Genomic DNA, 56687 nt, shown 5'->3' with positions numbered 1-56687 from the left:
AGCGATCAGCCTTGGCCTGCCCCTGTTCATCATCACCATGGCCACACAAAACAGCCCCGGCATCGCTGTGTTGCGCGGCGAAGGTTACCCGCCCAAGCCCGGATTGATGCTCACAGGTGTTGGCGTCGCCAGCGTCATAACCGCCCCGTTTGGTGCACTCCAAACCTGCATCGCGGCGATCACTGCAGCGCTTTGTGCGGGCCAGGACTCGCACCCTGACAAGAGCCTGCGCTACTGGTCAGCGATCATGGCGGCGCTGTTTTACTGCGCTTTCGGCCTGTTCGCGGGCGTTATCCTCGCCCTTGCTCAAGCCGCTCCGGCCCAAACCATGGAGGTTCTCGCTGGCATCGCCCTGCTCGGTGTCTTCGCCAACTCCACCGCCATAGCCCTCTCCGAAGCCAGCAGCCGTGAAGCCGCAGCGATCACCTTTCTACTTACAGCGTCCGGCGTCAGCATCCTTGGCCTTAGCGGCGCTGTTTGGGGGCTTTTGCTCGGCGGTTTGGTGCTGCTGATTGCGCGCAAAACGGCATAAAGTGCATTCGCAAAACACCCGTGTTATAAGCCCCCGACACAACAGGAGTCATCCGATGAAAACGCTCGCGATCCTTGCAGCATCAGCCAGCCTCAGCGCCAGCGCAGCAATGGCCGATTTTTCAATGTCGTTCTCCGGTTGGGGCAATATCCCGTCTTGCACCAACGGCAGCCCGAACACCGTCGGCAACCCTGCTTTCACGCTCAACGATGTGCCCCCTGGCACAACCCAGATCGAGTTCCGCCTGAAAGACCTTGACGTGCCAAACTACAATCACGGCGGCGGCAAAATGAAACTGCAAGTCAACGGCTCAGTCAAAATTCCGGCGGGCTCGTTCAAATACAAAAGCCCATGCCCACCGTCCGGCCGCCACACCTACGAGTGGACAGCCACCGCGATGAAAGGCGGCAAGGCGCTCGCAAAAGCCAGCGCCCGTAAACAGTATCCTTAGGCATTTCGGAGCAGCCCTTTGGCCGTCATATCCTATTTGCTCGCAGGCGTGTTGCTCGCTTTGTCCGCCCTACACTTGCTCTGGGGCTTGCGCATTTGGTGGCCAATTGCCGACGAATTCAAGCTCGCACGCGCAACGGCAGGCTTCAAAGGTATTGCAACAATGGCACCGCCGGCGGCCTGTTACGTCGTCGCTCTACTGCTTGCAATCGTGGCGCTCATAGCGCTCGAGCTTGGCGGCCTCGGCCTGTTTAACCGTTCTGCTCTCACCGCCCTCGTCGGAGCAGGTGCAACCTTGGTGTTTCTCGGCCGGGGCTTGTTCGCTTACACACCAACATGGGCGCGTCTCACACCGGAAGAGCCGTTTCGCAGTCTGGACAGACGCTATTTCTCGCCGCTTTGTCTGATAATCGGTGTCGGCCTCTTGGTCCTTCTCGTCACCCACCGAGCGCTGCATTAAGTTAATTCACCTTAACTCTTGCTGCAAAACTGTCAGCACGCATTATGCACTGCCATATGCACTGCGGTATGCACGCAAGTCACAGGCTCTCTGGCACCTGCGCACCACCGTTAACCTAACCGCACGGGCCGTTAACCCTCTCTGACAATCAGCTCGCTTCCAAGCGACACCCGTTCCGCTATCCATCGCAGATGGTCGCGCCGGAAAGCAATGCAGCCTTCGGTTCCATAGCCCGCCCGCCGCCACTGATGCAGAAAGATGGCCGAGCCTTTTCCAGCCCTCGCGTCAGGCCAGTTCCAGTCTGTAATCAGCACAATGTCATAGAGAGGATCAGCACGCCTAAGCTGTTCACAACTAAAGGAATATGGCGCTTGAACGTGGTGGTTGTAGTCCGGTTGCCCGCTCGCATCCGACCACAAGTCGCGCGGGCCAATCGGCACAGCCCAAGGTTGCGGCGGGGTCACACGATCAGGCCGGTAATACATCCCGACAATGCGGTGCTTACCAACAGGCGTCGCTCCGTCACCCTCGCGCTTGTCGGCCTTAATGCCGCCTTTGCCAATGCTACAGGGGAACAAACGCCCCGCAAAACGTAGGCCGAGCTTTGTCAAAACAAGGGTCTCGGGCGTCACAGCATATGCCCTGATTTCGCAGCCTTTACAGCAAGATACTTGGTGTTATGCGCATTCTCGCCAACCACCAGAGGCACCCGCTCAACAACCTTAACACCCGTGCGCTCCATCATATCGATCTTCGCCGGATTGTTGGTTAACAGCCGCACCGAAGAGAACCCGAGGCTCTTCATTATGGCGCTGCCAATGGTGAAATCGCGCTCGTCGTCTTCAAAGCCAAGCCTGTGGTTGGCCTCAACCGTGTCAAACCCTTGGTCTTGCAGGCTATACGCACGCATTTTGTTCGCAAGGCCAATGCCGCGGCCTTCCTGGTTCAAATAGAGCAGAATGCCGCTGCCTTCAGCCCCCATTTGGGCCAGCGCCGCGCGCAACTGCGGGCCACAGTCACACTTGAGCGACCCCATCAGATCTCCCGTAAAACAAGCCGAATGCAGCCTTGTGAGCACTGGTTTGCTACGATCAGGACGGCCGATCTCAATGACGTAATGCTCGTCACTGCCGTCATCTGGCCGAAACACATGCAGCCGCGTGTTTTCCGCAGCTTCTATCGGCACGCGCCCTTGCACGACCTCATTCAACTGCGTCTGCGCCTCAAGCGCATTGGCAACACCCTCGGCGTTCAGCACGGTTAATTGCTCGCGCTCTGCCAGTGCCTTGGCATCGTTAACCTTCGTTACCAAAACCGCCGGAAGGAGCCTCGCGCTCTTGGTTAACCAAATCGCAAGCCTGTGAAGTGTAGCTTCTCCCTGACGCAAACTATCCAAAGGCCCCTTCATCGGCGCAGACAGATCATCCTTCGGATCAGCAACCGCGCGAACCCACGCCAAACTCGCCTCTTTGGGCAGGGTGATTCTTGCCAAGTCACCGTCATATGCCCGCGCTTTTAACGTTTCGGCACGCCTTGCAGTTATCGCCAATACTGTCTCGCCAGCCGCCCGCAGCCCCGCAAACCGCGTTTCATCCGCGGTTTCAGCAGGCAAAATCAGCGCGTCACCTGCTCTTGCACGCAAGCAAACAGGCACACCAATGCGCAGATCAGCTCGCGCACGAGCTAGGAGTTCGTTTATATCGGGTGCAAACGTCATGGCATATCTCTAGGCCAAGTGTTTCAGAATTGAAACAATAAGGCGCACAGAAACACGACCGCGTGAGAGCTTTGCAGCATTTCTTGTCCTCGCTCGCCTTGTGCCTAGCTTGATGACAAGACAGATACAAAGGAGACCAACATGGCTCAACTTAGAAAGCTCTTGCTCGTCGATGATGACGACGATCTGCGCGAAGCCCTTAGCGAACAGCTGGTGATGACAGAAGACTTTGATGTCTTTGAAGCCGCAAACGGGGCTGACGCGATGGTTAAAACCAAGGAGGCCATCTATGATTTGATCATACTTGATGTCGGCCTTCCTGACACCGACGGCCGCGAACTTTGCCGCCTGATGCGCAAGCAAGGGGTCAAGTCTCCGGTGCTGATGCTCACAGGTCACGACAGCGATGCCGACACTATCTTGGGCCTTGATGCAGGCGCCAACGACTATGTCACCAAGCCGTTCAAGTTTCCTGTGCTTCTGGCCCGTATCCGCGCCCAGCTGCGCCAGCATGAACAAAGCGAAGACGCTGTTTTTACCCTCGGGCCATATACCTTCAAACCGGCGATGAAGATGCTGATCACCGAAGACGACAAGAAAGTCAGGTTGACCGAAAAAGAGACCAACATTCTCAAGTATCTTTACCGCTCTTCCGAGGGGGTCGTGCCGCGTGATATCTTGTTGCACGAGGTCTGGGGTTACAACGCCGGCGTCACCACGCACACGCTTGAAACCCACATCTACCGCCTCCGCCAAAAGATCGAGCCCGACCCCTCAAATGCACGGCTTTTGGTAACAGAATCAGGCGGTTACCGCTTGGTTTCCTAACAAAGTTTACCTCCCTGTTGGCCAGATGGTCAATCACTGGCCGAGCACGTTGCTCGGCCTTTTTTGCTTTTCTTTCAAGTCGGTTGACACAGGCAGACCCCAGGTGTTCGACTACCCTATGACCAACCCTTTTGAACGCCCGATCGCCGAGCTGAACCTGGCTCAAGGCCTCACACTGGAGAACGACTGGTTCGCGCTGAAACAGCTTGATCAGTCCACATGGGCCATCGGCGAGCCTGCCTACCATCAGATGAATTGGTCCTATCTGCTTGTGAGCAACGACGAAGCCCTGCTCTTTGATACAGGCTCGGGCTACCGCCCAATCGCGCCCCTGGTCCGGCATCTCACAGATGCGCACATCTCTGCCTTTCCGTCGCATATGCACCACGATCACCTCGGCAACATCTCATCCTTCGAGCGTATCATCGTTGCCGATCTACCCATCTTGCGAGGCATTGCGAAAGGCAATCAAATCACTGTTCCCGACGACATGTTTCTCGGTGCATCCGAAGGCCAAACCGCGCCCGGCTTTTCTGTTAGTCACTGGGCCAGCCTCGCGCAATCGCTGACTCTCGGGGAGCGCAGCCTGCATATCCTTCACACGCCGGGCCACTCGCCCGACTCTGTCTCGATATGGGAGCCCGCGAATGCCACGCTGTTCGCCGCCGACTTCATCTACCGTGGTGAGCTTTACGCGCAAACGCCCTACGCTTCGCTGCCCGACTATCTCGCCACGACAAAACACCTGCTTGAGATTTTGCCAAAGAACCTGCGCATCGTTTGTGCCCACGGCCAAACCGAAGCCGGAACCGACGACATGCCCGAACTTGCCTACAGTGACCTGACAGATTTGCACGTCACGCTTGAGCGCCTCTTGACCGAAGCACCACACACCGGCGAAACGCGTGTCAACGACCATATGCTGTTAATGCACTCAAGTGAAAGTTTCTCCGCATAGGCCAAAGCGCACATTCGCTCTTGAAGGCCGCCACCTCAAAGGGGCATGATCAAACCTCACTTTAGGAGCGCATCATGTCATTTACTCTCGCCACTTGGAACATCAACTCCGTGCGCTTGCGCGAACCGATCGTGCTTAAACTTCTTGAGGAACAAGCGCCCGATGTACTGTGTCTGCAAGAGTGCAAAAGCCCGGTTGAGCTGATCCCGCTGGAGGGCTTCAAGGCGCTTGGCTATCATCACATAGTTGCGCGTGGCCAGAAGGGCTATAACGGCGTCGCGATCCTCTCCAAGATCCCGATGGTTGAAGCAGGTGCCGAAGATTTCGCAAGCCTCGGCCATGCCCGCCATATCGCAGGAAAGCTTGAGAACGGCGTGACAGTTCATAACTTCTACGTCCCTGCTGGCGGCGACAAACCCGACCGCGAGATCAACGAGAAGTTCGGTCAAAAGCTCGACTATCTCACCGAGATGCGTGACCACTTTCATGCCAACAAACCCGAGAAGGCTATCCTCGTTGGCGACCTCAACATCGCCCCGCGTGAAGACGATGTCTGGGACCACAAGAAGCTGCTCAAGATCGTCAGCCACACGCCTGTTGAGGTTGAGCACCTCGCCCAGACACAAGACGCCGGAGCATGGGTTGATGTCACACGCCAGGACATCCCTGAAGGCAAGCTCTACAGCTGGTGGTCCTACCGCGCCAAAGACTGGAGTGCAGCCGACAAAGGCCGCCGCCTTGATCACCTCTGGGCCACACCCGACATCTCAAACGCCGGTCACTCATCCCGCGTCGTCCGCGACGCCCGCGGCTGGGAAAAACCCTCTGATCATGCTCCGGTTTTTGCCACGTTTGACCTAAGCTAGCCCTTGCAACGCGCCGCTTGATACCTCATCTAACTGGCAACACCTAACTTGAAGGACACCACCATGATGGACCTGAACCTGAGCCAGCCTGCTGATACAGCAGCGAACCTGATCATCGACGTGACCGAAGAAAACTTTATGCAAGAAGTGATCGACGGCTCGCAAGAAGTGCCCGTGATCGTTGACTTTTGGGCAACATGGTGCGGCCCTTGCAAGCAACTTATCCCGATGCTTGAAGCGGCGGTTACCAAGCTGAACGGCGCGGTGAAACTGGCAAAAATCGACGTTGATAAAGAGCAACGCCTCGCGCAAATGCTCGCCCAGCAAGGCCTGCCTATTCAATCGGTTCCGACAGTTGTTGGCTTCTTCCAAGGCAAGCCTGTCGATATGTTTCAAGGTGCTGTGCCCGCATCCGAGCTTGATGCCTTCCTCAACAAGATGATCGAGGCCGCAGGTGGCGACACATCTGGTGGTCTCGCCGGCGCGCTTGAAGCGGCTGAGGAAATGTTGACCGAAGGCAACCCCGAAGACGCCGCACAGATTTTCGCTGCGGTCATCGAGGAAGACCCGGTTAGCGCCGCTGCCTATGGTGGCTTGATCCGTGCGCATCTGGCACAAGACGATACCGAGCAAGCCGAGGCGGTGCTCAACGGCGCGCCGGCCGAGATCAGCGCAGCGCCCGAGCTTGAAGCCGCGCGCGCCCAGCTTGAGCTTGCCAAACAGGCCGCCGATGCTGGCCCCGTTGCCGAGTTGAAAGCCGCAGTTGAGGCAAACCCCGACGACCACCAGGCGCGCTACGACTACGCCAATGCCCTGCAAGCGGCGGGCCAGGTTGAGGAAGCCGTAACCGAGTTGCTCGAACTCTTCCGCCGTGACCGCGAGTGGAACGACAACGCGGCAAGGCTTCAGCTGTTCACCATCTTTGACGCCTTGCCCCCGCAAGACCCGATTGCGCTCAATGGCCGTCGAAAGCTCGGCTCGATGATCTTGATCTAAAGCAGCGCTCAAGGCTAAGCTAAACACATGCAAACGCCCCTGACCCTGCCCGAGGTGATCCCAATCTTCCCGCTTCCGGGCGCGCTGTTGCTGCCGCGTTCCAACATGCCTTTGCACATCTTCGAGCCGCGCTACCTTGCAATGCTGGATGATGTCCTCAAAACCCCTGACCGCTTGATCGCGATGATCCAACCGCTCAGCATCCCCGGCCGCGAGGAAGAAATGTTGAGCACAATCGGCTGCGCAGGCCGCATCACCCAGTTCACCGAAACAGATGATGGCCGCTACATGGTCACCCTCACAGGCGTATCACGTTACCGCATTTTGGAAGAGATCGAAGGCTTCACCCCCTACCGCCGTGCGCGGGTAGACTGGGACGGGTTCGAACAGGACACCGGCCCCGTCGAGCACGACCCAGCCTTTGACCGCGCAAAGTTTCTTGAGCTATTGGGCCGCTATCTGTCGTCGCAAAGCCTCAACACTGATTGGGACACACTGAAAGAAGCCGAGGATGAGTTGCTCATTAACTCGCTCTCGATGCTGCTTGAGTTCGCGCCCGAAGATAAGCAAGCCCTGCTCGAAGCACCCTCCTTGTCGACACGCCGTGAAACACTTATCACATTGATCGAGTTCGCCTTGCACGGCGGCAATGACGAGGACCTCATCCAATGACAGATGCACCCGCACAACCGTTTGACCGCCGCATGCTTGAGGCTCTCGTGTGCCCCGTGTCCCAAGGCCGGCTTGAGTATGACGCCGAGGCGCAAGAGCTGATCAGCGCTTCCGAGTTCCTCGCCTATCCGATCCGCGATGGCATCCCGGTGATGCTGTTCAGCGAAGCCCGCAAGATCGAAGATTAACTCATTACAAAAGCAAAAGGCCGGCCATGTTACTGGCCGGCCTTTGTGGTTTTAGCGCATAAGCCTTAGCTTACAAAGTGGCCCTCATCGTCGACATGCGGCAAATCGGAGTCCATGATTATGCCTGCATCAGGGTTGTTGAATATATCCATATCCAACTTGCCTTCGCCCTTGGCCACGATCGACGAAACAACCGCATCGCCCGTCACGTTCACGGCTGTCCGGCACATGTCCATCAGGCGATCAACACCCAAGAGCATGCCAACGGCTTCAACCGGAAGGCCAACTTGCGTGAGAACCATGGTCAGCATAACCATGCCAACACCCGGCACACCGGCGGTGCCGATTGAAGCCAGAACCGCCATCAGAATAACCGTTAGGTAGCCCCCAACACCAAGCTCAACACCGTAGACGTTGGCGATAAACACGGTCGCCACACCCTGCATGATCGCGGTGCCGTCCATGTTGATCGTCGCGCCGAACGGCACTGTGAAAGAACCAACAGAAGGATGCACACCAACACGGTTTGTCACCGCACTCAGCGTTGCCGGGATCGTCGCGTTCGAGCTTGCTGTCGAAAAAGCAAACGTCTGTGCAGGGCGAATCTTGCGCAGGAACGTCATCGGGCTGAGGCCACTGAACAGCTTCAGCAGCAACATCAGCGTCACAAAACAGTGGAACGCCAGCGAGCCAAGCAATGCAATGACATAGCCGATCAGCGGCATGAACATCGCCGGGCCGTTTTCAGCAAAGGTTTTCGCGATCAGGAAGAACACACCATAAGGCGCAAATGACATGACGATCTTCACCATGTTCATCATCAAGTCGTTCATCTTCATTGCAAAGTCTTGCAGGCCTTTGCCCTCTTTGCCCATCATCAGCATCGAAATGCCGACAAGCACAGCGAAGAAAATGATCGGCAACATAGAGCCGTTCGCCATCGCCTGAATTGGGTTGGTTGGAACAATGTTGATCAACACATCCGCCAGCGAAGGTGCATCCTTGGCCGTCACTTCCTTGACCGCAACAGAACCTTGCTCAAAGCCGGCACCAATGTTGAGAACCGAAGCGATGATGATCGCAGTTGCAATCGCGATCGCTGTTGTCAGCAGGTAAAAGAACACCGACTTGCCGCCGACACGGCCCAGCACGCGAATGTCGCCAATGCCCAGAACACCGCAGATCAGCGAGAAGGTCACCAGCGGAACAACCAGCATCTTGAGCGCCGAAACGAACATTTTCCCGAACGTATGGAACACGCCGTAAACCATAAAATCCGAGAACCCGCTAACGCCAGGTTGAACCATTCCGTTCACGCCGTAAGTCAAATTTATCGCCAGCCCAACAACAAGCCCTGCGAGCATCGCATAGACGATCTTTGTTGTGAGAGTAGCTGAGTGCCACCAAGTCATAATATCCCTCCACTTTTTTATACACGCATCTGGCCTACCTGTGCCAGATTGTCACATGCTACGCCTACGTAGGAAAACCACCAAGCATGTTTTTATGGAGTTAGGATTTCATCAAATCAGGCAGTTCGCCCGACAGCCCTGCCGCCTCGCGCACAAAACTGCGTTTCACAGCGGGCAGTGCGTTGATCACGCCCATGCCAATGTCACGTCCGAGGCGCAGCAGCGGGTTGTCGTTTGAGAACAGCTTGTTTGACAGGTCAGTCGCCGCCGCCAGCGTCGCGGTATCAAAGCGCCGCCATTCTTGAAAGCGCTGTAAAACCAGCAGGCTGGCAAAGTCTTCGCCAATCATTCCGGCGTGTGCAATCACATGCGCCAACGCAGCAACATCACGCAGACCGGCGTTCAGGCCCTGCCCTGCAATCGGATGCATCCCATGCGCAGCGTCACCAACAAGGGCCACGCGCTCAGCAACAAAATGGTTGGCAATGGTCAGTTTGAGTGGGTAGGAAAAGCGTTTGCCATCAAGGCTGATCTTACCGAGAAAGTCGCCAAACCTTGGCCGCAAAACTTGCAGATAATCTTCGTCGGACAGTGCATTGATCTCGGCAGCTATACCGGTTTTCTCTGACCATACGATCGACACGCGATTGTCGGGCAATGGCAAAATAGCCAGCGGCCCGTTCGGCATGAAAAACTGATGTGCAATGCCGTCATGCGGTAACTCATGCTTAAGCGCACAAACCAGCGCCGTCTGGCCATAGTCCCAGCCCGTGCGCTTGATGCCAGCTCTCTCGGCCGTGCCCGAAGCACGTCCATCAGCTCCAACAATCAGTCGCGTGCTCAGAACCTTGCCAGAAGCTAAAGTCAGCCAAGCGCCTTGCTCGGTCACATCCTGCTCAACAACTTCATCGTGCAGCATCTCGACAAGCTCCTGCGCCGCAACCGCCTCAAGCAAGGCCCGCCGCAAGTAACGGTCTTCAAGCATATAGCCCATCGGGCCTTCCTCAAGCTCGCCCCGCTCAAAGTGCAGCGACAAGGGCGAAGGCCCCTCGCCTGCGCGCCCGTCACTGGCCTTGATTTCCTGCATCGCTTCGGCGTGTCCCGCGACTTGCTCCCAGATACCAAGCCGCGCCAGAAGCCTCTTGGAGGCCAGTGCCAAAGCATATGAACGCCCGTCAAACGCAGCGTTCTTGCGCAGGGTCTCGGGCTGGGCATCAATGATGCAAACTTGATGCCCCTGAGCCGCAAGAGCCAAGGCTAGCGCAGGGCCATTTAACCCACCGCCGACGATCACAATATCACTGTCGTATTTCATACCCTGCAATATGCCTGTCGCTGCGGGATTGTCCATGCTGCACTCTGTCGCTACGGTCACACCAACACGCGCGAAGGAGCAAGGCAAATGCAAGACTGGCTGACAATGAGCATGGGTGATCTCGGCCGCGGAATTGCCGCCGGAGAGATTGATCCTGTTGAGCTAACGCAAACCTACCTCACCGCCATCAAAGCCCATCCGATGCAGAGCCGCATCTATGCTCGCCTCACTGAAGAACGCGCCCTGACCGAAGCGCAAGCCGCTTCTGATCGTGCGAAAGCTGGCTTGCGACGCGGTCTGCTTGACGGTGTGCCGATCAGCTGGAAAGACTTGTTTGATACAGCAGGCACAACCACCGAAGCAGGCACAGCCCTGCTCAAAGGCCGCGTGCCAACCACTGACGCCCTCGTGCTCCAAAATGCCACTCAAGCGGGCCTTGTCTGCCTCGGCAAAACCCACATGAGCGAGCTGGCTTTTTCCGGACTCGGCCTTAACCCCGTCACCGAAACTTCGCCCTGTGTGAATGACCACGAGGCTGTTTCCGGCGGCTCGTCCTCGGGTGCAGCAACCTCGGTTGCATTCAACCTCGCGCCTTGCGGCATTGGCTCTGACACAGGCGGTTCTGTTCGCATCCCCTCGGCCTGGAACGATCTTGTCGGCCTCAAAACAACTTCCGAGCGCCTGCCTCTCAATGGTGTTGTGCCGCTTTGTGCAAAGTTCGACACCATCGGCCCGCTCTGTCGCACCGTCGAAGATGCCGCGCTGATGCTCGCCGCACTAGAGGGCCGCGACCCGATCGACCTCGCTGATGCCTCCCTCAAAAATCGCCGCTTTGCAATTCTTGATACCCTCGCCTTTGACGACATCCGCGATGCGCCCCGTGACGCTTTTCAAAGTGCTGTTGGGCGCCTCTCGGCGGCAGGTGCAAGTATCGAACACATCGAAGCGCCAGAAGTTGTCGACGCCATGAGCAAAACCGCTGTGCTATTCACCTCCGAAGCCTACGGCACATGGAAAGACACGATCGAAGCCGCACCGGAAAAAATGTTTGGCGAAATTCTTGCCCGCTTCCGTGCGGGTGCCGAGTTTGCTGCACCCGACTATGTTGCCGCTTGGCACGCTCTTGATACCGCGCGCGCAACATGGGCTGCCCGTGTTGCCCGATATGATGCCGTCTTGGTGCCCACCTCCCCGATCATGCCACCAAATATCGAGCGTCTCCTGTCAGATCATGACTATTACGTCACTGAAAACCTGCTCGCATTGCGCAACACCCGCATTGGAAACGTGCTTGGCTTGTCGACGATAACTCTACCAACAGGCGTTCCGAGCTGTGGTATCTCCTTCATGGGCGCGCCGTTTGCAGAGGAAAAGCTGCTGCGCATCGCCGCCGCCGCTGAAACGGCGCTCTCTTAACATTGGCCGAAATGCCACAAACTGTCTGAATTCACGTAGTTTTTCTGGACGCGCCGCCGCACCTTGAGTAATTTGAATTCAAACAGGGCGTTAATGACCCTGAACTTGAGGCAGTATTACTATGTTTCCCGAGCGGTTTTCGAACCTTCCGGCCTATGCGTTCCCGCGTTTGCGCGCCCTGTTGGATCATCATCCAGCTGGCGGTGAGCCCGTGCATATGACCATCGGTGAGCCAAAACATCCCTTTCCTGCTTGGGTTAAAGACGAACTCGCCGCCAATATCGACGGGTTCAACAACTATCCGCGCAACGACGGTAGTGAAGCTTTGCTTACCGCGATCTCGGGTTGGATCGAGCGCCGGTTTTCCGTCAAAACCGATGCTGCCAGCCAGATCCTCTCACTCAATGGCACTCGTGAAGGGCTTTACAATGCTTGTATGGCGCTGGTTCCCGAAAAGAAGTTCGGTGACACGCCAAACATCCTGATGCCCAACCCGTTCTATCAGGTGTACGCTGTCGGCGCGGCGTCTATCGGGGCGAACCCCGTGTTCGTGCCAGCCACTCGCAGCACCGGATATCTGCCTGATTTTGCAGGCCTGCCAACCGACATCCTCAAAAAAACCGCCGCAGTGTTCATTTGTTCGCCGTCAAACCCGCAAGGCGCTGTTGCTTCTCGCGAGTATCTACGCGACCTCATCAACCTGGGTGAAGTGTTCGACTTTCAGATTTTCTCTGATGAATGCTATTCAGAAATCTACCGCGACACGCCGCCGCCCAGCGCGTTGGAAGTCGCCGCCGAAATGAACGCTCACCCCGAGCGCGTGGTGATCTTTCACTCGCTCTCAAAGCGCTCAAACCTCCCCGGCCTGCGTTCCGGCTTTGCTGCGGGTGGGCCAAAAAGCCTCGCGCGGCTCCTGCAATTGCGTAACTTCGCTGGCGCGCCGTTACCGACACCCCTACAGGCGGTCGCCGCACGCGCGTGGAGCGATGAAGAGCATGTGATCGAAAACCGCCGTCTCTACCAAGAAAAGTTTGCCGTTGCCGACAAAGTCTTGGCAGACTTCGAAGGCTACCAAGGCCCTGAGGCTGGGTTTTTCTTGTGGCTTCCTGTTGAAGATGGCGAAGAAGCAGCGCTCAAGCTCTGGACAGAAACAGGCGTTCGGGTGCTCCCCGGCGCTTATCTGAGCCGCGACGTGAACGGGAACAACCCCGGTAAATCATACATCCGGGTCGCACTAGTGGCCCCAAAACAAGACGTGCAGCAAGGCTTGGAAAAGCTCAAAAACTGCATCCAAAACTAAGGACGAGGTAAACATGGCATATCAGGCACGTGGACGTGATCCGCTTCTTGACAGCAACATGGCGCAGGCCATCGAAAAACGCGGCAAAGAGCTGATCGGCATTGCTTTGCTGGTAGTGGCCGCCGCCGCCGCCGCGATGATCGCCTCCTATACCCCGTCTGATCCTTCTTGGCTTTCAGCAACCGATGCGCCAGTGCAAAACTGGCTCGGCGGCTTTGGCGCTTCAATTGCCGCACCGCTGTTTATGATCGTCGGTTGGGGCAGCTGGGGCATCGCTATCGCCCTCGCCGCTTGGGGCGTCCGCTTCGCACTACACCGTGGCGAAGAACGCGCCGTTGGCCGCCTGATCTTCGCGCCCATCTGGATCGCTTTGCTAGCGATCTACGCCGCAACCCTCGTGCCAAGCGAAAGCTGGACACACAGCTTTGGCCTCGGTGGTTTGTTTGGCGACACAGTGCTCGGAAGCCTCCTCAGCCTCCTGCCTGTCAGCGCAACCTTTGGCCTCAAAGTTATCTCCTTGCTTCTCGGCGTAGCAATGTTGACGCTCGGCGCCTTCGTTCTCGGCTTCACAAGAGTTGAGCTGCGTTACCTCGCCCGCTTCCTGATGATCGGCACAATCATGGCTTACGCAGCTTTGATGACACTGCTTGGTCGCACCGCAACCGGCGCAGTTTCTGCCGCTGGAGCCATGCAAGAGCGCAACCGCGCGCGCCGCGAACAACGCGCTATCGAACGCGCCGAAGCCGCCGATTGGGCTGCTTTGCAAGATGTGCAAGTGCTTGAAAACACACCCCAAGCCGAGCCATCTCTTCACAACGAGCCGCCCATGACAGCGCCCGCTCCAGAAGTTGACGCCAAGCCTGGCCTAATGGCCCGCATGCCCGGCCTTATCCGCCGCTCAGAGCCCGAGCTGACAGAAATGCCGGAGCCCGAACTGGTAGAGGCCGAGCCGCATTTTGACACCTATACCGCCGAGCATGGCCCAGCTGATGACCGCATCAAGGCCAAAATCGCTGATGTCATCAAATCGCGCGAAGTTCCTGATCCCGACGTAATTGCCAAGTCGGTCACGCCTCTCACAATGGGCCGCGGCCGTGGGCCCGACCCCTTGGTTCTCAACGCCATGCCAACATCCGAACTTCCGCCAGAGCCTCCGCTCACTGGCGCACATATGGCGCAGCCTATGGCTGAAGTTGTCGAAGCACCTATGGCATTTGCGCAGGATGATGATGAGCTGATAGAGGAGCCGCTCTACCAAGAAGCCGCACAGCCGACGCCTCAAGCAGCTCCACAGCCAGTCCCACAGCCAGCTCCACAACCAATGGCAATTCCGGTTCCCGAGCACAAAAAGGTTGTTCAACACACGCCCAAAAAGCCAGCACCGGTTTCAACCCGTGCCAAGGCCGAGGCGCAGCCAAAATTCAAGTTTGAAGACAACCGCCCTGCCTACGAACTGCCGCCACTCAACTTGCTCGCCGATCCTGTTTCGATCAAGCGCCACCAGCTGTCTGATGAAGCGCTGGAAGAGAACGCCCGCATGCTTGAAGTCGTGCTTGATGACTACGGCGTCAAAGGCGAGATCGTTTCTGTCCGCCCCGGCCCCGTTGTGACTATGTATGAACTTGAGCCTGCTCCGGGCCTCAAGGCGTCGCGAGTTATTGGCCTGTCTGACGACATCGCCCGCTCGATGTCAGCGCTTTCGGCCCGTGTCAGCACGGTTCCCGGCCGCTCGGTTATCGGTATCGAACTGCCCAACGACAACCGCGAGATGGTTAACTTCCGCGAGATCCTTTCTGGCCGCGACTTTGGCGATGGCACGCACAAACTCCCGCTTGTTCTCGGCAAGGACATTGGCGGCGACCCGGTTGTTGCCAACCTCGCCAAAATGCCTCACCTGCTCATCGCGGGGACAACCGGCTCTGGTAAATCAGTCGCGATCAACACCATGATCCTGTCGCTGCTTTACAAGCTTTCACCTGAAGAGTGCCGGATGATCATGATTGACCCGAAGATGCTCGAACTCTCGGTTTATGACGGCATTCCGCATCTGCTCTCCCCTGTTGTAACCGACCCCAAGAAGGCCGTTGTTGCCCTCAAATGGACAGTCGGCGAAATGGAAGAGCGCTACCGCAAGATGTCAAAAATGGGCGTGCGCAACATCGACGGCTACAACAGCCGCGTCGCTGATGCGCTTGCCAAAGGCGAGACATTCTCGCGCACCGTCCAGACAGGGTTTGACGACGACACTGGCGAACCCGTGTTTGAGACAGAAGAGATCATCCCCGAGAAAATGCCCTACATCGTCGTTATCGTCGATGAGATGGCCGACTTGATGATGGTCGCTGGTAAAGAGATCGAAGCCTGCATCCAGCGCCTCGCTCAGATGGCCCGTGCTTCAGGTATTCACATCATCATGGCAACACAACGCCCCTCTGTTGACGTGATCACCGGCACGATCAAAGCCAACTTCCCGACACGTATCTCGTTTCAGGTTACGTCGAAAATCGACAGCCGCACTATCCTTGGTGAGATGGGCGCCGAACAACTCCTCGGCATGGGCGACATGCTCTACATGGCTGGCGGCGCGAAGATAACCCGTTGCCACGGCCCGTTTGTCGCTGATGAGGAAGTTGAAGAAATCGTCAACCATCTCAAAGCCTACGGCCCGCCTGAGTATGTCTCAGGTGTTGTGCAAGGCCCGCCCGACGACAACGCCGGCAACATCGACGCCGTGCTTGGGCTTGGTGGCAACACCGACGGCGAGGACGCGCAATACGACGAGGCAGTCGCCATCGTGATCAAAGATCGCAAATGCTCAACCTCCTACATCCAACGCAAGCTTTCGATCGGCTATAACAAAGCCGCGAAGCTCGTGGAGCAGATGGAAGAAGAAGGCCTGATCTCGGCGGCAAATCATGTTGGAAAACGCGAGATATTGGTTCCTGAACAGCATTAAGGCGGTTTTTCGCCATCAAGAGGCCGGTTGATATCGCATATCAGCCGGCCTTTGCTTACTTTCCCCCTAAAGCAGACGTGCAAACCCGCGCGCGACACATTAGGTAAAGAGCATGAAACTAAAACATATTTTTCTGGCCCCAGTCCTGGCCCTTTCGCTCGCTGGCCCTGTCAGCGCTGACAAGCTCTCGCTCGGCGCTCTGTCCAAGTATCTTAACGCGATGAAGACTGCCAAAGGCGCCTTCACCCAGATCAACGATGATGGAAGTATTTCCACCGGCACGATCTACATCAAACGCCCCGGCAAGATCAGGTTTGAGTATAACCCACCCGAGAAAACTCTGGTGCTCGCCAGCTCTAATACAGTGGCGATCTTTGACCCCAAAACAAAGCAGGGCCCCGAGACATACCCCCTCGCCCGCACACCACTGTCGATCATCCTTGCACGCAATGTTGACTTGGCCCGCGCCAATATGGTCGTCGGTCACAGCTATGACGGCACGGCAACAACCATCACCGCGCAAGACCCGGCGCACCCGGAGTATGGCAACATACAGCTGAAGTTCACGTCAAACCCGACAGAGCTGCGTCAATGGATCATCAACGACAATGGCGGCTCAAGCACGACAGTTGTTTTGGGTGATCTGCAAAAAGGCGTCGGCATGGCCAACAAGCTTTTTGACATCGGTATCAACACGCAAGAACGTGCGGGCCGCTAAAACGTTTCACATTATTGTTGGGTTTCAAGAATAATGCGAAACGTGCGCTGTTTCTTTAGGATGTGGGCGTATCAATCTCAAGCTGAGACACAACTTGTCTCAAAACGCTTTTAACCCGCACGCACTTAGAAGCGTTTGAAAGCCCGGCAGCCTGCAAGTTGCGACTTGTAAGTGATAGAACGCTGCCCGACTTCGCCAGCAACCCGCATCAACCAAGCCTTGCGCTTGTAAGTGCCGCGCGCATATCCCGTGTGCCCGTCATGATAGGCAAGATACTGGTTGCGTGCATCCGTCAGGCTGATGCCGTTCCGCTCGCGCGTGATGTTCATGTAGTACCCCATGAAGTCAGCCGCATCGCGAATGTTGTTGCGCTTGGCACTAAAGTTGCCGGTCTTTTGCTTGTATTCCTTCCACGTTCCGTCAAGCGCCTGACTATAGCCATATGCACTCGACTGACGCCCCATGGGAATCACGCCAAGAGTATACCTGAACGGCGGTCGCGCTTCTGACTTGAACTTGCTCTCTTGGTAAAGCGTCGCCATCAGAACATGCGCCGGCACATTCCATTTACGTTCAGCGGCACGGAATGCCCCCACAAATTTCGGGCGCTCTTTCAAAATCGCACATGCATTATCCAGCTCGCGTGGCGCGTCTGAATATTGCCCTCCGCCACAACTGGCAAGAAGTGTTACAACCATGATAGCGCAAAGGATTCTGCTCATCTGCCCCTCGCAATTTTTGTTTTTATTTTGCAGTCACCATAGCGCAATCGCCCGCAAATCAAAATCACAATCACGCTTTTTGAGCGCATTATTGCGTGTTTTCTACAGGTTGTGGTTTGACAAACTGTTGGCACATGCTTCACACAGTGTTTCCGTCAAATTCGACGTGAAAAATGGACATTTACCCTCATGAAGCGTTAATGTGCTGCTATAGGGGCTAAAACAAAATGATTAGAACACGCGCTAAATATCACTTGGGCCAAGTGGTCAAACACAAGAAACACCCGTTCCGCGGCGTGGTTTTTGATGTTGATCCCGAGTTTTCAAACTCCGACGAATGGTATGCCGCTATCCCCGAAGACAGCCGCCCACGCAAAGAGCAGCCGTTTTATCATCTGCTCGCCGAAAATGATCAGAGCTATTATGTGGCCTATGTTTCCGAACAAAACCTGATCGCCGATTACTCAGGCCAGCCTGTCGATCACCCAGACATCCCTGATCTCTTCGGCCCGTTTGAAGACGGCCTCTACCCGCTGCACTTCCAGCTCAACTAAGCCTCAACAGGCCTGCCCTCTTCCTTCCAGAGCTTAAATCCGCCATCCATTTCGGCAACATTTGTTGCGCCCATGTCTTGCAATGCTTTCGTTGCCAATGACGAGCGCCAAGCCCCTGCGCAGAACAGGATGATCTTCTTGTCCGTCGCGAACGCTTCCTTGTGGTAGGGGCTTGCGGGATCAAACCAGAACTCGAGCATTCCGCGTGGTGCCTTCAACGCCCCCGGAAACTTGCCTTCCCGTTCAAGCTCACGCGGGTCTCTGATATCAACCACAAGCGCCTCACCCGCTTGCGCAAGTCGCCAAACTTCATCGCGGCTAAGTGTTTCAATCTCTTCTTTCGCTCGCAGCACAAGCTCTTTTACTGGCGTAATTGTCATCTTAATATCCTATCGCTGAGCCGTCTTTTCGAGGGTCGGAGGCGCCTTCAAGCAAGCCATCGTCACGGATAAGCACAGCCTGCGCACCGCCAATCGGCCCATCAGGCACGTTAACACTATGCCCCATTTCCGCCAGTTCGGCCCGCACCGCATCTGAATACCCTTTCTCGACCTTCATTGCGTTGCCGTCTGAAAAGGCCCGCGGCGCGTCAATCGCCGTTTGAGCGTCCATGCCAAAGTCCTGTATGTTACTAACAAACCGCGCATGTCCGCAGGGCTGATACGCTCCGCCCATCACACCAAACGGCATAATCGCCTTACCCGATTGCGCCAACATCCCCGGAATGATTGTATGCATCGGTCTCTTGCTTGCGCCGTAAGCGTTCGGATGCGCGGCATCAAGCGTAAAGCCTGCACCGCGATTTTGCAGCAAAATCCCAAACTTCTCGCTGGCGATACCTGAGCCAAACCCATGAAAAATAGAGTAAATCAGGCTTACTGACATTCGGTTTTCATCAACTACAGTGATGTAGACCGTGTCTTTGTGCACCGCTTCGCTCAGCTCGGCAGCGGCTTTCATCGCCTTCTTTGGGTCAATCAATTCGGCCAACTTCTTGGCTGTTTCCGGCGCTAGCATGTGCTCCAGATGCGTCGTCATATCCGGATCAGCAATAAACCGGTTGCGTGCATCGTAAGCCAGCTTGGTAACTTCCGCTTCAATATGCGCGCGTTCAGCGCCAAGCGGATCCATGCCGGCAATGTCAAACTCCGCCAACATGTTGAGCATCAGGTTCGCTGTCGCTCCTTGCCCGTTCGGCGGGTGCTCAAGCAAGTCGACGCCTTTGTATGGGCCTCCAACAGGGTCAGTGTAAAAGCACTCGGCCTGCGCAAAGTCCTGTGCCGAGTGCACCCCGCCAACTTCGGCCAAAGCGGCGACCATGTCCTCCGCAACCTCACCTTCGTAAAAGCCCTTGCGCCCGTCTTTCGCAATTTTACGCAGCACCTTTGCTTGCCCCGGTGCTGCGAAGATCTGCCCCGCTTTCGCTGGTTTTCCGTTCAATAGATAGTGTGTTTTTCCGTGCCCTTGTAGAGCCTTACCCGCTTCGGGCCAGTCAAACGCTACACGCTGCGCAACGGGAACTCCCTCTTCTGCATAGCGGATCGCCGGTGCAAGGATGTCGGCCAAACCCAGCTTTCCGTAGTCTTCCGACAGCGTGCAAAACGCTTCGACAGCCGTGGGGATCGTCACAGCTTCTGGCCCTCGCAACGGCACCGTCTTGTGTCCGGCGGCTTTCAACGCCGCCAAGTCAGCGGCAGCAGGAGCGCGCCCCGAGCCGTTCAGCGCCTTGATATCGCTGTTCTCATCGGCTTGAAAAAGCACAAAGCAATCGCCGCCGAGTCCCGTCATCTGTGGCTCGCATATGCCCAGCAGCACGGCCCCGGCGATCGCAGCATCCATAGCGTTGCCGCCACGCTCCATGATATCAACAGCCACTTTCGCCGCCAGTGGGTGCGAAGTCGCGCACATGCCGTTGCTCGCTAGAACAGGCGATCTGCCCGGAAAATGAAAGTCGCGCATATGTCTCTCCCTGAATCACATAAAAGACTAAGCTGCGCACCGACCAATGCCAATGCGCTTTCAGACCAAACTTATCAGGAGAAGTAAGTGCCTCGACGCCGCGCACTGGGTGGGGGCTGTTAATACACAGCGCCGAGGGAAGCTATATGCAGCTACCCTCCCTATATCACATCTGAATCCGGCAAAGATTCGAGCGCATTGCGGCATTTTTGAGAAGTTGGCAGTTTTCACGAAACCGGCGATGCGCCTAGGCACAGCCTTCGACCGGAATAGAAAACGCCAGAATATTACGATGTTCACGTCGTTGATACACCAGATCACATGCGAGATTGCGCACCAGGTACCAGCCGAATCCGCCTTCTGGCAGAGCGGCAAGAGGCCTATCAAAACTTGGCAATTCACCCTCGGGCAGCTCTTCAAACGGCAGCATCACCCCTTGGTCTTCTACTTTGAATCGCAGCACATGTACTGAAGGCACACAGGACACATGAATAGAACCGGAGGCTCCCTCACAATAAGCGTGTTCAACAACATTGTTGAGAACTTCGCCCAACACGATCTCGATCGAGCCAAGATCATCAGCGCTCAGCGCCAGTGATGAAAGCTCGTGCCGAAGTTGCGCGAGCGCATGGCGAACTGACAAATTCTCGCCGGGAAACTCAAACAAGATCTCCGGTAAGAGATGCCCCCGTCTTCGCCTAGAGCTTACAACTTTTCCCCGTCGCATCTCAGCCTGCCTGATAGATTTTTTCTACTTCAGCTGATTGTGCATAGATGGTGAAAATTGAATCCATCCTCGTCAGCCTAAAAACCTTCTCAACCGTCGGGGTCAGCGCAGCGAGATCAAGCCGCTTGGTGCCGCCCATCAGCTTCATCACAGAAACAATCGCCCCGAGCCCGCTTGAGTCGATAAACCCGACTTCACTCAGATCAAGAACCACATGGCTGATGCCGCTTTTTCCAGTGATCTCGCGCATGTTTTGCTTGAAAGAAATCGCCGCAGCGGCGTCAATCCGCGGGGCATCAACTTTAACAATCAAAACATCACTTGTCTCTTTACAGCTGAATTCCATATCTTGCTCCGCTACCGTAGAAATACTTGATTCACGACTAAGGCTAGACCACAAACCTTTCTTTTCTGTATGCAGATAGAGACAATTAGAAAGGTCTTGCTATGAAACAGGTTGTTATCGCTGGTGCTGCCCGCACGCCAATGGGCGGATTTCAGGGTGTCTTTGATGGTGTTCCAGCTGCGAAGCTCGGAGGTGCCGCTATCAAAGCCGCGCTTGATAATGCAGGCGCGCGCACAGTTGACGAGTTGCTCATGGGTTGCGTTCTGCCCGCAGGCCAAGGCCAAGCACCCGCACGGCAAGCCGGTTTCGCCGGTGGTCTGGGTGAAGATGTTCCCGCAACCACCCTCAACAAAATGTGTGGCTCGGGGATGAAAGCAACGATGATGGGCGTTGACCAGATCGCACTCGGTCACGCCGAGACCATGGTCACTGGCGGCATGGAATCAATGTCAAATGCGCCGTATATTCTGGAAAAGATGCGGTCTGGTGCACGTATCGGTCACCAGAAAGTGCTCGATCACATGTTTCTTGATGGTCTGGAAGACGCCTATGACAAGGGCCGCCTCATGGGTTCCTTCGCCGAAGACTGTGCAGAGAAGTTTCAGTTCACCCGCGACGCACAAGACGCATATGCCATCGGCTCGCTCAATGGCGCGCTTGAGGCGATCGGCTCAGGCGCCTTCAGCGAAGAAGTTGCACCCGTCACCCTCACAACCCGCAAGGGCGATGTGACGATCTCTGAAGACGAGCAACCCGCAAAAGCCCGCCCCGAGAAGATCCCGACGCTCAAGCCAGCCTTTCGCGACGGCGGCACAGTGACCGCAGCAAATGCCTCGTCAATATCTGATGGTGCCGCCGCTTTGGTGCTCGCATCTGAAGACGCCGCAAAGGCCCAGGGCCTCAACATCCGTGCACGCGTTGTCGGCCACGCAAGCCACGCCCAAGCTCCGGGCTGGTTTTCAACCGCGCCCATCCCAGCGACGCAAAAACTGCTCGCAAATATCGGTTGGAGCAAAGACGATGTCGACCTCTGGGAAGTCAACGAAGCTTTTGCCGTGGTGCCTATGGCTTTCATGCACGAGTTGGGTATTTCGCGTGACAAAATGAACGTCAACGGCGGCGCCTGTGCGCTCGGGCATCCCATCGGCGCTTCGGGCGCTCGCATCATTGTGACCTTGCTGAACGCTTTAGAGAAGCGCGGCCTCAAACGCGGTGTCGCCGCGATCTGCATCGGTGGCGGTGAAGGCACAGCCATCGCGATCGAACGCGTGTAACGGGATGCGCATCGACTATCCCAATATCGCCAAAGTCATCGCCTCGCTCACCGAAGGAGAAACCGATGAAGTCGCCCTTATGGCGACGGTTGTTTGTGAGTTGCATCATGCTGACGACAGGTTTGACTGGACAGGCTTTTACCGCGTAACAGAGCCTGATTTGCTTAAAATCGGCCCCTATCAAGGCGGTCACGGTTGCCTGCAAATCCCGTTTTCCCGCGGGGTTTGTGGTGCCGCCGCGCGCATGGCCGAAGTGCAGCTGGTTGATGATGTCGACGCATTCCCCGGTCACATAGCCTGCGCGTCTTCAACCCGCTCTGAAGTCGTTTTGCCGGTGTTCAACGCAGGTGGCGACGTCATCGCTGTGCTAGACATCGACAGCAACCAACCAGCAGCTTTCGATGAGTCTGATGCAACCGCCCTTACAGCCATCCTTGAGGCTGTTTTCACCCGTTCGTGAAAAAATGCTTTGAAATTTCATCAACCTGAGCCATCGTGAAATTACTGTAGATTTTTTCACGAGATTCGCATGCATCAATCGCGGCAAATGTCACAAACCCTAGGCGCCGACATGCGAGCGCTGCGCAAAGCGCGTGGGCTGACACTGTCTGATCTCGCCGACACTCTAGGCCGCTCCGTTGGTTGGCTCAGTCAGGTTGAGCGTGACATGTCGGAACCCTCGATCACCGACCTGCGCCACATCGCTAAGGCGCTCGATGTTTCGGTGTCGATGCTTTTTTCACATGCACCCGCCCCCGCTGGTGAGGCGGGATATGTCGTGCGCAAAGCAACACGGCGGCCCATCGGCTCCGGTGAAGCGGGGCTGGTGGAAGAACTCTTGTCACCCGACCTGACAGACGACTTCGAGATGGTGCATTCCACCTTCGAGCCGCACAGCCAAATCGGCGAAACCGTCACCCGCCCAACCCAAGAAGTCGGATATCTGATCTCTGGCAAGCTTGATCTGGTGATCGGGGGCAAGGCTTTTACTATCAACCCCGGCGACAGTTTTCGCATTCGAGGAGAGCCGTTCAAGTGGATCAACCCCTACGACAAACCCGCAGTCGCAATTTGGGCGATCGCCCCGCCGGTGTATTGAAATGAGCTTTGAAGCATGGACAGTATTCGCGCTGTTCTGGGTCGTTTTCGTCACGACACCGGGGCCAAACGCAGTCAACTGCATCCAAACCGGCATGCAGCTTGGCTTCATGCGCACTTTGCCAGCCGTCGCTGGCATCCTTACACAAGCCTCATTGTTCTTGGCGCTTTCGGCACTTGGAATCACCGCGCTCATCGCCGCCTCACCCGAAGCTTTTCAAGCCCTCAAACTCCTCGGCGCGGCTTTCCTGATCTATCTGGGCCTTCGCTCAATCCTCACCGCACACAAGCCAATCAAAGCTGGCAAGCAAGCTGCGAACTCAGTCTATTGGCGTGCCTTTGCGATCGCCACGATCAACCCGAAGTCTGTCGCAGGATATCTCGCCGCTTTCAGCCAGTTTGTTGATCCTAACACACCGATACTAGCACAAATGTGGGTGATCGTTCCAACAGCCCTCACCCTAACGACCCTGAGTTACTGCACCTACACTGCCCTCGGCGCGGGGCTCGGCAAGCTGGCACTCGGCGCCGTCATGGGCGTCTGGTTTCGCCGTATCATGGGCGGCTTTTTCATCGCCTACGGCATTGCCCTAGGCACATATTCGGGAAGAGCAGCATGACTTCAGGAACTTGCCTCTGCGGTGCCTGCCGCTTCGAAACATCTGCACCGCCTCTTGGCCCGTCAATGTGCCACTGTGCATTGTGTCGTGCACAATCAGGCGGCGTGTGGTCGTCAGCCTACGTCGCACGCGCCGATCTGCACATCTCTGGCCCCGTAAAATGGTTCGCTTCTAGCGCGAACGCCCGCCGCGGTTTCTGCCCAGACTGCGGCAGCTTCCTGTTCTGGGAAGCACTTGACGAAACAACGACAAGCTTCTCTCTCGGCAGCATCAAAAATCCGACAGGCATCAAGCTAGAAAAGCACATTTTTACAGCGAACAAAGGCGACTATTACGACATCACCGATGGCTTGCCACAGAAGGAATGAGCCCTTGATAGAGACATTTTTGAATATGGACACAGGGCTGATCCTCGCTTTCGTCAGCGCCGGTATCTTGCTCAACCTCACCCCGGGCGCTGATGTGGCATTCGCAATGGCGTCCGGCATGTCTGGCGGGCCGAAATCCGGCATCGCCGCCGCCTTCGGTATCACACTCGGCGGCCTCACGCATATGCTGCTCGCGGTTGTCGGCCTCTCCGCCGCGCTCAAAGCCGTACCGCATGCCTATGACGTCATCCGCTATCTCGGCGCAGGCTACCTGCTCTACCTCGCCTATAAGTCATGGAACAGCGATCCTCAGGCAAGCGCAACAGGTGAAAACAGTCTCTATCCCGCCCTAAAACGCGGCATCATCACCAATATCCTCAACCCGAAAGTTGCACTCTTCTTCCTCGCTTTCTTTCCACAGTTCATCCGCCCTGAGGCCGGCCCAGCATGGCAGCAAATGCTCATTCTCGGGCTAATCTTCAATATCAACGGCTTTATCATCACGTCTGCCTACGGCGCTTTCGCAGGCCTCGCGCGCAACACGCTCTCCCGCTTCGGCGGCACGCTTAACAAACTCACATCAATCATCTTCGGCGGCCTCGCGGCGCGCCTCATCTGGGAGTAACCACAATGTCTGATTTTCCAAGCAAAGCCCGTGTTGTCATCATCGGCGGCGGCGTTGTCGGTTGCTCGTCGCTCTTTCACCTCGCCAAGAAGGGCTGGACAGACTGCGTGCTGCTCGAGAAAAACGAGCTGACAGCAGGCAGCACATGGCACGCGGCTGGCAACGTTCCGACGTTCTCAACCTCATGGTCGATCATGAACATGCAGCGTTACTCAACCGAGCTCTACGCTGGCCTCGGCGAAGCCGTCGACTACCCGATGAACTATCACCAAACCGGCTCCATCCGCCTCGCTCACACCAAAGAGCGTATGCAAGAGTTCGAGCGCGCAATGGCGATGGGCCGCTACCAAGGCATCGAGATGGAGATGTGGACGCCCGAGCAAGCGAAAGAGCGCTATCCGTTTCTCGAAACTCACGATCTCCTCGGCGTGCTCTGGGATCCCTCAGATGGTGACATCGACCCGGCTCAGCTCACCCAAGCCCTCGCCAAAGGCGCGCGCGACATGGGTGCCAAGATCATGCGCTTTTGTCCCGCGACGGGCGTCACACAACAGCCCGACGACAGCTGGATCGTTCACACCGAAAAGGGCGATATCGCTTGCGATTACGTGGTCAATGCTGCGGGCTACTATGCCCAGCGCGTTGGCGAGTGGTTCAAGCCTTACGGCGGTCGCACCCTGCCGATGATGGTGATGGAGCACCAGTATTTGCTCACCGAACAGATCCCCGAAGTTGAGGCATGGTCAAAGGAACACGGCACCAAACTGCCGCTCATCCGCGATGTTGATGTCTCTTACTACCTGCGCCAAGAGAAGAACGGCTACAACCTTGGCCCATACGAGCCAAACTGTAAATCACACTGGACAGACGCCAGTGACACCATGCCCGAGGACTTCTCTTTCCAACTCTGGCAGGAGGATCTCGACCGCATCGAAGACATCGTCACCGATGCGATGGAACGTGTGCCGCTCATGGCGCAGTCAGGCGTTAGCAGTGTCATCAACGGCCCGATCCCCTATGCGCCCGACGGCCTCCCGCTGATCGGCCCTATGCCCGGCGTGAAGAATGCGTTTGAAAACTGCGTGTTCACCTTCGGCATCGCCCAAGGCGGCGGCGCTGGTAAGGTGCTCGCAGAGTGGATCGTCGATGGCTCAACCGAATGGGACATGTGGGCCGTCGACCCGCGCCGCTACACTGACTACACCGATCAAGACTACTGCAACCAAAAGGGCATGGAAGTTTACGGCAACGAATACGCCATGCACTTCCCCCATCACGAATGGCCCGCTGCGCGCGACAAAAAGCTGTCGCCCGTGCACGACAAAGTCAAAGCCCAAGGCGGCGTCATGGGCGCTTACAACGGCTGGGAGCGCGCCAACTGGTTTGCGCAGGAAGGCGACGACACCAGCGAGCAAAGCACGCACACGTGGGGCCGCAAGGGCCCGTGGGCGCAGCGCGTGAAAGAAGAATGCGAAGCCGTGCGCGACCACGTCGGCGTGCTCGACTTGCCGGGCTTCTCTCGCTTCATGGTGCAGGGCGAGGGAGCGGCCGAAGCCCTCCGCGGCCTTGTCACCGGTGGCTTGCCTAAAGTCGGAAGAATGAACCTTGTCTACGTCTCCGATGATCGCGGGCGTATCTTGACGGAAATGTCATGTATGCGTCTTGGCGACGACCAGTTTGTGATGATCACCGCCGCGACAGCCCAGTGGCACGACCGCGACATTCTCATGAACGCCATGCCCGCGAGTGTCAGCGTTCAGGACGTCACAACAACTCGCGATACGCTTATCGTCACAGGCCCGGAGGCCCGCAACCTGCTGAGTGGTCTCACCGACGCTGACCTCTCGACAGGTTGGCTCACACACCAAGCCGCAACGGTGGCTGGTAAAGACGCACACCTCATTCGCGTTTCCTTCGCCGGAGAGCTTGGCTGGGAAGTGCATGCACTCAACGAGAACATGCCCGCAATCTATGAAGCAGTCATCGCAGCAGGGGCAAAACCCTTCGGTATGTATGCCCTCGACGCGCTGCGCCTCGAAAAAGGTTACCGCACCTGGAAGGGTGACCTCTCAACCGACTACTCGATGCTGGAGGGCGGGCTTGATCGCTTCGTGAAGCTCGACAAACCGCAAGATTTTCCTGGAAAAGCTGCTCTGCAAAGCGAGCGCCAACAAGGCAGCAAAAAGCGCTTTGTCACACTCACAGTTGAAGCTGGTGAAGCCGACGCACCCTACATGTCCTGTATCTACTCAGACAATGAAATCGTTGGGGAAACCACATCCGGTGGCTGGGGATATCGCGTCAACAAATCTATCGCTTTAGGCATGATTAGAGCCGATCTTGCTATCGCAGGCACCGAGCTTGAAATCGACATTTACGGCACCCGCTGCAAAGCCGTTGTGCAAGAAGACAAGCCCCTCTGGGACGCAGCCAATGATCGAATCCGCGCATGAGCAGCACAAAGCAGCCGTCTCGCCTTGTTGGCGCGCTCCTTTTGCTTGGCTACGCCTTTGGCGCGTATCTTTGTTACTTCGCCAGCAGCCTGTTCGGAGACGGCGGGTTTTTCATTAGCGCTGTTTTGCTATTCCCCCTCCTGATCGGCCTCGCGACCCAAACACTCACTGATCCAGATCAGAGTCATACCGCTTCTAAAAACTGGCAACGCAGCCTGATAGTCACAGCCATACTGGCGGTCGCTCTGTTCATCTTCCACATCGAAACCGTAATCTGCATTGCAATGGCCGTGCCAATTTTCCTACCGATGCAATACGTCGGCGTTTTACTAGCACGCGCCTCTCTGAAGCGCACACATGACTGGCTCAACCGCGACATTCTACGCGCCTCAACGCTCGTGCTGCCTCTGGCATTGCCCCTCGCAGGAATTGACATCACCTTCCCGGAGACCAACGCACAGGTGGTCAGTGAAATCGTCATAGATGCAAGCCCAAGCGTTGTCTGGGCCAACACCGAAGAGATAGCCGAGATCCAAGATGAAGAACGCATCAGCACGCTCTCGCATAGGTTTCTGCGCGCTCCTCGCCCCCTCGACGCGGTTGTAACCGGCAGCGTTCGTCAGCTGCGTTGGACAAAGGGGGTGCGGTTTCAGGAGCACATCACAAAGCGCGAGGAAAACCGGTTTCTGGAGTGGAAGTTCGTGTTCAACGACAAACAAACCCTCTCTGCGTTCGACCCGCATGTCTCGCCCGACAGCCGAGAACTTAAGCTAACGGGCGGCTCCTACAGGCTCAAAGAACTGCCCGATGGCAAAACGCGCCTTCACCTCGCAACAAACTACACCCTACGCACCCCGTTTAACCCATACCTCAAACTCTGGGGGTCGCTGTTTTTGAACGACTTTCACAACAGCGTGCTTCACGTGATCAAAACCAGATCGGAGACATCAACATGACACTTCCTTCTCACGCCCGCGTCGTCATCATTGGTGGCGGTGTTATCGGTTGTTCCGTCGCCTATCACCTCACAAAACTCGGCTGGAAAGACGTCGTTCTGCTTGAGCGCAAACAGCTCACTTCCGGCACGACATGGCACGCCGCAGGGCTCATCGCACAATTGCGCGCGACAGCCAACATGACCAAGCTGGCCAAGTATTCTCAAGAGCTTTACGGCAATTTAGAGACTGAAACAGGTGTCGCCACGGGCTTCAAGCGCGTTGGCTCGATAACTGCCGCGTTAACGGATGAGCGCCTCGAAGAGCTGCACCGCTCCGCCGGAATGGCCCGTGCTTTTGGCGTTGAGGTTGAGGAAATCTCGCCAAGTGAAATCAAACAGCGCTATGAGCACCTCAACATCGAAGGCGTCACTGGCGGTGTCTACTTGCCGCTTGACGGCCAAGGCGACCCTGCCAACATCGCCCTCGCCCTCGCCAAAGGCGCACGCCAAGGCGAGGCTATCGTGCAAGAGCGCGTCAAAGTCACAAATGTCGCCAAAGAGGGCCGCCGCATCACAGGCGTAGACTGGCAAGGTGAAGACGGAACTCAAGGCCACATCACCTGCGATCACGTCGTCAACTGCGCCGGAATGTGGGGCCATGAAGTTGGCCGCATGACAGGAACCAACGTCCCGCTCCACGCTTGCGAGCACTTCTACATCGTCTCCGAAGCCATCAAAGGCCTCACGCAAATGCCCGTGCTACGCGTCCCGGATGAATGCGCCTATTACAAGGAAGACGCCGGCAAAATGCTGCTCGGCGCGTTTGAACCTGTGTCAAAACCGTGGGCAATGGAGGGCATCCCCGAGAGCTTCGAGTTCGACCAACTGCAAGAAGATTTCGACCATTTCGAGCCAATCCTCGAGCAAGCGATCAACCGCATGCCGATGCTCGGCGAAGCAGGCATTCACACGTTCTTCAACGGCCCCGAAAGCTTCACACCCGATGACGCCTACCACCTTGGCCTTGCACCCGAGATGGACAACGTCTGGGTCGCCGCGGGCTTCAACTCGGTCGGCATCCAGTCAGCGGGCGGCGCTGGCCAAGCCCTCGCTGCGTGGATGGACACAGGCGAAAAGCCGTTTGACCTCGGCGATGTCGACATCTCGCGCATGCAGCCTTTCCAAGGCAACAAGCACTACCTGTTCGAGCGCTCCAAAGAGACACTCGGCCTGCTCTACGCTGACCACTTCCCTTTCCGTCAGAAGGCCACAGCCCGCGGCGTTCGCCGCACGCCTTTCCACGATCAACTCCTCGCACAGGGCGCTGTCATGGGCGAAATCGCCGGATGGGAGCGCGCCAACTGGTTCGCCAATGAGGGCCAGAAGCCCGAATACGATTACACCTGGAAGCGCCAGAACTGGTTTGAAAACCGCGCCGCCGAGCATGAAGCCATTCGCACAAACATCGGTATGTATGACATGTCATCTTTCGGCAAAATCCGCGTTGAAGGCCCTGACGCCGAGACCTTCCTCAACCACGTATGCGGCGCGAACATGTCCGTTCCAACCGGCAAGATCGTCTACACTCAGTTCCTCAACAACATCGGCGGAATAGAGGCAGACGTTACCGTTACCCGCCTCTCTGAAACCGCCTACCTCGTCGTTACCCCCGCCGCAACGCGCCTCGCTGACGAGACATGGCTGCGTCGCAATCTAGGCTCTAACTTAGCTGTTATCACCGATGTCACCGCCGGCGAAGGCGTCCTCGCCGTCATGGGGCCGAACGCCCGCGCGCTTTTGCAAGCCGTCTCACCCAACGACTTTTCTAACGAGGTTAACTCCTTCGGAACAGCGCAGGAAATCGAGCTCGGAATGGGCCTCGCCCGCGCCCATCGTGTCTCTTATGTTGGCGAGCTTGGCTGGGAGCTTTATGTCTCGTCAGACATGGCTCAACACGCGTTTGAAACGTTGCATGAAGCCGGCCAAAACCTTGGCCTTAAGCTCTGCGGTATGCACACAATGGACAGTTGCCGCGTTGAGAAAGCCTTCCGTCACTTCGGCCATGACATCACATCAGAAGACAATGTCGTTGATGCCGGCCTTAGCTTCGCAGTTGACCTCACAAAGCCCGACTTCATCGGCAAATCCGCCGTCGCTGCCCGCAAAGAAAGTGGCCCGCACGCCCGCATGGTGCAGTTTTTGCTCGAAGACAGCGAACCGCTCCTCTATCACAACGAGCCGATCATCCGTGACGGTGAAATCGTCGGCTATCTCACCTCTGGCGGCTACGGCCACACCCTCGGCGCATCTGTCGGCCTCGGTTATGTTCCGAGTAAGGGTGAAAAGCCCGCCGATGTTCTGGCATCAACCTATGAGATCGACGTCAAAGGCACACGCGTCAAAGCCAAAGCCTCGCTCCGCCCGATGTATGACCCCAAATCCGAGAGGGTCAAAGCCTAATGCGCCGCCTCTCCGCCGTCACCTACGTGGTGCCTTCCTACGACGAGGGCATCGCTTTTTTCACCGAGCAGCTCGGCTTCACCCTTATTGAGGACACACCGCTCACTGAAACAAAACGCTGGGTTCTCGTCGCCGCCGAGCCAACAAGCGAAACGCGATTCTTATTGGCAAAAGCCGACAATCAAGAACAGACGAAAGCCATCGGAAACCAAACCGGCGGCCGCGTTGGCTTCTTCCTTCATACCGACGACTTCGCAGCCGAGCACACCCGCATGCTCGCCGCCGGTGTCACCTTCAATGAAGAACCGCGCTACGAGCCCTATGGAACAGTCGCCGTCTTCCAAGACCCATGGGGCAACACATGGGATCTCATTGAATTCGCCAACTAGCCCTTGTTCGGCGTGCTTTCCCTTTACTGCAAAGCATCCTTAAACTTCAAAAACCGCGCGTCTTTCATCACTCGAGCGTTCATAGCGTCACGCAGCGCGCCGATGCTTTTGTAAGGCCGCATCACAACTTCAAACTTCGCAATCTTGCCCAAGTCATCAAGCGTGATCAAATCAACGCCAACCGCATCCAGCTCCCCGATTTTGCACTCAAACTCCAGCGCCCAATCATTGCCTTCACCCATAATCCGTCGGTATTTGAAGTTCTCGAAAACGTTTCCAACATGCCCCAAAAGCGCAGCAGCAGGCTCGGCCCCTGTCCAGGTTTTGTAGTAGGTCGGCGGCATAAACTGCACATCGTCAGCCAAGATTTCAATAATCTTGCCTTCGTCACCTGAAGTCACAATCTCGATCATTCTCTCAATCGTCGGATGCATTGTATCTCTCCCAAATTTCTGACTTCAACCTGACCTACTCTTGCCAGTATGCAAGACTTACGTGACGGCGTTTCAGTATTGAGCTCTGTGATGACCGGTGAACAAAATTTGATCACGAAACAGGTTTCGCCCCCCAACGCTTCCGCCTAAGCTTCCGCTCTGAAGAGGAAGCATCATGGCTCAAAACGAAGACACCCCACAAGGCCTCGCCTTTGCCGTAACGGCCTATGTGCTCTGGGGCTTTTTACCGCTCTACATGAAGCTCCTCAGTCACATTTCACCGGCTGAAATTGTCGCGCATCGGGTTATCTGGTCTGTTCCTATCGCCGGTATTTTGCTCGTCATTCTTGGCCGCACTGATAGCATAAAACAGGCTCTAACAACGCCAAAAATGCTCTTGATGGGCTGCATAACAGCAATGCTTATCTCGCTGAATTGGGGTATTTATGTTTGGGCAGTCACCTCGGGTCATGCGCTTGATGCCGCTCTTGGTTACTACATCAATCCGCTGTTCTCGATCTTCTTAGGCGCCGTTCTGCTTGGTGAGCGTCTCAACAAGCTGCAACTGTTCGCAATCGCCCTCGCTGCTGCCGCCGTTGTTGTTCTCACGGTCGACAACGGCAGCCTGCCTTGGGCTGCGATCGGCATGTTCCTCACATGGGGCCTCTATGCATTTTTCAAGAAGTCTCTGCCGATCGGCCCCAATCAAGGTTTTTTGCTTGAAGTGCTCATTCTCACACCGCCCGCGCTGGCCTATTTGGTGTGGCTAGGCCCCTCAAACGCGTTCATCAGCTCAACCGACAATACACTTATGTTGCTCGGTTGTGGCATCGTTACGGCAATACCCCTGCTGATCTACGCCAACGGCGCAAAGCTTTTGCGCATGAGCACAATCGCAGTCCTCCAATACATCGCCCCGACAATGATCTTCCTCATCGGCGTGTTTGTGTTTGATGAGCCCTTCGGCCAAGCCCGCATGATAGCCTTCCCGATGATCTGGGCCGCTCTGGTGCTCTATTCTATCGCCCTGTTCCGCGAGTTGCGCAGCAAGCGAGCCGTGATATGAGCAACCTCCTGATCATCGGCTACAGCTACTCTGCTGCCGCGCTCGCGCCACAACTCCTTGCTCAGGGTTGGCAAGTCAGCGGCACCACACGCTCGCCCGAAAAACTCGACAGTATCAAAGCGCAAGGCGTTACGCCGCTGCTCTGGTCAGATGATCTCAGCCCTGCGTTGCATGCTGCCACTCACCTGCTAATCAGCGCCGCACCCGGCAAGGATGGTGATCCTTTCTTGGCAAAAACAGGCTCTAACATTGCCAAACAGGTGCCAAACCTCACATGGGCAGGTTACCTTTCAACAACAGGTGTTTACGGCGACTGTCAGGGAGCGTGGATCGACGAAACTGCGGCGCTCTCACCAACCACCGAGCGCGGCAAAATGCGTGTGCAAGCCGAAGCGGCATGGCGCGCCACCGGCCTGCCCTTACATATATTTCGGCTTGCCGGCATATACGGCCCAGGCCGCGGCCCCTTTGCCAAAGTCAAAAGTGGCAAAGCGCGCCGGATCATCAAGCCTGATCAGGTGTTTTCACGCATTCACGTCGAAGACATAGCACAGGTTCTCGCAGCCTCGATCGCCAAGCCAAACCTCGGAGCGGCCTACAATCTCTGCGACGACGAGCCCGCTCCGCCGCAAGATGTAATCGCCTATGCAGCCGAACTTCTCGGCCTACCGCTGCCGCCGGAGGAGCCGTTTGAAACCGCCGATATGACACCGATGGCTCGCAGCTTTTATGCCGAAAACAAACGCGTCTCTAACTTTCGCATAAAAAACGAGCTGGGTGTCTCTCTTCTCTACCCAGATTACAAAACAGGCCTCAAAGCCCTGCTTTAGCCCGTCAAATTTTGCAAGCGCCTTGAAGCCTCGCGACAGCGTGTTATCTACCGCTTCATTGCAGCAAGCGAGACCACAATGATCACACGCCAAGCCATCGCCGACTTCATCGAGAACCCGAAAACTTCGGCTGTCATCACCGCTGTGATCGTTTTCAATGCGATCATCCTCGGCCTCGAAACGTCTAAAAGCGTAGTCGCGTCTTACGGGACATTCCTAACAATTCTCGACACTATCTGCCTGACAGTTTTTGTCGCCGAACTCGTCGCCAAGCTCTTCGCACATGGGCCGCGCTTTTTCAGGTCGGGGTGGAACATTTTCGACTTCGTGGTTATCGCGATTTCGCTCGCACCAGCAGGCGAAGGCTTTGCAGCGCTACGAGCACTGCGCGTTTTGCGGGTGTTGCGCGTGATCTCGGTCGCACCGTCGCTTCGCCGTGTTGTTGAGGGCCTTGTCGCCGCCGTTCCCGGCATGGGATCGGTGTTCTTGCTCATGGGGCTGATCTTTTACATCGCCTCCGTGATCGCAACCAAGCTCTTCTCCGAAGCCTTCCCGCAATGGTTCGGAAGCCTCGGTGAGTCAGCCTATTCACTGTTCCAGATCATGACGCTTGAAAGCTGGTCAATGGGCATCGTGCGCCCCGTCATGGAAGTTTACCCCTACGCATGGGCCTTTTTCCTGCCGTTCATCTTGGTCACAACATTCGCGGTGGTAAACTTGCTCGTCGGTCTCATCGTCAACTCGATGCAGGAGGCCCACCAAGCTGAAGGCGCCGCCGAAACAGACGCATACCGCGACGGCGTCATGGCACGCCTTGAGGCGGTCGATGAAAAGCTTAATGAGCTCTTGAAAGAGAAGTCAGACTAACGCTCGGTTAAGCGCGCTTGTCAGCGATCTGCGCAACACCCAAAACACCAAGCACTTTGGCGACGATATCCTCGGCTTGAAGCCCTGCCTCTTCATACATTTCAGCAGGTGAGCCCTGGTCGATAAACCAGTCCGGCAGCACCATCGAGCGGAACTTGAGGCCAGCGTCAAACGCGCCTTCATCTGCCAGAAGTTGTGCAACATGCGAGCCAAAGCCGCCAACCGCGCCCTCTTCCAGCGTAATCAAAACTTCATGCTCCTGCGCCAGCTTCAGGATCATGTCGCGATCAAGCGGCTTGGCAAAACGAGCGTCCGCAACTGTTGGCTCTATGCCCTTCGCGGCTAGCATTTCAGCGGCCTTTTCGGCCTCGCCCAAACGGGTGCCAAACGACAAGAGCGCCACGCGCTTGCCCTCACGCACAACACGCCCCTTGCCGATTTCAAGCGCCTCGCCAACACTTGGCATTTCAACACCAACGCCCTCACCGCGCGGAAAGCGAAAGGCAATCGGGCCATCATTATAGCCCGCCGCAGTGGCGACCATATGCTTAAGCTCCGCCTCGTCCGCCGCGGCCATCACAACAAAATTCGGAAGGTTCGCGAGGTAGGCAACATCGTAACTGCCCGCATGTGTTGCACCGTCAGCACCGACAAGCCCCGCCCTATCAACTGCAAAGCGCACGGGCAGGTTTTGTAACGCAACATCGTGCACAACCTGATCATATCCACGTTGCAAAAACGTCGAGTAGATCGCGCAAAAAGGCTTCATCCCGCCCGCTGCCAAAGCTGCACAAAACGTCACGCCGTGTTGCTCGGCAATGCTCACATCAAAGCAGCGGCTCGGGTAGCGCTCGGCCATCAGGTCAAGCCCCGTTCCGCTCGGCATCGCCGCCGTCACGGCGCATATCTTGTCGTCACTCGCCGCCAGCTCAATCAGCGTATCCCCGAACACGCCGGTGTAACTCGGCGCATTGCTCGGCGCTTTGTGCTGCTTACCGGTGATCACATCAAACTTCGCGGTCGCATGGCCCTTGTCATCACGCGCTTCGGCGGGAGCATAACCCTTACCCTTTTTGGTGATCGTATGGATGATGATCGGCCCCGTCGCCCGCGCCTTCACGGTGCGCAACACGTTAAGCAACTGCTGCATGTCATGCCCGTCGATCGGCCCGACATAGCTAAAGCCTAGCTCCTCAAACAGGGTGCCACCAACGGCCATCCCCTTGATCATTTCTTTCGCGCGCTTGGCGCCTTCTTGCAGGAACGGCGGCATCAGACTCACCGCGCCCTTGGCCGCGGCCTTAAATTCCTGAAACGGCTCTTCAGCATACAATCGGCTCAAATAATTGCTGAACGCTCCAACCGGCGGCGCGATGCTCATGTCGTTGTCATTCAAGATCACGATCAAGCGCTTGCCGAGGTGCCCGGCGTTGTTCATCGCCTCAAAGGCCATGCCAGCGCTCATAGCGCCGTCACCGATCACGGCAATCGCATCGCCTAGTCCCTCAGGGCAGTTTCCGCCCAAGTCGCGCGCCACAGCAAAGCCAAGTGCCGCGCTGATCGAGGTAGAAGAATGCGCCGCGCCAAACGGGTCATACGGGCTTTCACTTCGCTTGGTAAATCCGCTCAAACCGCCACGCTGCCGCAGTGTACGAATGCGCTCTCGCCGGCCAGTCAGGATCTTGTGCGGGTAACTTTGGTGCGACACATCCCAAATGATCTTGTCCTTGGGCGCATCAAACAGTGCGTGTAAGGCAACCGTCAATTCAACAACGCCCAAGCCAGCACCAAGATGCCCGCCCGTTTCACTAACCGCACTAATGGTTTCAGCACGCAACTCACCGGCAAGCTGCACAAGTTCAGTATCGCTCAGCCGTTTCATATCAGCGGGGCTGGCGATCGTATCAAGCAGCGGAGTGTCTGGCTTATCGGTCATCTCGGCCCTTTCGGGGCTATTACTTTCGCCGCGAAATAACGAAGCGCGCGGCTTCTCGCAAGCAATCAGCATCGCTTCCATAAACAGATAAGGCCTCGCAGCCCTGTTCTACAAGGTCTGCGGCTTGGCGTTTTGCCGCATCGAGGCCCAGAAGTGACACAAAAGTCGCCTTACCCGCGTCGGCATCCTTGCCAACAGCCTTGCCTGTTTCACTTACATCGCCCTCAACATCCAGGATGTCATCAGCGATCTGAAATGCCAGCCCCAAAGCACGCCCATAAGTCTCTAACCCTGCCGAACTCGCTCCGCTCATCACTGCCCCAGCCTTTGCTGACCAGTTGATAAGCGCACCGGTTTTGCCATGTTGAACCGCTTTGATTTGCTCAATGGTCAGCGGCGTTTCGCTGGTCTCGGCTGCAATGTCCATCATCTGCCCGCCGACCATGCCCTCATGCCCGGAAGCGACCGCCAACTGGCGCACAAGCTCAAGTGCATGCGCGCCAACATCCGGCGTGGCGAGCAACTCAAACGCCTTCGCCTGCAATGCATCACCAGCCAAAACAGCGGTGTGCTCGTTCCACTTGCGGTGAACCGTCGGCTTACCGCGGCGCAAGTCGTCGTCGTCCATACAGGGCAAGTCATCGTGGATAAGCGAGTAAGCATGGATGCACTCAACAGCCAACGCTGCCTGCGTTGCTGCCTCAAGGCTCTGCCCATGCAACCGCGCCGATTCGATCACCAAGAACGCCCGCAATGCCTTGCCGCCTTCGAGCGCATAAAGCATCGCCTCACATAGCAGCTTATGCGGTTCTGTTTGCGGTGCACCAAAAGCAGTTTTCGCCGCATCTCCGGTTAAGGCTTGTGCGCGCTTTAGGGCCTGCTCAAAAGTAAGCGCTTCAATCAACATCAAGCGGCTTCAAGCCAGCAGGGTTGCCCTCGCCATCAAGCGTGATCACCGCGATCTTCTCTTCCGCTTCCTTCAGCTTGGTCGCGCAATGCGCCTTAAGCAAAGCACCGCGTTCATAAAGCTTAATCGAATCCTCAAGCGCCACATCACCACGCTCAAGTTGGCCAACAACTTTCTCCAACTCGCTCATCGCGGCCTCAAAGCTCATTTCTGCTACTGCTGTCTCGCTCATTCGTCTCTCCAGGCTCATTTGGGGCAAGCATACCCGCCCAAACAAATGGGTTCAATTCAGAACCGCCCACGCTTAGGCTATCGGGATGAACGAGATCGACCAGAACAACATCCAGCTTTACCCGCACGAGGCGCGCGCCGCCCACGACCGGCTTGAAGCGGCCTTAACTGGTCGCGACGCTACAGTTGACACAGCTCTACGCCTCGTGCCCCGAAAGCACGCTGTCTTCAAAGGCACACTTGATGGCGATCCCGTGGTGTTTCGCCTTGCGCTCAATGACGCTGCAAAAGCTCTCGCTCAGAAAGAATGGAACGAACTTTCCCGCGCTTGGGCCTATATGTCCGAACCGCCACTAACAGTCTCTAAACCGCTTGAATTCGGCCCTGATGTTGGCCTAACGGTCACTTCTTTCGCGCTCGGAAAGGGGTTGCTGCATCACCTTTGGTCGCTCGAATCCCCCGCTCGAATTGCCCCGATGAATCTCGCCGCAGACTGGCTGCATAAGTTCACCGAAAACAGCATTGAAGCGCGCGAACCAAACCGCCGACCCTGGCGCAACTGGGCCGAAGCCGCCGTCGCAAAACAGCCTCACGAAGTCTTGCAAAAGATCGAAGGGCGCGTGTTTCAGAAAATGAAAAAACTCTATCGCCAGATCAACTTGCCCGAATGGCGCGTCGCCCTCGCGCATGGCGACTTTCACCTCAACAATCTGCATTTTGATGGCCGAACAGTCACCGGAATTGACCTTGGTGCAACAAACCACGCTCCGCTCTACAAAGATATCGCCCGCGCACTGGTGCATATGTCCCGCCGCGGCATGCTCCCGTCCGGTGCTCGCCGTTTCGGCGTCGACGCCGCAGCCTTTAACTATTATGTAGAAAAGTTCACACTTTCAGAGCAAGAAATTAACGGCTTTCTGCCCTACTTCATCTGCTTTGAAACCCTGATCAAAGTCGAGCACCCTGACATGCCAAAACAGCGCATCGAACACGCTGTAGCAATGTCAGAAGCTCTCTTTGCCGACATGAAGCAAATCACTTAGCAGCCAGTTTTGCCTTCAACTCATACAACACCTGAAGCGCCTCACGTGGTGTTAGCTCATCAGGAAAGACCTCGGCCAAAGCCCCCTCAACGGCGCTGTCTTTGGCCTTTATCGGCGCGGGAGCAGGCGTTGCGGAAAATAGCGGCAAATCGTCGATCACAGCCTTTGCCTGCCCCTCGCGCTCGCCCTTTTCCAGAGCATCAAGCACAACTTTCGCCCGCTCGATCACACTGTCAGGCAGCCCTGCGAGCTTGGCGACTTGCACACCATATGAGCGGTCAGCGACACCCTTGCGCACCTCGTGCAGGAAGATGATCTCACCCTCCCATTCCTTCACAATGACAGTCGCATTCGAGCAGTGATCAAGCTTGTCGCTCAGCTGCGTCATCTCGTGATAATGCGTGGCAAACAACGCCCGGCTGCGGTTTTTTTCATGCAAATGTTCAAGCGTCGCCCAAGCGATCGAGAGACCATCATAAGTTGCCGTGCCGCGCCCTATTTCGTCGAGAATAACCAAGGCACGGTCATCAGCTTGGTTCAAAATCGCCGCGGTTTCGACCATCTCGACCATGAAAGTCGAGCGCCCGCGCGCCAAGTCATCGCTCGCCCCAACGCGGCTGAACAACTGGCTCACAATTCCGACATGCGCCTCCGTGGCAGGCACAAAACTGCCCATCTGCGCCAGCACCGCGATCAACGCATTTTGCCGCAGGAATGTTGACTTACCGGCCATGTTCGGCCCCGTCAAAAGCCAAAGGTGATCATCCTCAGCCAAGGCGCAATCATTGGGCACAAACCCGTCGCCGCCTTGCTTGCGCAGCGCGTGTTCAACAACAGGGTGCCGCCCTTGCTTGATCAAAAGCGCACGGCTGTTATCGACGCTCGGTCGTGTCCAGTCTTCCTCACGCGCAATGCTGGCCAAAGCAAGCGTAAGGTCAAACTCCGCCAGCGCGCCCGTCGCCGCAAACACTGGTTCTTGCGCGGCCAGTATCGCCCCGCGCAGCTCGTTAAATATCCGCAGTTCGATCTCGGTCGCACGCCCACCCGCATTCAGGATCTTCGTTTCCATCTCGCTCAATGCAACCGTGGTAAAACGCACTTGGTTGGCCGTCGTTTGCCGGTGTTTGAACAGCTCGCTCTGCGGTTCTGAAAGCATCTTGTCAGCATGCGTCGCCGTCACCTCGACAAAGTAACCAAGCACGTTGTTATGCTTGATCTTGAGTGTCGAAATTCCGGTCTGTTCGGCATAGTCTGCTTGCATCTTGGCGATCACACTGCGCCCCTCGTCGCGCAGTGCGCGGCACTCGTCAAGCTCAGCGTCATAGCCCGCCATGACGAAGCCGCCGTCACGCTGCAGCAGAGGCGGCTCGGCAACCAGAGCCTGATCAAGCAAGTCGATCAAAGCACCATGCCCCATCAGCTTACCGGAAGCACTATCCAACAGTTCCGGAAGCGCGATTTGAGCCATATTAGAGCCTATTTCTTGCGCTTTCTGCAATCCGTTCCTGATCGCCGTCAAGTCCCGTGGGCCGCCCCTTTCAAGCCCAAGCCGCGAGAGCGCGCGGTCCATGTCAGGCACATGCCGAAGCACCTCGCGCGTGTCACCCAAAAACCCGCTGTCAGCGTGCGCAAAGGCAACCGCATCAAGCCGCTTGCCGATCTCATCAACATCGCAAGAAGGCGAACTCACCCGCCGCTCCAAAAGCCGCGCACCAGCCGCTGTCAGCGTGCGATCAACCGTTGCCAAAAGCGAGCCCGCCCGCGCACCTTGCATTGAGTGGGTTAGCTCAAGGTTTCGCCGAGTCGCCGCATCAATCTGCATCACCCGACCAGCCACCTCGCGGACAGGCTTGGCGAGCAGTGGAAGCTTGCCCTTTTGGGTGATCTCCAAATAATCCAGAACCGCGCCCAGCGCCGACACTTCGGCCCGCGTGAATTGCCCGAATGCCTCAAGCGTTTCGACACCAAAGAACGCACTCAACCGCTTGGTTGCCCCGTCACTGTCAAATGACGCCTTGCCAAGCTCGGTAACGGCAACACCCTGCTCCTCGGCGATTTCGGCAAGCTCGCTGAACTGTGCATCGGCAAAAACAATTTCGCTTGGCGCGAGCCTTGCCAGCTCCGGCCCGAGACGCATGCGGCTCACTTCCATCACCCGAAAGTCACCAGTCGACATGTCAATCCAAGCCAAGCCAGCCGCGCCGCGTATCTCGCTATATGCGGCAAGATAGTTGTGCCGACGCGCCTCCAAAAGGCTCTCTTCTGTCAGCGTTCCGGGCGTCACCAGTCGCACAACATCGCGTTTCACAACCGCTTTATAGCCGCGCTTCTTGGCCTCTGCAGGGCTTTCCATCTGCTCACAAACAGCCACACGAAAGCCCTTGCGAATAAGCGTCAGCAAGTAGTTCTCGGCCGCATGGTAAGGCACACCGCACATGGCAATGTCTTCGCCCTCATGCTTACCGCGTTTGGTCAGCGCAATGTCCAAAGCTTCAGCCGCGGCAACCGCGTCGTCAAAGAACATCTCGTAAAAGTCGCCCATACGGTAAAACAACAGCGCATCAGGGTAGCCCGCCTTGAGCTCCAGATATTGCGCCATCATTGGCGTTACAGCAGATTTGGCAGCAGTCACTTACGCATTCCCCCGAACGGTTCTTGCCAAACTAACGGTGCACGCTACGACACGAAAGCGCAAAGTCGCTTTTGGTTGAGAGAATTGTGCACAAAGGATATGACGGTCTGACTCTGACTTGATGAAAGCTCAAAATGCCTAAGCAAAAGATCTCCCGTGAAGATGCCCTCGCCTTTCACCTTGAGCCAACTCCCGGCAAATGGGAGGTGACAGCGACTGTCCCGATGACAACCCAGCGCGACCTCTCGCTCGCCTATTCGCCCGGTGTTGCCGTGCCCTGTGAGGACATCGCCGCAAACCCCGGGCTGGCCTATGACTACACCAACAAGGGCAACCTCGTCGCTGTCATTTCAAACGGCACCGCGGTGCTCGGCCTTGGTAACCTCGGCGCGCTTGGCTCAAAGCCGGTGATGGAGGGCAAGTCAGTGCTCTTCAAGCGCTTCGCTGACGTCAACAGCATCGACCTTGAGCTTGACACAGAAGACCCCGACGAGTTCATCAACGCCGTGCGCCTGATGGGCCCAACATTCGGCGGCATCAATCTCGAAGATATCAAAGCGCCCGAGTGCTTTATCATCGAGCAGCAACTCAAAGAGCAAATGGACATCCCCGTCTTTCACGACGACCAGCACGGAACCGCCGTTATCTGCGCCGCTGGCCTGCTCAACGCTTTGCAGATTTCTGGCAAGAAAATCGAAGACGTCAAGATCGTCGTCAATGGCGCTGGCGCGGCTGGTATCGCTTGCATCGAGTTGATCAAAGTCATGGGCGCCAAGCACGACAACTGCATCTTGTGCGACACCAAAGGCGTTATCTACCAAGGCCGCGAGCAAGGCATGAACCAATGGAAATCAGCCCACGCCGCCAACACAGAGAGCCGCACTTTGGCAGAGGCTATGGATGGTGCTGACGTCTTCCTCGGTGTGTCAGCCAAAGGCGCGGTCACACAAGACATGGTCGCTTCGATGGGCAAAAACGCAGTGATCTTCGCCATGGCCAACCCAGACCCGGAGATCACCCCCGAAGAGGCCCACGCCGTGCGTGAAGACGTTATCGTGGCAACTGGCCGCTCGGACTATCCGAACCAAGTCAACAACGTGCTCGGCTTCCCCTATCTCTTCCGCGGTGCGCTCGACATTCACGCCCGCGCGATCAACGACGAAATGAAAATCGCCTGCGCCGAAGCCCTCGCCAAACTCGCGCGCGAAGATGTGCCCGATGAAGTCGCGATGGCCTACGGAACCAAGCTGACTTTTGGCCGCGACTACATCATCCCGACGCCGTTTGATCCGCGGCTCATTTACGTCATTCCGCCCGCTGTTGCCAAGGCCGGCATGGACACAGGCGTCGCCCGTCGCCCGATCATCGACATGGAAGCTTACGAGGCCTCCCTCAAGTCGCGGATGGACCCGACAGCCAGCATCCTGCGTGGCCTCAATGCCCGTGCGCGTCAAAATCAGGCCCGCATGATCTTTGCCGAGGGCGACGACCCCCGCGTGCTCCGCGCCGCTGTGCAATATCAGCGTTCAGGCATGGGCCATGCTCTTGTTGTCGGTCGCGAAGACGACGTAAAGGCCAAGCTTACCGCTGAAGGTATGGCTGACGCTATGGACGAGCTCGAAATCGTCAACGCCGCAAACACTCCGCACCTCGCACAGTATAAATCCTTCCTCTACGAGCGCTTGCAACGCCAGGGTTTTGATCGTCACGATGTGCACCGCCTCGCTGCGCGGGATCGTCATGTTTTCGCCGCCCTCATGCTTGAGCACGGTCACGGTGACGGGCTTGTTACCGGCGCGACCCGCAAGTCGGCCCACGTTATGCAGCGTATCAACATGGTGTTTGACGCCAGCGCTGAGCACGGCGCAGTCGGTGTCACCGCGCTCCTGCACAAAGGCCGCATTGTGCTTATCGGTGACACGCTCGTTCACGAGTGGCCCGACGAGAATGACCTTGCAACAATCGCCGAACGCTCGGCCGATGTCGCACGCCACTTGGGCCTCGAACCCCGCGTTGCTTTCGTCAGCTTTTCAACCTTCGGCTACCCCCGTTCCGAACGCGCAGAAAAGATGCATCAGGCCCCAAAAGTCCTAGAAGAACGCGGCGTTGATTTTGAGTTCGAAGGCGAGATGACAGTCGATGTCGCCCTTAACACGTCAGCGCAAAAGAACTACCCGTTTTCGCGCCTCACTGGTCCCGCAAACATCCTCGTCGTGCCAGCGCGTCACTCTGCCTCGATCAGCACCAAACTCATGCAAGAAATGGCCGGCGCTACCGTTATCGGCCCGATCCTCGCAGGCATCGACCAAAGCATCCAGATCTGCTCGACTGTCTCCACGGTAAATGACATCGTGAACATGGCGGTATTGGCAGCATGCAAAGTGGGGTAACGCCGCGTGACAATCTTCAACCTTGGCTCAATCAACCTTGACCATTTCTACGAAGTGCCGCACCTCCCTGCTCCGGGCGAAACCCTGCTCGCCACAGCGCATCACACGGGCCTCGGCGGCAAGGGCGCAAACCAATCAGTGGCCGCCGCCCTCGCAGGTGCGCCGGTGGTTCACATCGGTGCCGTCGGGCCTGAGGGGGCATGGGCCGTCAAGCGCCTGCAAGCCTTCAACGTCAACGTCGATAGCATCATCGAAGTCGAGGCGCCGACCGCCCACGCAATCATCAATGTCGATCCCCACGGTGAAAACGCCATCGTAGTGTTCCCCGGTGCAAACATGAAACAGTCTCTAACACGGCTTGAAGCTGCCCTGAGCGTTGCGCAATCCGGTGATGTGCTGCTTCTGCAAAACGAGACTAACCTCGCATATGAAGCCGCCAGTCTTGCCCGCAGCAAAGGCGTTACCGTCGCCTATTCCGCAGCGCCGTTTAATGCAGACGCCACAGAAAAGCTCTTGCCACTCACCGATGTTCTGATCCTTAACCGTGTTGAGCTTGAGCAACTCACCGAGGCCACAGGCCGCACAGAAAACGCTCTCGGCCCCGCCACAACTGTCATCACAGAAGGCGCAAAAGGAGGCCGCGCGATCACAGCTTCGGGTGAACAACGTTACCCTGCCTTCCCGGTGCAAGCTGTCGACACAACCGGCGCTGGTGATACCCACGCAGGCTACCTCGCCGCCGCGCTGCACGAGGGCCAGTCTCTCACAGATGCACTTCGTTTCGCGTCCGCTGCTTCCGCCCTGCAAGTCACGAAAAAGGGGACAGCCGAAGCCATCCCCTCCCGCGCCGAAGTTGACGCGTTTCTCAAAAATCAGCCCGCAACCTAGCCAGCAAACGGCGCCGCACCACCCCAAAGCGCCTTAACCTTTTGGTCGCGCCCACAGGCCTTGCGGTAAAACTTGTAAGCCGCCGCCTTGCTTTTAGGCCCCGCGCGGGTCAGCACAACCTTGCTGCTTTTGTAATAGTCTTGGTGGTATTCTCCGGCAGGGTAAAACCCGTTCAGCGGCAACACCTTGGTGGCAATTTTGCGCCCCAGGTCTGATCCCGCCTGAGTTACAGCTTTCCGAGCGAGCTCTTTCTCACCTGCACCACTGTAAAATACCGCGGTCTTATATGCAGAACCACGATCACAAAACTGCCCGCCCGCATCCGTCGGATCAATCGAGCGCATAAACATATGCAACAGCTTTTCGCGGCTCACTTTACCCGCATCGAAGGTGATCTTAACCGCTTCATAGTGCCCCGCGTGGCTCTTGTAAGTCGGGTTTTTGCTCTTTCCACCGCTAAAGCCGGAAACGGCGCTGATAACGCCTGGCACCTTCTCGAAGTCGGATTCAACACACCAAAAACAACCGCCCGCCACAACGATACTCTCGCGTGGTCCGGCCTGTGCCGTGTTCGCTTGCAACATCAGCCCAAGTCCGATCAACACCGCCAACATCAGAGCTTTCAATTCTTTCACACTACACTTCATTGCTCATACTCCTCCGCAATCTCTTGGCTTCACTCTAGCGGCAAAAATCTCTGCTGTAGACAGGCCTCACAAAGAGGTTACAACTCGTTGGGAAAACGTGAGGAGCTGACACAATGGCCGACAAAACCACCACCCATGCAGCCGAGGAAGATGCCCGCAACGAGCAAATTCTCATCTGGCTCAATGGCAGCTGCGTGCCAAAGGCTCAAGCCGTTGTCAGTGTCTACGACAGCGGCTTCATGCTCGGTGACGGGGTGTGGGAGGGCCTGCGCCTTTACAACGGCAACTGGGCGTTTTGGGGCGAGCATTTTGACCGCTTGTTTGAAGCCGCAAAAGCTATCGACCTCGACATCGGGATGAGCCGCGATCAGCTCTATTCAGCCTTGTTAGAGACACAATCAGCCAACAATATGACAACCGACGCACATGCGCGTCTGATGGTAACACGCGGCGTCAAAACCCGCCCGTTCCAGCACCCTTCGCTGAGCCAGCAAGGCCCGACGATCACCATCATCATGGAGCACTCGCAGCCCAAGATCCCCCGCCCGATCAAGCTTGCTACAGTGCCGCACATCCGCGGCTTGCCGATGACACAAGATCCCAAGCTCAACTCGCACTCCAAGCTCAACTGCATCCTCGCCTGCATCGCCGCCGAAAAAGCCGGTGCTGACGAAGCCCTGATGCTCGACGTGCACGGCTTTGTGAACACCACCAACGCCTGCAACTTCTTCATTGTGCGCAAAGGTGCGGTTTGGACATCAACCGGGGACTACTGCATGAACGGAATCACCCGTCAAAAAGTCATCGATGTTTGCCGCGCCGACGGAATCCCTGTTTTCGAGCGCAACTATAGCTTGGTTGACACATACGGCGCCGACGAAGCCTTTCTCACCGGCACATTCGGTGCTCAAACACCCGTCAGCGAGATTGACGGAAGGCAAATTGGCACCGCCGAAATGGGCCCCGTCACCAAGCGTATTCGCACGCTTTACAAAGAACTCATCGAGGCCGACGCATGAAAAGCATCGCGATGTGGTCAGGCCCACGCAACCTCTCAACCGCGATGATGTATGCCTTTGGTAACCGCGCCGACTTCGACGTGGTCGATGAGCCCTTTTACGCGCACTACCTCGCGCAAACTGGCCTTGATCACCCCATGCGCGACGCAGTTCTTGCCAGCCAACCCCACGATGCAGACGATGTAATTCAGTCTCTAACAAAGCCCAAAGCGCAGCATTTCTATCAGAAACACATGTGCCAGCACATGCTGCCATCGGTGCCGCGCGACTGGATGCTTGAGGTGCAAAACATCTTCCTCATCCGTCACCCCGCCCGCGTCATCGCCAGTTTCGGAGCCAAGTATCAAAACTTCGGCCTCGCTGATATCGGCTTTTCGCAACAGCTTGAACTCTACGAGATGCTCCTTGCGCAGGGCCAAACCCCGATCGTCATCGACAGCGCCGATATCCGCCAAGCGCCCGAGGCAATGCTGCGTAAACTCTGCGCCGCAGTCGACATAACCTTTGACGACAACATGTTGCACTGGCCCAAAGGCGGCCACACCCGCGACGGTGCATGGGCCTCGCACTGGTATAACGCCGTGCACAACTCCAATGGCTTCGCCGGCGCAGAAGGCCCATTGCCAAGCCTTGATACGCCTCAGCAACAAACGCTCCTCTCTAATGCCTTGCCAATCTACGAGAAGCTGGCGCAGCGTAAACTCTCGGCCTGAATGTGCGTTGGCGACGCCCGTCACCATTGTGCAAGCCGGTTCGTAGAAGCCAAAAAAATGAACCGACTGAGGTAAATTAGTCAATTTTCAGTGGTTTATCCGCTACCTTTTGGCTCAGTTGCCCTAAAGGAAGCATATTTCCCTTGTCACAATACCCCGTTGCTCTATCAGTCTCGCAAGCAACAAAAGAAATGACGTATGAACATCGCACCCGACTTTGAAGCCGAGCAGATAAACGAGCATTCACGCGCCAAATCAGCCCAAGCCTGGATCAGAACCCTCGCGAAGTATCGCGAACCTAGCGAGCCGCGCAGCTACTTCGAGCTCGCCGTAACCGCGATTCCGTTTCTCGTGCTTTGGGCTTTGGCTTGGGCAGCGCTTTCAGTTAGCCCACTGCTCGCTCTGGCGCTTTCGCTGCCGGTTTCAGCATTTCTTTTGCGCCTCTTCACAATTCAACACGACTGCGGGCATGGATCGCTGTTCAGAAGCCGCACATTAAGTGACTGGATCGGCCGCTCTCTCGGTGTCCTCACCCTCACACCCTATGACGTCTGGCGCCGCTCACATTCGATTCATCACGCGTCCCATGGCAACCTCGCCAAGCGTGGCATCGGTGACATCGTCACGCTCACCGTCGATGAATACAACGCGCTCACGCCCCTGCGCCGGTTGCAGTACCGCGCTTATCGCAGCCCGTTCTTCCTCTTTGGGTTTGTCCCGGCCTACCTGTTCTTCATTCAACAGCGTTACCCCGCCGGCCTCACCAGCGAGCGCAAGTACTGGATCAGCGCGATGGGCAGCAATGTCGCCTTGCTCGCAATCCTCGGTCTTCTCTATGCCTTCGGTGGTTGGGGCCCGATACTCTATATCTTCATCCCCTCAACAGTCATCGCCGCAACTATCGGCATGTGGCTGTTCTACGTGCAACACCAGTTCGAGCACACCAACTGGGACCAAAATGAAGACTGGCAATTGCACGACAGCGCCCTGCACGGCAGCTCCTATTATGTGATGCCGCCGCTGCTAAACTGGTTCAGTGCCAATATCGGAATTCACCATGTGCATCACCTCTACAGCCGCATCCCTTTTTACCGCCTCCCCGAGGTGCTGCGCGACAATGACGAACTCGACAACATCAACCGGATGACAATTCCCGAGAGCTTCCATAACGCTCGCCTTCACCTCTGGGATGAAGCCGGAAAGCGCTTGCTGTCTTTTCGCGAAGCACGCGAACTTGTGGCCTAAAACAGGATGAACACTATGAAATTTCTCGCGCTTGCCTTCGCTGCGACAGCGTCTGCCGCCTTCGCCCAATCGCCGGTAGAGCTCAAAGACACCAACGCCAAATACACCATGCAACTCGGTGGCGACATCGCATGGAGCGTTGAGTCTGATCTCACGGGTGAACAATCGACCATTGTTGCGGCCTCTCCCGATGGTCACGAGCCGTTCGCAGTGATCTCGGCGATGACCTATCTCAAAGTCAATTCGCTTGCCTTGATGGGCGCCAGCATTGCCGAAAAGACAACAGACAACTTCCTGAAGGGCCTCTGCGAGAACTACAAATGCGCTGACATTTCTGAACGCACATATGAAGAAATCGGAGATCACAAAGCATGGGTTGTCACCACGCAACTTGAGCTGGCCGACTACAAAAACCTCGGTGTACCCGAAGCATTGATGATCGCGACTGTCTCGCCCGATGGCTACATGCAGCTTTTCTCCTTGCACACCGCGAAGGGCAAATCAGAGGCAATGAAATCAATCTTGATCGACGCGGTCAAAACCATTCAACCCGCTCCATAAGCCGACCAACGCACGCAGCGTTAAGTTAACTCGCGTTAACCCGCATCGCAAAATCGTATGCACGCATTATGCACTGCGGTATGTACTGTGGTATGCACCCGAGTCACCTGCGATCGCCTCGCATCTAAAGAGGTTAACAACCCGAAACGCTAGCGTAACAAAAGCAAAACGGGCCTGTGCTACAATACACAGACCCGCTTGTTTTTACTGAGTTTTCTCACTTAAATCGGCGGTTGCGTGTCGCCAAAAGCTTCAAGCGAAGGGCGTTAAGCTGAATGAAGCCCGCCGCATCTTTCTGGTCATAAGCGCCCGCATCGTCTTCAAACGTCACATGCGCTTCCGAATAAAGCGAGTGATCCGACCAGCGCGCAACAGTCGTCGCCGCGCCTTTGTAAAGCTTGAGCTTCACGGTTCCGGTTACGTGCTCCTGGCTCTTATCAATCGCCGCCTGCAACATTTCGCGCTCGGGGCTAAACCAGAAACCGTTGTAAATCAGCTCCGCATAACGTGGCATAAGGCTGTCTTTCAAATGCCCGGCACCGCTATCAAGCGTGATCTGTTCAATGCCACGATGCGCCTCAAGCAGCACAGTGCCGCCCGGTGTTTCGTAGATGCCGCGTGACTTCATGCCAACAAAGCGGTTCTCGACAAAATCAAGCCGCCCGATACCGTGTTTGCCGCCCAACTCGTTGAGCTTGGTGAGGATCGTGGCAGGGCTCATCGCCTCGCCATTGATGCTCACAGCATCGCCACGCTCAAAGCCGACTTCTATGAATTCGGCCTCGTTCGGAGCATCTTCTGGCGCAACTGTGCGCTGATAAACATAGTCCGGTGCAAGCTCTGCGGGGTCTTCCAAAACCTTGCCTTCTGACGAGGTGTGAAGCAGGTTTGCGTCAACAGAAAAAGGGGCTTCGCCGCGTTTGTCCTTAGCGATCTGGATCTGGTGCTGTTCCGCAAAACCAAGCAGTTTGGTGCGGCTGGTCAAGTCCCATTCCCGCCAAGGCGCGATCACTTTGATGTCGGGGTTGAGCGCATAGCAAGCCAGTTCAAAGCGCACTTGGTCGTTGCCCTTGCCTGTTGCTCCGTGAGCCACAGCATCAGCGCCAACCTCTTCCGCGATCTCAACCAAACGCTTTGAAATCAGCGGCCGAGCGATAGAGGTTCCGAGCAAATAAAGCCCTTCATAAAGCGCATTGGCGCGAAACATCGGGAAGACAAAATCACGCACAAACTCTTCGCGAACATCCTCGATGTAGATGTCTTTGACACCCATCAGCTCGGCCTTTTTGCGGGCTGGCTCAAGCTCTTCGCCTTGGCCAAGATCGGCGGTGAACGTCACCACTTCACAGCCATACTCCGTCTCGAGCCACTTCAGGATGATGGAGGTGTCCAACCCACCGGAATACGCAAGGACAACTTTCTTTGGCGCTGACATCGTTCTTTCCTCATGCTTGTTGCTCGCGGGTTAGCTCTTTTTCAGGCGCTCCGCAAGCGTTAGCCCCTTGCCAGTCAGGCTTTAGTGGTTGAATAAAACAAGATGAGAGATTTTCAAAAAACGTCACACGCCATCACCAGCAAGTTACGCTCGGTGTTTGAGCCAACCCCGCTACAGCACAATGCCTACTTGTCGGGCCTTTATGGTGCCGAGATTTACCTCAAGCGTGAAGATCTGTCCCCCGTGCGCTCATACAAGATTCGTGGTGCTTTCAACGCCATGAACAACGCCATGGAAGGCCGCAAAACTCCGCCATCGTTTGTCTGCGCGAGTGCCGGAAACCATGCCCAAGGCGTTGCTTTCATGTGCAAATACTTCGGTGTTAAGGGGCGCATATTTATGCCCGTTACCACACCCCAGCAAAAGATCATGAAGACAAAAGCCTTCGGCGGCGAGCTCATCGAGATCGAACTGATCGGTGACTATTTTGATGAAACCCTGCACGCTGCACAGGCCTTTTGCACCGCGCAAAACGCCGTTTTTCTACCGCCGTTTGATGCACCCGATGTGATCGCAGGCCAATCAACCGTCGCCGCAGAAATCTCCGAGCAACTCGGCAAGTTACCTGACTTGGTCGTGCTCCCGGTGGGTGGCGGCGGGCTCTCGGCTGGCGTCACTTCCTACTTTGAGCGCGACACCTCTTACTGCTTTGTCGAGCCAGCCGGAGGTGCCTGTTTGGCTGCTGCTATTGCCGACGGCAAGCCGCGTAAACTTGAGCAGATCAGCACCTTCGTTGACGGCGCAGCTGTCGCCCAGATCGGTGTCGAAAACTTTGCGATTCTACAGCACTATAAAGACCAACAGCACCTAAGCATTAATGAAGACAGGCTCTGCACAACCCTCATCGAAATGCTCAATGTCGAGGGCATCGTGCTCGAACCAGCCGGAGCTCTCGCTGTTGATGCCCTGAAGGATTTGCCCCCTGATATCAAAGGTAAAACCGTGGTCTGCGTAACCTCTGGTGGCAACTTTGATTTCGAGCGCCTACCTGAGGTCAAAGAACGTGCCCAGCGTTATTCTGGCTTGAAGAAATACTTCATTCTCAAAATGCCCCAACGCCCTGGTGCTCTGCGTGATTTTCTCGGTTTTCTCGGCTCACACGATGACATCACCCGCTTCGAATACCTCAAAAAGTCAGCCCGCAATTTCGGCACAGTTCTAATCGGAATCGAAACAGACAACGCAAAAAATTTCGACCACCTCAGCGCACTTGCAGAAGGTGCCGGCTTTCAAATGCGCGACATCACAGACGACGAAGTGCTCGCCTCATTCCTCGTCTAGGAGCGCCTGCTTTCCAAGTGTGAAGCCCGAAGATATCCAGGCGTTTTCAGCCCGCTTCAAAGCATCGCCCAGCGCTTTGCCACTATACCGAGGCATCAAATCTTGCGCCGCCAGCGGGAAGCTCTGCTTCGCAGCCCAGCGCATCTTTTCTTGCACAGGTTCGCTCGGAGCATCTCCGTAAACAGCCGACGAAACACTGACAGCAGGCAAGGCTAACTCTGCTCCGTGGCGGTAAGCAAACACCTCTGGTGAGCAGCCCGACCGGGCAAAACTTTTCAGCGTTGCAACGGCCGCCTTTTCAGCATTCGAAAGCCTCAACTGGTTGGTGTCTGTGTAGAATGTCAAACTGGCCAGCCGGGCAAGAGGGTGCACATCATCTTCATATTGCAAAAAACGCTCAAGCACGGCCAAACTTGCCCCCGGAAGCACGCGGTGCAGCACACCGCAATCGCGCATTCTTTGCAGCACTTCAAAAGGGTTCTCAGCGCTCAGGAGTTTCATGAGTTCGGCTGTCTTTCGCTCGCGCGACACATGCCCAAGCCCGTAAGACAACCTGCCAGATGCTTGCAAAGCTACCGCATCAAGCCCCTTGGCCCCAAAACCGAGTTGCGCCGCGAACCGAAACAACCTGACAATGCGCAAGTAGTCTTCGCGAATACGCTCTTGCGCATTGCCGACAAATTGCAAACGCTTGGCAGTAATGTCTTCAAGCCCACCTGTCGGGTCATACAGTTTGCCTGATTTGTCAGCATAAAGCGCATTCATCCGGAAATCACGGCGCTTGGCGTCAACTTCGAGTTGGTCGGAAAATGCGATCACAGCATGTCGCCCATCTGTCTCGACATCGTGACGAAACGTCGTCACTTCCAACACCGCTTGCAGACCGACAACCGTGATCGTCCCATGATCAAGCCCTGTCGGAACCGGCTTGAAGCCCAGCCCCTTAGCCAAGGCCACAACGTCATCTGGGCGGGCATTGGTTGCCAAGTCGATGTCACTCACTGGCAAGCCAAGCAGAGCGTTGCGCACACATCCACCGACAAAATACGCCTCGAACCCCGCCTTCTCCGCTGCACTCAAAAAAGCTTGAGCGCTTTCGTTAGAAACCCATTCTCCACCTATGCTTTTCAAAGCAATACCCGTTTTGCCAAGCCATAAGTCATCCGCGCCGTCGCACCCCAAATGTAATGCGGCCCATAGGGGATCGTGTAATACTTCCGGAACTGCCCAAAATAGTTTCGTCCTTGAACGAGGTATTTGGACTGATCAAGAACATGGTCAAAAGGCGCATAGATCACCTCGGCAACTTCCCCCTCGTCAAGCAACGGTGTGAAAGGAGCGCGCACCAACCCGACAAAAGGCCGCACTGCAAAACCTGTAACCGTTGTGTGGGTCGGTAAACTGCCAATGATTTCGACAGAGCTGGGCGCAAGTCCGATCTCCTCTTCGGCTTCCCGCAAACTCGCAGCCTCGTCTGAAGTGTCGCTATCCTCAACCTTACCACCGGGAAAGGCAATTTGCCCGGGATGATGACGCAACCCACTGGCACGTTTGGTTAGGATGAGGCTTAGTTTGCCGTTATCTTCTTTGAAGGCAACCAGAACAGCTGCTGCCCGAAGAGCGTCAAACTTTGACGGCGTCTGGAAGTTTAGATCAAAGTCCGAAGACGGCTCGGCCTTACGCGCCAAAGCGTTAAACAACTGATCAAGCTGCTGTTTCAAGCCGTGCTCCCGTCTTTCCCGACACTTGCCGGATCAAGTGCGAAGTGCCGGTTGCAAAACTGGCAGTCGGCGGTCACCAAGCCGTCTTCCGTTGTCATTTTTTCAATGTCCTTCACGCCATAAATAGACAGGCTGTTGCGCACCCGCTCTTCAGAGCAAGTGCAACCAAACTGCACTTTTCTGGGCTCATAAACTGCTGGCGCTTCTTCGTTGAACAGGCGCCAGATAAGGTCGGGCGGTGACACAAATGGCCCCAACAGCTCAAGGTTTTCAACCGTGCCAAGCAAGATGTTCACCCGCGACCAGTCTTCATCTTTGCGGCGTGCGTGCTCACGTTCGTCAAGCTCTTCAACCTTCGCCATCTCTTTGCGCGAGCGCGGCACATGTTGCAGCAAAATGCCCGCCGCGCGCCAATGTGACTGCTCGTTTGGCAGGTAAGTCTCACCGTGCTCGACAAGTAGTTTCGTGTCGATCTGCTCTGAGCTCTGAAAATACCCCTCTGCCGCCTCGGCGATAGAACTCCCCGTCAACGCTGAAAGCGCTTGATATGGCTTTGTGCCTTCTCCCTGATCAACAAGCACAGCAAAATAGCCTTGCCCAAGTTGTTCAAACGGCGCACCCTCGGTAAGACGATCAGCATCATAACTTGTATAGGCGCGAATTTTGGCTGCGCCACCGTCCTGCCCGGCGGCATAATAGTCCGTCGCGATCATGCGCACTGGCCCATCAGTTTGCACTTGCAACGAAAGCTTCCAGCGTGGTTCTACCATACTGCCCAAAAGCGCAGTAATGATCACCATTTCAGAAATCAGTGATTCAACTTTTGCCGGATAGCTGTGTTGCGCAAGGATATCATTGACTGTCTTATCAAGCCGAACAACCCGCCCGCGAATGTCAGAATTGCGGAGCTCGAACGGCAAAACCTGTTCATCCCATTTTACGTTTTCTGCTTGCGTCATATCATCACCCTATCAGCGCCTAGATGCAGCACCTAATCGTCACAAGGCACAGGTGCAAGTCTTGGGGGGTGCGTTGCGCCGTCTCCTGCTAGCTCCGCTCCCACAATATGGCCGAAACATCGTCAGAAAAATCATTACCGCCAACAAACCTGTCGAGCGTAAACACTAGGTTGTCGAGCAATTCCGCGCTGTTGGAATCCGAGCGGGTCTGCAAAAACTCGACAACACCTTCATCGTCAAACAATGTTCCGTCATCACGCATGCACTCTGACACACCATCAGAGAAAAGTAGCAATCTGTCCCCTGACTCAAGGCTGGTTTCGAACTCCTCATAGGTTGCGTCTGGCAGCAACCCCACTGGCAACCCCCCGGCACCAAGGCTTTCGATAGTTCCGTTTCTGCGCTGAACCAGTGGATGCGGATGCCCGGCCTGTGACAACTGTACTCGGCCTGTCTTCAGGTTGGCGATCGCATAGATCAGCGTGAAGTAATGCTCGGTCGTCATTTCGCGTAAAACCAAGTCATTGAGAGAGGTGACTACCTTAGCAGGTGCAAGCGGGACGTATCCCTCGCTCGCATGCTTCACAATCGCGATGTTCTGGTCTTTGGAAGCAGACGACATATAGCCAGCCAGCCGCGCTGTCATCAATGCAGAGCTGATTCCATGACCAGAGACATCTATCGCATACAGGCCGACTTCTTCATCATTTATCGGGAAAAACCCGACCAGATCACCGCCAACATGGCCGCTTGATTGCAACAGCAGTGAAATGCGCGCGGTGCCAAAGTCTTTGTAGCGTTCGCGCACCAGCGACTGCTGCAGTTGCTTGGCTTCAATCAGATCATTGTCGATCGTGGTATATAGCGCTTTCAGTTCATCCAAAGTTGCATTGATCAGGTGGTTTTTGCGCTTTAGTTCCCGCTCCATTTCAAGAATGCGCTCGCCTGCAACCAGCCGCGCACGCAGCTCTGTCGAACTGACAGGTTTGGTTAAGAAATCGTCAGCTCCGTTCTCCAGCCCCTGCGCAATTTCTGTTGATTCGCTCTTGGAGGTAAATAGAATGAAGTAACCGAACCTCTCGTTTTGCAGTGCCTTGAAGCGCTTGCAAAACTCGATTCCATCCATCTCAGGCATCATCCAGTCACTGATCACCAAATCAGGCGATGTATGCTCACAAAACTCGACCGCTTCACTCCCGGAAGTAACCTCGGCGACACGGTAGCCCCACTTTTTCAGGCTAACACGCAGGATAGTTCGTTGCAGCTTGCTGTCGTCAACAACCAGAACAAGGTATTTCTCCTTCTGCGAGGTTTCCTCTGTTTGCCTATTACTTTGCACTTCTTAACTCCACGCACAGCGCCCTCCGTCTTGCAGCACCAATACCCGCCGCAACTTAATTTGAAGTGTAGAAAATCTCTCCAGTTTTAGACTGCTCTTCAAGCTCCCTTAACTTTACCGGTCCATACTGAGCATATCCAAAGAGGCACGCCATGATTGACTGGGACAAAGTGACCGAGCTCAAAGACGACATCGGAGCTGAAGACTTCGATGATATCGTTGAGGTCTTTTTAGCTGAAGTAGAAGACGCACTTGCCAAATTGCCGAGCAAGGACCTCAGCGAACTGGAGGGATGCTTGCACTTTCTAAAAGGCTGCGCGCTCAATCTCGGATTTTCCGCCTTTTCCGCTCTTTGCCAAATCGGCGAGAAGAGCGCCGCACGTGGTTCTCCCGAATCAATTGATGTTCGGGCCGTTGCGCAATGCTATGCTTTATCTAAAGAAGCATTTCTCACGGGTTACGCGCCGTGACTGCACAAAATGGCTAGCGATAGTTCCTGTTTCTGCTAAAAGTTGCTAAAAAGGCAAAAAGAGAGCAGCACGATGCGGGTCATTTCATACATACTTCTCGCCCTAACCCTTTGTTTCACCGCGAGTTGCGGCAAGTTTAAAACGTATAACGGGCCTGAGATCACTCATGTCGTTGTCGATAAAACCAAACGTAGAATGTTTCTGTTAAGCGGCCCCGAAGTGATTAAAGCCTATCGTGTCGGCTTGGGCTTTTCCCCCGACGGCCACAAGGAAGTCGAGGGCGACGGCAGAACTCCCGAAGGGCGTTATACGATCGACCGTCGCAATCCAGACAGCCAGTTTCATCTTTCGATCGGTATTTCCTATCCGAATGCAAACGACATCGCTAAGGCACGCTCACTCGGCAAAAGCCCGGGAGGTGATATCTTTATTCACGGGCGCCCCAAGAAATACCGTAACGGAAAGCGTGACTGGACAGCAGGCTGCATCGCCGTCAAAGACCGCGAAATGGAAGAAATCTACGCTATGGTCAAAAATGGCACGCCAATCACAATCAGAAAGTGATATCTACCGACGCTATCCGCCGATTATCAGCGTCCACCAGATTTTGCCTGAACTTTCTTGAAACCATGCAAACCCGAGGTTTTGGGCGCGGCTATCAAGGATAACATCGCGTGTGCTCTGTTGCTCCATCCAA

At 56.1% G+C, this 56687-nt stretch carries 58 protein-coding genes (2 of these 58 only partly in view); 37 read left to right on the top strand and 21 right to left on the bottom strand.

The genetic code is table 11. The features are described from left to right. The 3 genes in view from KO498_RS04865 to KO498_RS04855 are tightly spaced (at most 55 nt apart) and all read left to right on the top strand, a layout consistent with a single transcriptional unit that may run on beyond the window. A protein-coding gene (locus KO498_RS04865) for a benzoate/H(+) symporter BenE family transporter (RefSeq protein ID WP_354667619.1) crosses the window boundary here: on the top strand, nt 1-532 show its 3' end. Its footprint begins 623 nt before the window's first position; 532 of the gene's 1155 nt are visible here — the last part of the coding sequence; its start codon lies beyond the left edge, outside the window; its stop codon occupies nt 530-532. Nucleotides 533-587: 55 nt separating this feature from the next. Continuing rightward, a complete protein-coding gene (locus KO498_RS04860; RefSeq protein ID WP_215958767.1) occupies nt 588-983 on the top strand; it encodes a hypothetical protein in 396 nt (131 codons plus the stop codon). 18 nt (nt 984-1001) lie between these two features. Further along, the gene (locus tag KO498_RS04855; protein WP_215958766.1) at nt 1002-1442 is read left to right on the top strand and encodes a DUF3995 domain-containing protein; all 441 of its coding nucleotides are present in this window, start codon (nt 1002-1004) and stop codon (nt 1440-1442) included. A 131-nt stretch (nt 1443-1573) separates the two neighbouring features. Here KO498_RS04855 and KO498_RS04850 read toward each other — a convergent pair whose 3' ends face one another. After that, a complete protein-coding gene (locus KO498_RS04850; RefSeq protein ID WP_215958765.1) occupies nt 1574-2074 on the bottom strand; it encodes a L,D-transpeptidase family protein in 501 nt (166 codons plus the stop codon). Beyond that, complete coding sequence (gene ribA / locus KO498_RS04845; protein ID WP_215958764.1) at nt 2071-3159, bottom strand: GTP cyclohydrolase II; 1089 nt, start codon at nt 3157-3159, stop codon at nt 2071-2073. Before ribA ends, KO498_RS04850 begins: the two co-directional genes overlap by 4 nt. 141 nt (nt 3160-3300) lie before the next feature. Between ribA and KO498_RS04840 the strand changes: the two genes are divergently transcribed. The 6 genes from KO498_RS04840 (at nt 3301) to KO498_RS04815 (ending at nt 7667) form a co-directional block, all read left to right on the top strand. Further along, on the top strand, nt 3301-3987 hold the full coding sequence (locus tag KO498_RS04840) for a response regulator transcription factor (RefSeq protein WP_215958763.1): 687 nt from the start codon (nt 3301-3303) through the stop codon (nt 3985-3987). Nucleotides 3988-4090: 103 nt separating this feature from the next. After that, the gene (locus KO498_RS04835) at nt 4091-4945 is read left to right on the top strand and encodes an MBL fold metallo-hydrolase (protein ID WP_215958762.1); all 855 of its coding nucleotides are present in this window, start codon (nt 4091-4093) and stop codon (nt 4943-4945) included. 74 nt (nt 4946-5019) lie between these two features. Further along, entirely contained in the window at nt 5020-5811 is a 792-nt protein-coding gene (locus KO498_RS04830; protein ID WP_215958761.1) for an exodeoxyribonuclease III, read from the top strand. Between the two features lie 63 nt (nt 5812-5874). Continuing rightward, on the top strand, nt 5875-6807 hold the full coding sequence (locus KO498_RS04825) for a tetratricopeptide repeat protein (RefSeq protein ID WP_215958760.1): 933 nt from the start codon (nt 5875-5877) through the stop codon (nt 6805-6807). 27 nt (nt 6808-6834) lie between these two features. Beyond that, nucleotides 6835-7479, top strand: a complete 645-nt coding sequence (locus tag KO498_RS04820) for an LON peptidase substrate-binding domain-containing protein (protein ID WP_215958759.1) — start codon at nt 6835-6837, stop codon at nt 7477-7479. After that, nucleotides 7476-7667, top strand: coding sequence for a Trm112 family protein (locus tag KO498_RS04815; RefSeq protein ID WP_215958758.1), 192 nt, complete (start codon nt 7476-7478; stop codon nt 7665-7667). The genes KO498_RS04820 and KO498_RS04815 overlap by 4 nt, the downstream gene beginning before the upstream one ends. Nucleotides 7668-7732: 65 nt before the next feature. Here the strand turns inward: KO498_RS04815 and KO498_RS04810 are convergent, their stop codons facing one another. Further along, a complete protein-coding gene (locus tag KO498_RS04810; protein WP_215958757.1) occupies nt 7733-9079 on the bottom strand; it encodes a dicarboxylate/amino acid:cation symporter in 1347 nt (448 codons plus the stop codon). Between the two features lie 100 nt (nt 9080-9179). After that, nucleotides 9180-10430 carry a UbiH/UbiF/VisC/COQ6 family ubiquinone biosynthesis hydroxylase gene (locus tag KO498_RS04805; protein WP_215958756.1) on the bottom strand — a complete coding sequence of 417 codons (1251 nt, stop codon included), beginning with the start codon at nt 10428-10430 and terminating at the stop codon, nt 9180-9182. Between the two features lie 51 nt (nt 10431-10481). Between KO498_RS04805 and KO498_RS04800 the strand changes: the two genes are divergently transcribed. The 4 genes from KO498_RS04800 to KO498_RS04785 all read left to right on the top strand — a co-directional run bounded on the left by KO498_RS04800 (nt 10482) and on the right by KO498_RS04785 (nt 16784). Beyond that, the gene (locus KO498_RS04800) at nt 10482-11810 is read left to right on the top strand and encodes an amidase (RefSeq protein WP_215958755.1); all 1329 of its coding nucleotides are present in this window, start codon (nt 10482-10484) and stop codon (nt 11808-11810) included. 121 nt (nt 11811-11931) lie between these two features. After that, entirely contained in the window at nt 11932-13110 is a 1179-nt protein-coding gene (locus KO498_RS04795; RefSeq protein ID WP_215958754.1) for an aminotransferase class I/II-fold pyridoxal phosphate-dependent enzyme, read from the top strand. Between the two features lie 13 nt (nt 13111-13123). Continuing rightward, nucleotides 13124-16066, top strand: coding sequence for a DNA translocase FtsK (locus KO498_RS04790; protein ID WP_215958753.1), 2943 nt, complete (start codon nt 13124-13126; stop codon nt 16064-16066). 112 nt (nt 16067-16178) lie between these two features. Next, nucleotides 16179-16784: a LolA family protein gene (locus KO498_RS04785; RefSeq protein WP_215958752.1), complete on the top strand. Its 606-nt coding sequence runs from the start codon at nt 16179-16181 to the stop codon at nt 16782-16784. 125 nt (nt 16785-16909) lie between these two features. Here KO498_RS04785 and KO498_RS04780 read toward each other — a convergent pair whose 3' ends face one another. Further along, nucleotides 16910-17506 carry a transglycosylase SLT domain-containing protein gene (locus KO498_RS04780; protein ID WP_215958751.1) on the bottom strand — a complete coding sequence of 199 codons (597 nt, stop codon included), beginning with the start codon at nt 17504-17506 and terminating at the stop codon, nt 16910-16912. A gap of 227 nt (nt 17507-17733) precedes the next feature. Between KO498_RS04780 and hspQ the strand changes: the two genes are divergently transcribed. Continuing rightward, complete coding sequence (gene hspQ / locus KO498_RS04775; protein WP_215958750.1) at nt 17734-18060, top strand: heat shock protein HspQ; 327 nt, start codon at nt 17734-17736, stop codon at nt 18058-18060. On the opposite strand, the gene KO498_RS04770 is transcribed toward hspQ, so the two are convergent. The 4 genes from KO498_RS04770 to KO498_RS04755 all read right to left on the bottom strand — a co-directional run bounded on the left by KO498_RS04770 (nt 18057) and on the right by KO498_RS04755 (nt 21092). Further along, complete coding sequence (locus KO498_RS04770) at nt 18057-18440, bottom strand: rhodanese-like domain-containing protein (RefSeq protein WP_215958749.1); 384 nt, start codon at nt 18438-18440, stop codon at nt 18057-18059. The genes hspQ and KO498_RS04770 overlap by 4 nt on opposite strands. A gap of 1 nt (nt 18441) precedes the next feature. After that, nucleotides 18442-20019 carry a gamma-glutamyltransferase family protein gene (locus KO498_RS04765; protein WP_215958748.1) on the bottom strand — a complete coding sequence of 526 codons (1578 nt, stop codon included), beginning with the start codon at nt 20017-20019 and terminating at the stop codon, nt 18442-18444. A 247-nt stretch (nt 20020-20266) separates the two neighbouring features. Further along, nucleotides 20267-20686 carry an ATP-binding protein gene (locus KO498_RS04760; RefSeq protein ID WP_215958747.1) on the bottom strand — a complete coding sequence of 140 codons (420 nt, stop codon included), beginning with the start codon at nt 20684-20686 and terminating at the stop codon, nt 20267-20269. 61 nt (nt 20687-20747) lie between these two features. After that, nucleotides 20748-21092 (bottom strand): STAS domain-containing protein, encoded by a 345-nt coding sequence (locus KO498_RS04755; protein WP_215958746.1) that lies wholly within the window; start codon nt 21090-21092, stop codon nt 20748-20750. Between the two features lie 101 nt (nt 21093-21193). On the opposite strand from KO498_RS04755, the gene KO498_RS04750 reads away from it, so the two are divergent. The 10 genes from KO498_RS04750 (at nt 21194) to KO498_RS04705 (ending at nt 31316) form a co-directional block, all read left to right on the top strand. Further along, nucleotides 21194-22366 (top strand): thiolase family protein, encoded by a 1173-nt coding sequence (locus KO498_RS04750; protein WP_215958745.1) that lies wholly within the window; start codon nt 21194-21196, stop codon nt 22364-22366. 4 nt (nt 22367-22370) lie between these two features. Further along, nucleotides 22371-22826 (top strand): GAF domain-containing protein, encoded by a 456-nt coding sequence (locus tag KO498_RS04745; RefSeq protein WP_215958744.1) that lies wholly within the window; start codon nt 22371-22373, stop codon nt 22824-22826. Between the two features lie 69 nt (nt 22827-22895). Next, nucleotides 22896-23465, top strand: coding sequence for a helix-turn-helix domain-containing protein (locus KO498_RS04740; RefSeq protein WP_215958743.1), 570 nt, complete (start codon nt 22896-22898; stop codon nt 23463-23465). A 1-nt stretch (nt 23466) separates the two neighbouring features. Further along, complete coding sequence (locus KO498_RS04735) at nt 23467-24084, top strand: LysE family translocator (protein ID WP_215958742.1); 618 nt, start codon at nt 23467-23469, stop codon at nt 24082-24084. Continuing rightward, nucleotides 24081-24452, top strand: a complete 372-nt coding sequence (locus KO498_RS04730) for a GFA family protein (RefSeq protein ID WP_215958741.1) — start codon at nt 24081-24083, stop codon at nt 24450-24452. Before KO498_RS04735 ends, KO498_RS04730 begins: the two co-directional genes overlap by 4 nt. 4 nt (nt 24453-24456) lie before the next feature. Beyond that, complete coding sequence (locus KO498_RS04725; RefSeq protein WP_252731274.1) at nt 24457-25077, top strand: LysE family translocator; 621 nt, start codon at nt 24457-24459, stop codon at nt 25075-25077. Between the two features lie 5 nt (nt 25078-25082). Next, nucleotides 25083-27530, top strand: a complete 2448-nt coding sequence (locus tag KO498_RS04720) for a GcvT family protein (protein ID WP_215958740.1) — start codon at nt 25083-25085, stop codon at nt 27528-27530. Next, nucleotides 27527-28486 carry a hypothetical protein gene (locus KO498_RS04715; RefSeq protein WP_215958739.1) on the top strand — a complete coding sequence of 320 codons (960 nt, stop codon included), beginning with the start codon at nt 27527-27529 and terminating at the stop codon, nt 28484-28486. The genes KO498_RS04720 and KO498_RS04715 overlap by 4 nt, the downstream gene beginning before the upstream one ends. Beyond that, complete coding sequence (locus tag KO498_RS04710) at nt 28483-30927, top strand: GcvT family protein (protein ID WP_215958738.1); 2445 nt, start codon at nt 28483-28485, stop codon at nt 30925-30927. Before KO498_RS04715 ends, KO498_RS04710 begins: the two co-directional genes overlap by 4 nt. After that, nucleotides 30927-31316: a VOC family protein gene (locus KO498_RS04705; RefSeq protein ID WP_215958737.1), complete on the top strand. Its 390-nt coding sequence runs from the start codon at nt 30927-30929 to the stop codon at nt 31314-31316. The genes KO498_RS04710 and KO498_RS04705 overlap by 1 nt, the downstream gene beginning before the upstream one ends. Nucleotides 31317-31339: 23 nt before the next feature. Here KO498_RS04705 and KO498_RS04700 read toward each other — a convergent pair whose 3' ends face one another. After that, nucleotides 31340-31750, bottom strand: coding sequence for a nuclear transport factor 2 family protein (locus KO498_RS04700; RefSeq protein ID WP_215958736.1), 411 nt, complete (start codon nt 31748-31750; stop codon nt 31340-31342). A 175-nt stretch (nt 31751-31925) separates the two neighbouring features. Here KO498_RS04700 and rarD point away from each other — a divergent pair, with 175 nt between their 5' ends. The 3 genes from rarD (at nt 31926) to KO498_RS04685 (ending at nt 34513) form a co-directional block, all read left to right on the top strand. Beyond that, entirely contained in the window at nt 31926-32816 is an 891-nt protein-coding gene (gene rarD, locus KO498_RS04695; protein WP_215958735.1) for an EamA family transporter RarD, read from the top strand. After that, on the top strand, nt 32813-33646 hold the full coding sequence (locus tag KO498_RS04690) for an SDR family oxidoreductase (RefSeq protein ID WP_215958734.1): 834 nt from the start codon (nt 32813-32815) through the stop codon (nt 33644-33646). The genes rarD and KO498_RS04690 overlap by 4 nt, the downstream gene beginning before the upstream one ends. A gap of 78 nt (nt 33647-33724) precedes the next feature. Further along, entirely contained in the window at nt 33725-34513 is a 789-nt protein-coding gene (locus KO498_RS04685) for an ion transporter (protein WP_215958733.1), read from the top strand. 7 nt (nt 34514-34520) lie between these two features. Here the strand turns inward: KO498_RS04685 and dxs are convergent, their stop codons facing one another. The 3 genes from dxs to KO498_RS04670 are packed head-to-tail and all read right to left on the bottom strand — an operon-like array spanning nt 34521 to nt 37588. Then, nucleotides 34521-36449, bottom strand: a complete 1929-nt coding sequence (dxs, locus tag KO498_RS04680) for a 1-deoxy-D-xylulose-5-phosphate synthase (RefSeq protein ID WP_215958732.1) — start codon at nt 36447-36449, stop codon at nt 34521-34523. A 19-nt stretch (nt 36450-36468) separates the two neighbouring features. After that, nucleotides 36469-37356 (bottom strand): polyprenyl synthetase family protein, encoded by an 888-nt coding sequence (locus KO498_RS04675; RefSeq protein ID WP_215958731.1) that lies wholly within the window; start codon nt 37354-37356, stop codon nt 36469-36471. After that, complete coding sequence (locus KO498_RS04670) at nt 37346-37588, bottom strand: exodeoxyribonuclease VII small subunit (RefSeq protein WP_215958730.1); 243 nt, start codon at nt 37586-37588, stop codon at nt 37346-37348. Before KO498_RS04670 ends, KO498_RS04675 begins: the two co-directional genes overlap by 11 nt. 85 nt (nt 37589-37673) lie before the next feature. On the opposite strand from KO498_RS04670, the gene KO498_RS04665 reads away from it, so the two are divergent. Beyond that, nucleotides 37674-38630, top strand: coding sequence for a phosphotransferase (locus tag KO498_RS04665; protein WP_215958729.1), 957 nt, complete (start codon nt 37674-37676; stop codon nt 38628-38630). Here KO498_RS04665 and mutS read toward each other — a convergent pair. Then, nucleotides 38623-41232: a DNA mismatch repair protein MutS gene (gene mutS, locus KO498_RS04660; RefSeq protein ID WP_215959400.1), complete on the bottom strand. Its 2610-nt coding sequence runs from the start codon at nt 41230-41232 to the stop codon at nt 38623-38625. The two genes, KO498_RS04665 and mutS, sit on opposite strands and share 8 nt — an antisense overlap. A gap of 164 nt (nt 41233-41396) precedes the next feature. Between mutS and KO498_RS04655 the strand changes: the two genes are divergently transcribed. After that, a complete protein-coding gene (locus KO498_RS04655) occupies nt 41397-43652 on the top strand; it encodes an NADP-dependent malic enzyme (RefSeq protein ID WP_215958728.1) in 2256 nt (751 codons plus the stop codon). 6 nt (nt 43653-43658) lie between these two features. Then, entirely contained in the window at nt 43659-44540 is an 882-nt protein-coding gene (locus tag KO498_RS04650; protein WP_215958727.1) for a ribokinase, read from the top strand. On the opposite strand, the gene msrA is transcribed toward KO498_RS04650, so the two are convergent. After that, nucleotides 44537-45187 (bottom strand): peptide-methionine (S)-S-oxide reductase MsrA, encoded by a 651-nt coding sequence (msrA, locus tag KO498_RS04645; protein ID WP_215958726.1) that lies wholly within the window; start codon nt 45185-45187, stop codon nt 44537-44539. The two genes, KO498_RS04650 and msrA, sit on opposite strands and share 4 nt — an antisense overlap. Nucleotides 45188-45300: 113 nt before the next feature. Between msrA and KO498_RS04640 the strand changes: the two genes are divergently transcribed. The 4 genes from KO498_RS04640 (at nt 45301) to KO498_RS04625 (ending at nt 48725) form a co-directional block, all read left to right on the top strand. Then, nucleotides 45301-46206 carry a D-amino acid aminotransferase gene (locus tag KO498_RS04640; protein ID WP_215958725.1) on the top strand — a complete coding sequence of 302 codons (906 nt, stop codon included), beginning with the start codon at nt 45301-45303 and terminating at the stop codon, nt 46204-46206. Beyond that, complete coding sequence (locus KO498_RS04635) at nt 46203-46919, top strand: sulfotransferase (RefSeq protein WP_252731273.1); 717 nt, start codon at nt 46203-46205, stop codon at nt 46917-46919. Before KO498_RS04640 ends, KO498_RS04635 begins: the two co-directional genes overlap by 4 nt. 198 nt (nt 46920-47117) lie before the next feature. After that, nucleotides 47118-48164 (top strand): fatty acid desaturase, encoded by a 1047-nt coding sequence (locus tag KO498_RS04630; RefSeq protein WP_215958724.1) that lies wholly within the window; start codon nt 47118-47120, stop codon nt 48162-48164. A gap of 15 nt (nt 48165-48179) precedes the next feature. Next, nucleotides 48180-48725, top strand: a complete 546-nt coding sequence (locus tag KO498_RS04625; protein WP_215958723.1) for a hypothetical protein — start codon at nt 48180-48182, stop codon at nt 48723-48725. Between the two features lie 217 nt (nt 48726-48942). Here KO498_RS04625 and KO498_RS04620 read toward each other — a convergent pair whose 3' ends face one another. Next, nucleotides 48943-50160, bottom strand: a complete 1218-nt coding sequence (locus KO498_RS04620) for an argininosuccinate synthase (RefSeq protein ID WP_215958722.1) — start codon at nt 50158-50160, stop codon at nt 48943-48945. Between the two features lie 102 nt (nt 50161-50262). On the opposite strand from KO498_RS04620, the gene ilvA reads away from it, so the two are divergent. Beyond that, a complete protein-coding gene (gene ilvA, locus KO498_RS04615) occupies nt 50263-51501 on the top strand; it encodes a threonine ammonia-lyase IlvA (protein WP_215958721.1) in 1239 nt (412 codons plus the stop codon). Here ilvA and KO498_RS04610 read toward each other — a convergent pair. The 4 genes from KO498_RS04610 to KO498_RS04595 all read right to left on the bottom strand — a co-directional run bounded on the left by KO498_RS04610 (nt 51487) and on the right by KO498_RS04595 (nt 55520). After that, nucleotides 51487-52581: a CCA tRNA nucleotidyltransferase gene (locus KO498_RS04610; RefSeq protein ID WP_215958720.1), complete on the bottom strand. Its 1095-nt coding sequence runs from the start codon at nt 52579-52581 to the stop codon at nt 51487-51489. The two genes, ilvA and KO498_RS04610, sit on opposite strands and share 15 nt — an antisense overlap. A 47-nt stretch (nt 52582-52628) precedes the next feature. Next, nucleotides 52629-53222, bottom strand: coding sequence for an NUDIX hydrolase (locus KO498_RS04605; protein ID WP_215958719.1), 594 nt, complete (start codon nt 53220-53222; stop codon nt 52629-52631). Continuing rightward, nucleotides 53219-54181 (bottom strand): Hsp33 family molecular chaperone HslO, encoded by a 963-nt coding sequence (locus KO498_RS04600; RefSeq protein ID WP_215958718.1) that lies wholly within the window; start codon nt 54179-54181, stop codon nt 53219-53221. Before KO498_RS04600 ends, KO498_RS04605 begins: the two co-directional genes overlap by 4 nt. Nucleotides 54182-54269: 88 nt before the next feature. Then, complete coding sequence (locus tag KO498_RS04595; RefSeq protein ID WP_215958717.1) at nt 54270-55520, bottom strand: SpoIIE family protein phosphatase; 1251 nt, start codon at nt 55518-55520, stop codon at nt 54270-54272. 152 nt (nt 55521-55672) lie between these two features. On the opposite strand from KO498_RS04595, the gene KO498_RS04590 reads away from it, so the two are divergent. Then, nucleotides 55673-55990 carry an Hpt domain-containing protein gene (locus KO498_RS04590; RefSeq protein ID WP_215958716.1) on the top strand — a complete coding sequence of 106 codons (318 nt, stop codon included), beginning with the start codon at nt 55673-55675 and terminating at the stop codon, nt 55988-55990. Nucleotides 55991-56062: 72 nt separating this feature from the next. Beyond that, complete coding sequence (locus KO498_RS04585) at nt 56063-56554, top strand: L,D-transpeptidase family protein (RefSeq protein ID WP_215958715.1); 492 nt, start codon at nt 56063-56065, stop codon at nt 56552-56554. Nucleotides 56555-56566: 12 nt separating this feature from the next. Here KO498_RS04585 and KO498_RS04580 read toward each other — a convergent pair whose 3' ends face one another. Next, nucleotides 56567-56687, bottom strand: the 3' portion of a protein-coding gene (locus tag KO498_RS04580; protein ID WP_215958714.1) for a CAP domain-containing protein. The gene runs 389 nt beyond the window's last position; 121 of the gene's 510 nt are visible here — the last part of the coding sequence; its start codon lies beyond the right edge, outside the window — the gene reads right to left on this strand; its stop codon occupies nt 56567-56569.

Origin of the sequence: Lentibacter algarum (assembly GCF_018860975.1) — a bacterium.
Taxonomy (GTDB): Bacteria; Pseudomonadota; Alphaproteobacteria; order Rhodobacterales; family Rhodobacteraceae; genus Lentibacter; species Lentibacter algarum_A.
This window is presented reverse-complemented; position numbering and strand designations above follow the sequence as displayed.

Excerpts from the sequence above, each read along its gene's own strand:
- KO498_RS04860 (WP_215958767.1), top strand. The coding sequence starts at position 588 with ATGAAAACGCTCGCGATCCTTGCAGCATCAGCCAGCCTCAGCGCCAGC.
- ribA (WP_215958764.1), bottom strand. The coding sequence starts at position 3,159 with ATGACGTTTGCACCCGATATAAACGAACTCCTAGCTCGTGCGCGAGCT.
- KO498_RS04840 (WP_215958763.1), top strand. The coding sequence starts at position 3,301 with ATGGCTCAACTTAGAAAGCTCTTGCTCGTCGATGATGACGACGATCTG.
- KO498_RS04830 (WP_215958761.1), top strand. The coding sequence starts at position 5,020 with ATGTCATTTACTCTCGCCACTTGGAACATCAACTCCGTGCGCTTGCGC.
- KO498_RS04825 (WP_215958760.1), top strand. The coding sequence starts at position 5,875 with ATGATGGACCTGAACCTGAGCCAGCCTGCTGATACAGCAGCGAACCTG.
- KO498_RS04820 (WP_215958759.1), top strand. The coding sequence starts at position 6,835 with ATGCAAACGCCCCTGACCCTGCCCGAGGTGATCCCAATCTTCCCGCTT.
- KO498_RS04815 (WP_215958758.1), top strand. The coding sequence starts at position 7,476 with ATGACAGATGCACCCGCACAACCGTTTGACCGCCGCATGCTTGAGGCT.
- KO498_RS04810 (WP_215958757.1), bottom strand. The coding sequence starts at position 9,079 with ATGACTTGGTGGCACTCAGCTACTCTCACAACAAAGATCGTCTATGCG.
- KO498_RS04805 (WP_215958756.1), bottom strand. The coding sequence starts at position 10,430 with ATGGACAATCCCGCAGCGACAGGCATATTGCAGGGTATGAAATACGAC.
- KO498_RS04800 (WP_215958755.1), top strand. The coding sequence starts at position 10,482 with ATGCAAGACTGGCTGACAATGAGCATGGGTGATCTCGGCCGCGGAATT.
- KO498_RS04795 (WP_215958754.1), top strand. The coding sequence starts at position 11,932 with ATGTTTCCCGAGCGGTTTTCGAACCTTCCGGCCTATGCGTTCCCGCGT.
- KO498_RS04790 (WP_215958753.1), top strand. The coding sequence starts at position 13,124 with ATGGCATATCAGGCACGTGGACGTGATCCGCTTCTTGACAGCAACATG.
- KO498_RS04785 (WP_215958752.1), top strand. The coding sequence starts at position 16,179 with ATGAAACTAAAACATATTTTTCTGGCCCCAGTCCTGGCCCTTTCGCTC.
- KO498_RS04780 (WP_215958751.1), bottom strand. The coding sequence starts at position 17,506 with ATGAGCAGAATCCTTTGCGCTATCATGGTTGTAACACTTCTTGCCAGT.
- hspQ (WP_215958750.1), top strand. The coding sequence starts at position 17,734 with ATGATTAGAACACGCGCTAAATATCACTTGGGCCAAGTGGTCAAACAC.
- KO498_RS04770 (WP_215958749.1), bottom strand. The coding sequence starts at position 18,440 with ATGACAATTACGCCAGTAAAAGAGCTTGTGCTGCGAGCGAAAGAAGAG.
- KO498_RS04765 (WP_215958748.1), bottom strand. The coding sequence starts at position 20,019 with ATGCGCGACTTTCATTTTCCGGGCAGATCGCCTGTTCTAGCGAGCAAC.
- KO498_RS04755 (WP_215958746.1), bottom strand. The coding sequence starts at position 21,092 with ATGGAATTCAGCTGTAAAGAGACAAGTGATGTTTTGATTGTTAAAGTT.
- KO498_RS04750 (WP_215958745.1), top strand. The coding sequence starts at position 21,194 with ATGAAACAGGTTGTTATCGCTGGTGCTGCCCGCACGCCAATGGGCGGA.
- KO498_RS04745 (WP_215958744.1), top strand. The coding sequence starts at position 22,371 with ATGCGCATCGACTATCCCAATATCGCCAAAGTCATCGCCTCGCTCACC.
- KO498_RS04740 (WP_215958743.1), top strand. The coding sequence starts at position 22,896 with ATGCATCAATCGCGGCAAATGTCACAAACCCTAGGCGCCGACATGCGA.
- KO498_RS04735 (WP_215958742.1), top strand. The coding sequence starts at position 23,467 with ATGAGCTTTGAAGCATGGACAGTATTCGCGCTGTTCTGGGTCGTTTTC.
- KO498_RS04730 (WP_215958741.1), top strand. The coding sequence starts at position 24,081 with ATGACTTCAGGAACTTGCCTCTGCGGTGCCTGCCGCTTCGAAACATCT.
- KO498_RS04720 (WP_215958740.1), top strand. The coding sequence starts at position 25,083 with ATGTCTGATTTTCCAAGCAAAGCCCGTGTTGTCATCATCGGCGGCGGC.
- KO498_RS04715 (WP_215958739.1), top strand. The coding sequence starts at position 27,527 with ATGAGCAGCACAAAGCAGCCGTCTCGCCTTGTTGGCGCGCTCCTTTTG.
- KO498_RS04710 (WP_215958738.1), top strand. The coding sequence starts at position 28,483 with ATGACACTTCCTTCTCACGCCCGCGTCGTCATCATTGGTGGCGGTGTT.
- KO498_RS04705 (WP_215958737.1), top strand. The coding sequence starts at position 30,927 with ATGCGCCGCCTCTCCGCCGTCACCTACGTGGTGCCTTCCTACGACGAG.
- KO498_RS04700 (WP_215958736.1), bottom strand. The coding sequence starts at position 31,750 with ATGCATCCGACGATTGAGAGAATGATCGAGATTGTGACTTCAGGTGAC.
- rarD (WP_215958735.1), top strand. The coding sequence starts at position 31,926 with ATGGCTCAAAACGAAGACACCCCACAAGGCCTCGCCTTTGCCGTAACG.
- KO498_RS04690 (WP_215958734.1), top strand. The coding sequence starts at position 32,813 with ATGAGCAACCTCCTGATCATCGGCTACAGCTACTCTGCTGCCGCGCTC.
- KO498_RS04685 (WP_215958733.1), top strand. The coding sequence starts at position 33,725 with ATGATCACACGCCAAGCCATCGCCGACTTCATCGAGAACCCGAAAACT.
- dxs (WP_215958732.1), bottom strand. The coding sequence starts at position 36,449 with ATGACCGATAAGCCAGACACTCCGCTGCTTGATACGATCGCCAGCCCC.
- KO498_RS04675 (WP_215958731.1), bottom strand. The coding sequence starts at position 37,356 with ATGTTGATTGAAGCGCTTACTTTTGAGCAGGCCCTAAAGCGCGCACAA.
- KO498_RS04670 (WP_215958730.1), bottom strand. The coding sequence starts at position 37,588 with ATGAGCGAGACAGCAGTAGCAGAAATGAGCTTTGAGGCCGCGATGAGC.
- KO498_RS04665 (WP_215958729.1), top strand. The coding sequence starts at position 37,674 with ATGAACGAGATCGACCAGAACAACATCCAGCTTTACCCGCACGAGGCG.
- mutS (WP_215959400.1), bottom strand. The coding sequence starts at position 41,232 with ATGATGGCGCAATATCTGGAGCTCAAGGCGGGCTACCCTGATGCGCTG.
- KO498_RS04655 (WP_215958728.1), top strand. The coding sequence starts at position 41,397 with ATGCCTAAGCAAAAGATCTCCCGTGAAGATGCCCTCGCCTTTCACCTT.
- msrA (WP_215958726.1), bottom strand. The coding sequence starts at position 45,187 with ATGAAGTGTAGTGTGAAAGAATTGAAAGCTCTGATGTTGGCGGTGTTG.
- KO498_RS04640 (WP_215958725.1), top strand. The coding sequence starts at position 45,301 with ATGGCCGACAAAACCACCACCCATGCAGCCGAGGAAGATGCCCGCAAC.
- KO498_RS04635 (WP_252731273.1), top strand. The coding sequence starts at position 46,203 with ATGAAAAGCATCGCGATGTGGTCAGGCCCACGCAACCTCTCAACCGCG.
- KO498_RS04630 (WP_215958724.1), top strand. The coding sequence starts at position 47,118 with ATGAACATCGCACCCGACTTTGAAGCCGAGCAGATAAACGAGCATTCA.
- KO498_RS04625 (WP_215958723.1), top strand. The coding sequence starts at position 48,180 with ATGAAATTTCTCGCGCTTGCCTTCGCTGCGACAGCGTCTGCCGCCTTC.
- KO498_RS04620 (WP_215958722.1), bottom strand. The coding sequence starts at position 50,160 with ATGTCAGCGCCAAAGAAAGTTGTCCTTGCGTATTCCGGTGGGTTGGAC.
- ilvA (WP_215958721.1), top strand. The coding sequence starts at position 50,263 with ATGAGAGATTTTCAAAAAACGTCACACGCCATCACCAGCAAGTTACGC.
- KO498_RS04600 (WP_215958718.1), bottom strand. The coding sequence starts at position 54,181 with ATGACGCAAGCAGAAAACGTAAAATGGGATGAACAGGTTTTGCCGTTC.
- KO498_RS04590 (WP_215958716.1), top strand. The coding sequence starts at position 55,673 with ATGATTGACTGGGACAAAGTGACCGAGCTCAAAGACGACATCGGAGCT.
- KO498_RS04585 (WP_215958715.1), top strand. The coding sequence starts at position 56,063 with ATGCGGGTCATTTCATACATACTTCTCGCCCTAACCCTTTGTTTCACC.